Genomic DNA, 57,279 nt, shown 5'->3' on the forward strand with positions numbered 1-57,279 from the left:
AGACGGAGCCGGGCAGTCCGAGGACGGGCAGCGAGGCGTCGTAGGCGCGTACCGCATCCACGACCGCACGGGCCTGTTCGCGGTGATGGACGATCGCGTTGTACAGCGCGCCGTGGGGTTTGACGTAGCTCGCCGACGAACCGGCCGCCCGGGCGAGACCGTCGAGCGCGCCGATCTGGTAGATGATCTCGGCGGTGAGATCCGCCGACGGCACCTCGATGAAGCGGCGGCCGAAACCGCCGATGTCGTTGTAGCCGACCTGGGCACCGATCCTTACCGCGCGCTTCGCGGCGCCGTGGCACGTGTGCAGCAGTGTCGCCGGGTCGCCGGCGTGGAATCCGCACGCCACGTTGGCGCTGGTGACGATGTCGAGCATGGTCTCGTCGTCGCCGAGACGCCACTGGCCGTAACTCTCGCCGAGGTCGCTGTTGAGGTCGATGCGGGTCACGACCCGAGTCTATGCCCGCTCAGAAGACCGTTCCGGCGTCGCGGACGACGATGTCGTCGAGGGCGCGTTCGACGACGGCGGCGATCGTCATCGACGGGTTGCACGCGGCGGTGTTGCCCGGCATGAGGGCGCCGTCGAGCACGTACAGCCCGCGCTGGCCGAGCACGCGGCCCTCGGGATCGCACACCGTGCCCATGCTCGCGCCGCCGAGTGGATGCCAGGTCGACGGGACGATCGAGTTGGTGTCGGTCAGGATGCTGCGTTCGCCCGCGATGCGGCGCACGGTGGGGTCGATGTGGCCCGTCTGCAGCACCGAGTCCCCTTCGTGCGGCCAGCGCAGGACGGCGTCGTCGCGAGCAGCGTCGTAGACGAAGTGCCCGCGACCCTCACTGACGCCGTAGCCCACCAGTACGGTGCTGCGCATGTCGATCCCGTAGAAGCCGGGGATGGAGGCCTGGATGACGGTGTACGCGGAGCTCGGGTCGTCCCAGTTCTTGCTGCCGTAGACGACGGGACCGCCCTGCACCGCGCCGAACTCCTCCTCGAGGTTCGTCCAGAGGTAGATGCGGTCGGCGTTCGAACCCCAGCCCTGGCCGACGCCGTCGGGCAGGTCGGAGATCAGATCCTTCGCGGCGGCCTTCATCAGCAGCCGGGTGGTGTTCATGGTGCCTGCGGACAGCACCAGCGCGTCGGTGGTGAGGATCTTGTTCTCGACGACGGCACCGGAGGTGTCGATGTGGTTCACGTGCACCGTCCACCGGCCGTCCTCGGCACGCTCGATGTCGGTGACCTCGTGTTGCGTCGCGACGGTGACCAGACCGGTGGCCTCGGCCTCCGCGATGTAGGTGACGTCGACGGAGTGCTTGCCGCCGTTGTTGACACCCATCGCGCCCGAACCGTCGGTGTAGGCCGGGGCCATCTCGCCGCGGAGTTCGGCGAGCGCGTAGTCCCAGTCGATCGGCATCGGGATCTTGTCGATCGGGAAGCCGGCCTTCCGCGCACGGTCGGCGAAGATGCGCGAGGTCGCGTAGTTGGGGCTGTCGACGAGTTCGTCGGGCGCCACGGCCAGGCGCAGCATCTGCGCGACGCGCGGGTAGTGGACGCGGTCCATGCGCGCCCAGTCGAGCTCGTTCGGGAAGTGGGCGTTGAACACCGCTTCGTCGGGTTGCAGCGTCATGCCCTGGTAGACGAGCGACCCGCCGCCGACACCGGCGGCGCACAGGGCCGTCATGTTCTCGCCCACGCACGCCTCGACCAGACCGGTGTAGGGCTCGAAGGCGAGGTGGCGGCCGAACACCTCGGGGTTCGACCGGTGCCACAGGAACCGCTTGTCGGGGTTGTCGACGCGAAGGAACGACGCGTGACGTGCTGCACTCTCCACCCCCGATGTCTGTGACGTCCCGTTACTGGAGCAACCTCGGGAAACTGGGCGGACGTCGAGGAGCGCGTCAAGATCACGTCCCGACGGGCCGTGAATCAGGCAGTTGCGGCGACCCGCCCGGAACCACGTCGGTTGCGGGCGGTGCCGATCACGCGGCAGATCATGTAGATGACGAACGCGATCGTCGTGATGAACGCCGAGACCGGCACGCCCGGCGCCAGCGCGAGCAGGATGCCGCCGACCGCCGAGATCTCCGCGAAGACCACAGACAGCACCGTGGCGGCGAGCGGCCCGCTGACCACCCGGGCGGCCGCGGCGGCCGGGGTGATGAGCAGCGCCATCACCAGCAGCGCGCCGACGATCTGCACACCGAGTGCGGCGGTGACGCCGACGAGCACCGCGAACACGATCGACAGCGCACGCACCGGGACGCCGCGCGCGGCTGCGACCTCCGGGTCGGTGCTGGCGAACAGCAGCGGACGGTAGATCACCAGCAGCGTGAGGATCACGACGGCAGCGCACGCGGCGAGCAGGGCGATGCCGGTACCGCCGGGCGCCACGATCTGGCCGGTGAGCAGCGAGAAGGCGGCACCGGTACGTCCGTCGTAGGCCCACAACAGCAGGACGGCGAGACCGAGACCGAAGGCCATCACCACGCCGATGACGGAGTCGCGTTCGCGGGCACGTGTTCCCAGGACACCGAAGAGGATCGCGGCGATCACGGCACCGGCGACCGCACCGATCCCGACGGAGACCCCGATGATGAGCGCCGCCGCGGCGCCGGTCAGCGACAGTTCGGAGGTGCCGTGGACGGAGAACGCCATCTGACGGCTGATGATCAGCGGGCCGATCACGCCGGCGAGCAGGCCGAGGATCGCACCGGCGACGAGCGCCTGCTGCACGAAGTCGTACTGCAGGAGTTCGACGGTGGTCTCCACGTCGAACATCCGCCCGAGGGCGTCGGTGAACTTGCTGCTCATTCGTGGTCCTCGTGATCGTGGTGGACGCCTTCCCCGGGGCGCAGTCCGCCTGCGCTGCCGAGTGCGTCGATGGCGTCGCCGGTGCCGACGACGACCAGGCGGCCGCGCATCTCGAGCACTTCGACGTCGGTGCGGTAGAGCTCGGAGAGCACCTGCGAGGTCATCACCTCGGCGGGGGTGCCGATGCGGAACTGGCCGTCGACGAGGTACAGCACGCGATCCACCAGCGGCAGGATCGGATTGATCTCGTGGGTGACGAACAGGACGGAGGTGTCGTGGTCGCGGCGGCGCCGGTCGATGAGCGCCGACACCAGGTGCTGGTTGGCGAGATCGAGACTGAGCAGCGGCTCGTCGCACAGGAGTACGCGCGGATCTCCCACGAGCGCCTGCGCGATGCGCAGCCGCTGCTGCTCACCACCGGAGAGCGTGCCGATCGGGGCTCCGGCATAGGTCTCTGCGCCGACCTGGATGATCGCGTCGTCGACCGCGACGCGGCGCTGCCGGCGCGTGCGCAGGCCGGTGCCCCAGCGATGTCCGTCCATGCCGAGGCCCACGAGATCGCGTCCCCGCAGCGGGACGCCCTCGTCGAGGGACTTCTGCTGCGGCACGTATCCGACGTGCGAGTTCCCGGTCCGGACGGGCTGCCCGGCGATCGTCGCGGTTCCGGAGGTGAGCGGGAGTTGACCGAGCAGCACCTTGAGCAGCGACGTCTTTCCGGCACCGTTCGGTCCGAGCACCGCCAGGAACTCGCCGGGTTCGACGACGAGGTCGAGTGCGTCCCAGAGGACCCGATCGCCGAATGCCAGCCGGGCATCGCGGAGTTCGACGGTGGGCGTGCGGTCGGATGGAGGAGGTGTCACCGGAGTCCGTGTTCTCGATCGGATGGTCAGGAGGCGGTCTCGAGCGCGGCGGCGAGGGTCTCGGCGGTCCGGGCCTGCCACTGAATGTAGTCGACACCTGCGGGCAGGGTTTCGAAAACCTCGACCACGGGGACGCCCGACGACTCTGCTGCCGTGCGCATCTCGCGGCTGATCCGGTCCTCGGTCTGCGGGTTGTAGAGCAGGACGCGAACCTGCTTGTCGACCAACAACTGCCGTGTGGCTGCGATCGCCGCCGGGGACGGATCGGTGCCGTTCTCGATGGCGTCGGTGAAGTCCGGGGGAGTGACGTCGTCGAGCGCCGCGGCCGAGACGAGGTAGTGGCCGATGGTCTCGGTCTGGGCGACGGGTGCGTCGCCGTGCGCGTCGGCGAGCTTGTCGACGACATCCGCGACGTAGTGCAGGTTCTCGTGGAAGGCCGCGGCGTTGGCCTCGTAGACGGCGGCACCGTCGGGGTCGAGTTCGGCGAGCTGTTCGGCGACGGCGTGCGCGACGGCGTCGGCGGTCGCGAGATCGTACCAGACGTGCTCGTTGATGCCGCCGTGGTCGTGACCCTCGTGCGAGTGCCCGTCGCCGGCGACGGCGGCGTCGGATCCCTCGCCGCTCTCGTGCGAGTGATCCTCGGAAACGGTTGTCTCCGAGCCGCTCTCGGCGGCGTTGTCGGTGCCGTCCTCGTCGCCGTGATCGTGCCCGGCGTGCAGATCCGAGTACGCACCGGATTCGAACAGGGCGAAGGCCTCCACGACCGCAGGCTTGTCCCCGGTGGCGCCGAGGATGTCGTCGACGAAGTGGTCGTAGCCACCGCCGTTGTAGACGACGAGCGAGGCGTCGGAGATCGCAGCGGCGTCGAGGGGGCTGGCCTCGTAGGAGTGCGGGTCGGCGTTCGGTTCGGTGATGAGCGAGCGGACCTCGACGCGGTCTCCGGCGACGGCCTGCGCGATCGACCCCCACACGTTCGTGGAGGCGACGACGCTGATCTCGTCGTCGTCGGCGCCGGAGGTGCCGGTGCCGCACGCGGCGAGTGCGGTCGCGCAGGCTACGGCGGCGGCTGCGAGGGCCGTGCGGGAGGACAGTCGCACAGTTCTTCTCCTGAGGATCGGCGATCTTCGACGAACGGGGTCCGGAACGACCGAGCGACCGACCCAAACGTTATTGGTAACCGTTACCGTTCCACTTTAGCGGACGACGCGGAGCCCTCCTACCATCCCTGGGTGGTCGTGACCATGGACACAGGACTACGGTCCTCTCATGTCCAGGTCTCGTCAGCCGCGCCGACAGGCGACCCTGGCGTCGATTGCCGCCGAGTTGAAGATCTCCCGCACCACGGTCTCGAACGCGTACAACCGCCCCGACCAGTTGTCCGCCGAGCTACGCGAACGTGTCCTCGAAGTCGCCAAACGACGCGGATATGCCGGCCCGGATCCGATGGCGCGGTCGCTGCGCACCCGCAAGGCAGGGGCCGTGGGGGTCCTGCTCACCGAAGCGTTGAGCTATTCCTTCCGGGATCCCGCCGCCATGAGTTTCCTGTCGGGACTGTCCGAGGCCTGCGAAGCGGCCGGACAGGGACTGCTGCTCATCCCCGCCGGACCGGGCCGGACCGACGACGAGGCCGCACAGGTCGTGCACCGCTCGTCCGTCGACGGGTTCGTCGTCTACTCGGTCCCCGCCGAGGACCCCTATCTCGCGGCCGTGCTCGAACGGCACCTCCCGGTCGTCGCGTGCGACCAGCCGCGCGGTCTCGAGAACACCCCGGTGGTGGGCATCGACGACCGGCGGGCGATGCGCGATCTCGCCGCCCACCTCATCGAACTCGGCCACCGCCAGATCGGCATGTTGTCGATGCGCCTCGGCCGCGAACGGCACGACGGGGTCGTCGACCTGTCGACCCTCGAATCCGGTGCCTTCCACGTGCAGCGCGAACGCATCCGCGGCGTCCAGGACGCCATGAGCGCCGCAGGGCTGGCCCCCGAATCGCTCACCGTCGTCGAGCGCTACACCCACACCGCGGAGGACGGCCTGTCCGCCGCGGCGCAGATCATGCGCGTGAACCCGCGGATCACCGCGCTCGTGTGCACCACCGACGTGCTCGCGCTCGGCGCTCTCGCCTGGGCCAACCAGATGGGCCTCGACGTGCCCGGGCACCTGTCGATCACCGGTTTCGACGGCATCGACGAAGCGATCCGCGAAGGCCTCACGACCGTGCGGCAACCGCAGAAGGACAAGGGGCGGCGCGCAGGCGAACTGCTCCTGGCCGCCCCGTCGCACTCCGGTGTGCCCGCGCTCGAGACCCTGGGGACCCAGCTGTGGTTCGGTGCCACCTCGGGTCGGGTCGAGAGCGAGTGGTACGCCGAGTGACCGAGCGGTCCCGGCTGTGACCGTAGCTCAGCAATCCCCGCTGGAGCCGTAGGTCAGCGCTGCCGGTCGCCCATGGCCTTCGCGCCCGACAGCAGCTGCGCACAGCGCAGCAGACCGATGTGGCTGTACGCCTGCGGGTGGTTGCCCAGCGCACGCTCCGCGACGGGGTCGTACTCCTCGCTGAGTAGGCCGGTCGGTCCGGCCGCCGCGACCAGCTGCGCGAACAGTGCTTCGGCGTCGTTGCGCTGCCCGACCAGCAGGTAGGCCGCGACCAGCCATGCCGCGCACAGGTGGAAGCCACCTTCGGCGCCTGGCAGGCCGTCGTCGCTGTGGTAGCGGTAGACGGTCGCGCCGCTGCGCAACTCCCGTTCGGTGGCCTGCACGGTCGCCCGGAACCGCGCGTCCTGCGGGTCGACGAGTCCGGTGAGGCCGATGAACAGGGTGGCCGCGTCGAGATCGGTGCCGTCGTAGGCCGAGGTGAACGACTGGACCTCGTCGTTCCAGCCCTTCTCGGTGACCTCCTCGGCGATTTCGTCGCGCAGCGCCGCCCAGCCCTCGCCGGCGGTCCGGCCGAACTTCTCGGCGAGCGTCAGCGCCCGGTCGACGGTCAGCCACCCCATGACCTTCGAGTACACGTGGTGACGGGGCGCGTGGCGGATTTCCCAGATGCCGTGGTCCGGCTCGAACCAGCGCCGTTCGACCGCGGTGACCATCGAGCAGACGAGTTCCCAGTCGCGGTCCGTGAGAGCCCGGTCGTGGGGCACGCCGAGTGCCTCGCGGCTGTGCGCGAGATCGGAGATCAGGTCGACGATCGGGCCGAAGACGTCGAGCTGCACCTGCTGGTTCGCCGCGTTGCCGACCCGCACGGGCCGCGAACCGGCGTATCCGGGAAGAGAGTCGATCACGGCCTCGGGCGGGAGCGGTCCGCCGGCGAGCGTGTACAGCGGGTGCAGACGCTCGGGGCCGGGCACGGTCTCGAGGACGCGGTGGACCCAGTCGAGATAGTTCTCGGCCTCCTCGAGCGAGCCGACCCGCACGAGCGCCTGCGCCGTGAGCGCGGCGTCGCGCAACCAGCAGTAGCGGTAGTCCCAGTTGCGGACACCGCCGATCTCCTCGGGGAGCGATGTGGTGGCCGCGGCGAGGATCGATCCCGTCGGACCGTGGACCAGGCCGCGCAGGGTGAGCGCCGAACGCTTCATGAGATCGGGCTTGAGCGGCGGCAGCTGGAGGCGGGACGCCCACGTGTGCCAGTAGGCCTCGGACTGCGCCCGGCGCTCGACCTCCGGCACCGGATTCTCGTCGAGATCATCGGTACCGCAACGAAGTTCGAGGATGATGTCGTTCTCGGTGGGGTCGACCACGGCATGGGCCGTCTGGTGCACCCCGTCGGTCGTGATGTCCCACCGCACACCGGGGGAGCGCAGGACGTAGGGCTCGTTGAAGCCCATCACGCGGATGCCGTCGTCCTCGACCTCGAGGGTGACCTGGCCCTGCCCGAACTCCGGCCGCGGCGCGAAGGTCACCACCGCGCTCGCGCGTCCGGTGATCACGCGGGTCAGGTCGGTGCGACCGGCCTCGACGTCGTGCGGGAGGTAGTCGATCACCGCGAGCGACGCCCACCGGGTCACCACCGTCATCGTCGAGTCGACGTAGCGCTGGCTGAGCGGCAGTGCCTGGCGGGTCGGGCCGACGGTGAAGTGTCCCGCGGCGTCACCGCCGAGAAGATGGGCGAACACCGCCGCCGAATCGGGTTCGGGGTGGCACAGCCAGGTGATCGTGCCGTCGGGGGTGACGAGTGCCTTCGAACGGGGGCTCGCGAGCATCGTCAGGCGTTCGATCGGCGCGACGTGGGCGCCGGACAGCCAGGTGCGGCGTTCCTCGAGCAGGAACGCGAGCGCGGCGATGACCTCTTCGCTGGTGCGGACGCGGTACTCGGCGGCGGTGTCGCCGTCGCCGATCTTCACTCCGATATCCGGGCCCTGCAGGGAGCGGAAGGCCTTCTCGTCGGTCACGTCGTCGCCGAAGAAGACCGCTGCGGTGGAGGCCTCCTGGTGCCGGATGACGTCGAGTGCCTTGCCCTTGTCGGTGGGAACCACGGACAGTTCGATCACGGCCTTGCCCTCGGTGACCTGCACACCGGGACGGAGCGCGAGGTCGTTGCGCACGAGGTCGAGGGCCTGCTCGGCATCGGCGGGGGCGGCGTTGCGCACGTGCAGTGCGGCGCTCGCGGGCTTGGTCTCCACCCGCACACCGGCGAACCGGGATGCCACCGAGTCCAGTCCCTCGACGATCGAGACGAGGAGGTCCCTGGCGTCGGGATCGATCTCGTGGACGAATCCGATGTCGAACTCGGAGCCGTGGCTGCCGACGAGTTTGACCTCGACCGGCAACCGCGACAGAGCGGCGAGATCCTTGAGAGCGCGTCCCGAGATGACGGCAGCGGACGTCGACGGCAGAGCGGCGAGGCCCCGCAGCGCCCGCACCGCATCGTCGTGCGGGTAGGCCTTCTCGGGGTCGCTCACGATGGGGGAGATGGTGCCGTCGTAGTCGGTCGCCACGAGCAGACGGGGCGTCCGCGCGACAGCCACCAGAGCACGTCGAAGGTCAATCGGAAGATCGTGGGCACTCACCTGATCCACGTTAGGTCAGAGTGGGGCACGAATCCGACCCGGTGTGCATTCCGACCACGTGTTTCCGGTTACAGGAAGCGGCGGATCGGACGTCGGGCTTGCGGCGCGAGTACCGTCATGCTTCCGACGCGACCGTCTTCGGTGCTCGTGAGCCGTCGCCGAGCAGCAGATCCACGGTCAGTTCGAGCCGGCGGGCGACATCGGTGGCCGACGAACGGCGCGTGAGCCAGGCGACGAGATTCGACAGCCATACGTCGCTGATGACGCGTGCGATGGCGAGTTCTTCCTCGGTGGGTTCGCCGTCGTTCATGGCTCGCGCGAACAAGCGGTCCATGAGGGTGCCCACCTGGTCGACCTCGGCGGCGGCGGAGGCGTCGGCGAACATGAACGCCCGCGTCATGGCCTCGGTGAGCAGGGGATCGCGCTGCATGGCCTTGGTGATCAGACTCAGGATGAGGTGCATGCGCTCGAGGGGGCTGTGGCCGGGTGGGATCCGGCCCTTGCCCTCGATGCGGGCGAATTCACGGCCGAGGGCGGAGACCAGCAGGTGGACCTTGGACGGGAAGTACCGGTAGAGGGTGCCGACCGCGACGTCCGCGCGTTCTGCCACCGCCCGCATCTGCACGGCCTCGTAACCACCCTTGGACGCGAGCGCCAGGGTGGCGTCGAGAATCCGCTTGCGCCGTTCCTTCTGGGCATTGGAACTGAGATCGTCCTCGGTGAGGGCGGTCAGAGTTCCGTGTCCGTTGGCACGGGAGCGGGACGGGGTGGCCATAGATTCGTTTCCTCACGCCTTGACTCTGAATCGGTGTCATATTAGAACACGTTCTAGCAATGATGTCATTCGGAAGGGCGGAAACCGCTGTGAGTATCGCCACGACCGAGGAGCAGCGGGCCGTCCAGGCGTCTGTCCATGCCTGGTCACGTGCCGTAGACCCCATGTCGACGATACGTCGCACAGGCGACGCGACGTGGCGTGACGGCTGGTCCTCCCTCGCAGAACTCGGAATCTTCGGCGTCGCCGTCCCGGAGGAGGCGGGTGGCCTCGGCGCGACTTCTGTGGATCTGGCCGTCATGCTCGAGCAGGCCGCTCACGAACTCGCGCCGGGCCCGGTCCTGACGACCGCCGTGGCGGCCCTCGTGTTCGGCCGTGCCGGTGAGACCGTCGCCAAGACGACGGAGCGGCTCGCCGAGGGGGAGGTCCCCACCGCGCTCGCGCTCGATTCGACCGTGACCGCGGAGGCGGCGGGCGACGGCGTCGTGCTGCGCGGTGAGGCCGGACCGGCCGTGGGTGCCGAAGCCGGGAGCGCCGTGCTCGTGCGTCTCGAAGGCGATTCGGCCGTGGAGCGCTGGGCGCTCGTCGAACCCGACGATCCGGGTCTGCACATCGAGCCGCTCGAGACCATCGACGCCTCCCGCGCGGTGGCCCGCGTCCGCCTCGACGGCGCGACGGTCCCGGCCGACCGGGTCGCGACCGTCCCGGCCGGCTTCGTGCGCGACCTCACCGCCGGTCTCGCCGCCGCGGAGCTGGCCGGTCTCGCCGGTTGGGCGCTGACCACCGCCGTCGAGTACGCGAAGATCCGCGAGCAGTTCGGGAAACCGATCGGTTCGTTCCAGGCCGTCAAGCACATCTGTGCCGAAATGCTCTGCCGCACCGAGAAGATCCGGGCCGTGGCGTGGGACGCCGCGGTCACCGTCGACGCGCAGCCCGACGAACTGCCGATCGCGGCGGCTGCCGCCGCGGCGGTCGCACTCGACGCTGCGGTGCAGACCGTCAAGGACGCGATCCAGGTGCTCGGCGGCATCGGGTTCACGTGGGAACACGACGCGCACTTCTATCTTCGCCGCGCGGTCGCGACCCGCCAGGTGCTCGGCGGTTCCACCGCGTGGCGATCGCGGCTGACGACCCTGGTCCGCGACGGTGCGCGCCGTCACCTCGGTATCGACCTGTCCGATCACGAGGAGGAACGCGCACGGATCCGCGCGGAGGTCGAGAAGATCACGGCCGCACCCGAATCCGAGCGCCGTGTCGCCCTCGCCGAGTCGGGTCTGCTCGCGCCGCACTGGCCGCCGCCCTACGGTCGCGGAGCCGGCGCCGCCGAACAGCTCGTCGTCCAGGAGGAGCTCACCGCCGCCGGTATCGAACGTCCCGACCTCGTGATCGGCTGGTGGGCGGTTCCGACGGTCCTCGAACACGGAACACCCGAACAGATCGAGCGTTTCGTCATGCCTACCCTGCGCGGCGACGTGGTGTGGTGTCAGTTGTTCTCCGAACCCGGTGCCGGCTCGGACCTCGCGGCGCTGCGCACGAGCGCCGAGAAGGTCGACGGCGGATGGGTGTTGCGCGGACAGAAGGTGTGGACCTCGCTCGCGCAGCAGGCGGACTGGGCGATCTGTCTGGCCCGCACCGACCGTGACGTCCCCAAGCACAAGGGCATCACCTATTTCCTCGTCGACATGAAATCGGCGGGCATCACGATCTCGCCGTTGCGCGAGATCACCGGCGACGCGTTGTTCAACGAGGTCTTCCTCGACTCGGTCTTCGTGCCGGACGACTGTGTGGTCGGCAATCTCGGCGACGGCTGGAAGCTGGCCCGCACGACCCTCGCCAACGAGCGCGTCGCCATGGGCGGCAAGTCGTCGCTGGGGCCGCGCATCGAGGAACTGCTCGAACTGTCGACCCCCGGCGATCCCGTCGCCGAGGACCGCATCGCGACACAGATCGGGGAGGCGACGGTCGGTTCGCTCCTGGATCTGCGGGCGACCCTCGCGCAGCTCGAAGGTCAGGATCCGGGCGCCGCGTCCAGCGTCCGCAAGCTCATCGGTGTGCGGCAGCGGCAGGACACCGCCGAGCTCGCCATGGATCTCGCGGGCGAGGCCGGCTGGGTGGAAGGTTCGCTCACCCGGGAGTTCCTCAACACCCGGTGCCTGACGATCGCCGGGGGAACCGAGCAGATCCTGCTCACCGTGGCGGCCGAGCGCCTCCTGGGCCTGCCGCGCGGCTGAGCGGTCCTTCCGCGGGGCGCCCGGGAGTGCTACAACTAGAACACGTTCTATTCGAAGGTGGGTGACGGTGGACTTCGCACGTGACGAGACACAGGAGGAGATCGCCGGTGTGGCGGCCGGTCTCCTGAAACGCGGCCTCACCGACGACGCGTTGTGGGCCGCGCTGGCCGACGCCGACCTGCTCTCGCTCGCCCTGCCGGAGCGTCTCGGCGGATCGGGCCTCGGACTCGGCGAAGTCGCCACCGTACTCACCGAGATCGGACGCGGAGCCGCGCAGACCCCGGCGCTGGCCACCCTCGGCCTGGGCGTCCTGCCGATCCTTGCGTTCGCCTCCGAACAGCAGCAGGACGACCTGCTCGCCGGTGTCGCCGAAGGAGCCGTGCTCACGGCCGCGCTCGGCGAACCGGGGCGCGCCTTCCCGGAGCGGCCGGCCGCCACGGCGGTCGCCACCGACGGGGGCCACGCGGTCACCGGTTCGTTCGTCGCCGTGCCCTACGCCGACCGGGCACGCATCGTGCTGCTGCCCACCGACGCGGGCGTGGTCGCGGTGGCTCCCGATGCTGCGGGTGTGACCCTGCGTCCGAGTCCCACCTCGACCGGCTCTCCCGAGTTCTCGGTGCGCGCCGACGGCGCCGTAGGAGTCCTGCTCGCCGGATCCGGAACCGACGCCGTGGCGACGCTCCACCGGATCGCGCTCGCCGCCGTGGCGGCCTTCGCCGACGGACTGCTCTCCGGAGCAACCGAACTCACGGCGAAGCACGTCAGCGAACGACACCAGTTCGGCAAGCCGCTCGCGACCTTCCAGGCCGTCGCACAGCAGATCGCCGACGTGTACGTCACCGCCCGCACCCTGCACGTCGCGGCGCTGTCGTCGGTCTGGCGTCTGGCCGAAGGTCTCGACGCCGCGGACGATCTCGACGTCACCGCCTACTGGATCGCCGCCGAACTGCCGCCGGCCATGCGGGTGCTGCACCACCTGCACGGCGGCGTGGGTGTGGACGAGACCTATCCGCTGCACAAGTACTCGTCGACCGCCAAGGACCTCGCCCGGTTGCTCGGCGGCGCCTCGTACCGACTCGACCTCGTGGGGGCCCGGTGTTCATCGATCTGACCGACGACCAGCGCGCACTGCAGGCCGAACTGCGGCGCTACTTCAGCAGCCTCGTCTCACCCGAGGAGGCCGCGATCATGTGCACGGAGCGGCACGGCCCCACCTACCGCGAGGTCGTGCGTCGCATGGGCAAGGACGGCTGGCTCGGCGTCGGCTGGCCCGTCGAATTCGGCGGCCGCGGCTTCGGCGACGTGGAGCAGCAGATCTTCGCGAACGAGGCCGTCCGCGCCGACGTCCCGCTGCCGAGCGTCACCCTGCAGACCGTCGGCCCGACCCTGCAGGTCTACGGCACCGACGAGCAGAAGCGGAAGTTCCTGCCCGCCATCCTCGCCGGCGAGGTGCACTTCGCGATCGGCTACTCCGAACCCGAGGCCGGTACCGACCTCGCGGCCCTGCGCACCACCGCGGTCCGGGACGGCGACCACTACATCGTCAACGGGCAGAAGATCTTCACGACCGGTGGGCACGACGCCGACTACATCTGGCTCGCCGTCCGCACCGGCCCCGCCGACTCGCGTCACCGCGGCATCTCCGTCCTCATCGTCGACACCAAGGATCCCGGCTTCAGCTGGACCCCGATCATCACGTGCGACGGCGCCCACCACGTCAACGCCACCTACTACAGCGACGTGCGCGTTCCCGTCGAGATGCTCGTCGGCGAGGAGAACAAGGGCTGGAAGCTCATCACCACCCAGCTCAACCACGAACGCGTCATGCTCGGCCCGGCCGGTCGCGTCGCCGGCATCTACGACCGGCTCGTCGAGTGGGTCCGCGCCCACGAACTCCAGGACCGCCCCGAGGTGCGACGCGCACTCGGCGAGATCCACGCGACCTGGCGGCTCAACGAACTGCTCAACTGGCAGGTCGCGGCGAGCAGCAACGACGCCGTCGACATCGCAGATGCCTCGGCGACCAAGGTGTTCGCCACCGAACGGATCCAGCGCGTCGGTCGCCTCGCCGAGGAGATCGTCGGCGCCTTCGGCGATCCGGCCGCCGACGACACCGCCGATCTGCTCCGCTGGCTCGACATGATGGCCAAACGCAATGTCGTCATCACCTTCGGTGGTGGCGTCAACGAGGTGATGCGCGAACTGATCGCCACCGCCGGTCTGGGCATGCCGCGGGTCCCGCGTTGACACAGGAGAATTCGGTGATACAGAAGAATTCGGTGATACGAGACGTTCCGGGGAGGACCCCCGAGGAGATCCTGCAGGCGGCCGAGAAGGTCCGCGGCGACGGCCCGTCCGCGCCGCGGCCCGGCCGCGATCCGGTGAACATGCCGATGATCCGCAACTGGCTCGAGGCGATCGGCGACGACAACCCGATCTACACCGACGAGACCGCGGCGATCACCGCCGGTCACGGTGGTCTCGTGGCCCCGCCCGCGATGGCGCAGGTGTGGACGATGCGCGGCCTCGGCGCCGAACGCGAGAAGGACGACCCGCTCGGCCGGATGACGCAGATCCTCGACGACGCCGGCTACACCTCGGTGGTCGCCACCAACTGCGACCAGATCTACCACCGCTACCTGCGCCACGGCGAACAGGTGACGATCGAGTCCACCCTCGAGGACGTCGTCGGCCCGAAACGGACCGGACTCGGGGAAGGCTGGTTCTTCACCACCCGCAACCTGTGGAAGGTCGGCGACGAGGTCGTCGCCGAGATGCTCTTCCGCATCCTCAAGTTCGCACCGCCGTCGAAGGACGAGAACGCGGAGACACCGCAGGACCGGCCCGCACCCGCGGTTCCAGACGATCTCGACCCCACGCGGATGCTGCGCCCGTCCGTCTCCCACGACACGCAGTTCTTCTGGGACGGCGTGGCCGCCCACGAGCTGCGCATCCAGCGACGCCCCGACGGCACTCTGCAGCACCCACCCGTCCCGGCGCTCTGGCTCGACAAGACGGAGACCACCGACTACGTCGTGTCCTCCGGTCGCGGAACGGTGTTCAGTTTCGTCGTCCACCACGCGCCCAGGGTGCCGGGGCGGCAGGTGCCCTTCGTCGTCGCACTCGTCGAACTCGACGAGGGTGTCCGGATGCTCGCTGAACTCCGCGACGTCGATCCTGGGCAGGTACGTATCGGGATGCCGGTCGAGGTCACCTTCCTCGATTTCCCCGGCGACGACGAGACCGGCGGGCAGCCGTGGACGCTGTACGCCTGGAAGCCGATCGAGGAGGACGTGTGAGCACCCCGACCGTCACGACGGGCGAGAGCCTGCCTTCCCTCGAGATCCACGCCGATCCCACCTTCATCGTGTCGACGGCCCTGGCCACACGCGACTTCCAGGACGTGCACCACGACCGCGACAAGGCGCAGCAGCGCGGATCGAAGGACATCTTCGTCAACATCCTCACCGACACCGGCCTCGTGCAGCGCTACGTCACCGACTGGGCCGGCCCCCGCGCGGTGGTGAAGTCGATCTCGCTGAGGCTGGGTGTGCCCTGGTACGCCTACGACACCCTGACCCTCTCGGGCACCGTTGCGTCCGTCGAGGACGGACTGGTCACCGTCGACATCGCCGGCACCAACAGCCTGGGCAAACACATCACGGCCACAGCCACTTTCGTGATCGGAGGCACCGCATGAGCGGCCTGTCGGGTGCAGCGGCGATCGTCGGGATCGGCGCGACCGACTTCTCGAAGGACTCCGGCCGCAGCGAACTCCGCCTCGCGGCCGAAGCGGTGCGCGCCGCCCTCGACGACGCGGGACTGACCCCGGCCGACGTCGACGGCCTCGTCTCGTTCACGATGGACACCAACACCGAAGTGGCCGTGGCCCGTTCGGTGGGCATCCCGCGCCTGAAGTTCTTCTCCCGCATCCACTACGGCGGCGGTGCGGCGTGCGCGACGGTGCAGCAGGCGGCGATGGCCGTCGCGACCGGCGTGGCCGACGTGGTGGTCGCGTACCGGGCGTTCAACGAGCGGTCCGGCGCGCGGTACGGACAGGTCAACACTGCCCTTGCCGCGCAGGTGAATTCGTCGGGAACCGACAATGCGTTCTCCTACCCGCACGGGCTGAGCACGCCGGCCTCGTTCGTCGCGATGGTCGCGCAACGTTACATGCACGTCTCAGGTGCGACGAGCGCCGACTTCGGCGCCGTGGCGGTCGCCGATCGGGCCCACGCCGCGACCAACCCGAAGGCGTTCTTCCACGGCAAGCCGATCACGCTCGAGGACCACCAGAACTCGCGGTGGATCGCCGAGCCACTGCACCTGCTCGACTGCTGCCAGGAATCGGACGGCGGCGTCGCGATCGTCGTCACCAGTGCCGAGCGGGCGAAGGACCTGAAGCAGACCCCGGCGGTCATCGCGGCCGCCGCGCAGGGGAGCGGACCCGACCAGTACATCATGACCAGCTACTACCGGGACGGGCTCACAGGCCTGCCGGAGATGGGCATCGTCGGCGACCAGCTGTGGAAACAGGCCGGCATCGGACCGCAGGACGTCGCGACGGCCGTCCTCTACGACCATTTCACCCCGTACGTGCTCATGCAGCTCGAAGAACTCGGATTCTGCGGACGCGGTGAGGCCAAGGACTTCGTCGCCGACGGCATCCAGCTCGGCGGGCGGCTGCCGATCAACACTCACGGCGGTCAGCTGGGTGAGGCCTACATCCACGGTATGAACGGCATCGCCGAGGGCGTCCGGCAGATCCGCGGCACGGCGGTCAACCAGGTCGACGACGTCGACCACGTCCTGGTCACGGCAGGAACGGGAGTTCCGACCTCGGGACTGGTGCTGTCGCGGTCCTGACGCCGTTTCGCTCCCACGGGGACGCGGGCCTGCCTACGATGTAGGCCCACGCTCCGGCGAGATCCCTGTGGGAGGACCCGTGTCGGTCACGGACGGACATGTCGTGCATCCGACCCGCGAACAGCGGGTCCGGAACGGCCTCGCCGCTCGGAGGGTCACTCCCGTCGAGTCGCTGGCCGATCTCGGGGAGTCGTCCCGGGATCCGATCGCGCTGCTCGAGAGCCAGGCGCAGTCCCGCGTCCCCCAGCTCGTCCCGGTGCGATACGGCCGCATGGCGACATCGGCGTTCGCGTTCTTCCGCGGTGCCGCGCTGGTGATGGCCGACGATCTGTCGCGCACGCCCGACAGCGGTCTGCACACACAGTTGTGCGGCGACGCCCACGCGAGCAATTTCGGCCTGTTCGCGACTCCGGAACGAAAGACGGCCTTCGACGTCAACGACTTCGACGAAACGTATCCGGGGCCGTTCGAATGGGACGTCAAGCGCCTGGTCGCAAGCCTCGAGATCGCGGGTCGCGACAACGGGTTCACCACGAAGGAATGCCGGAAGATCACCCGGGCGTGTGCGGCCGAGTATCGCGAGACCATGTGCAGGCAGGCGCAACTCGGAAATCTGGCGGTGCGGTATTCCCATCTCGATCCCACGGTCGAGATAGCGGAGTCGGGCGGCGTGCTGGATGCGAGGATGGAGAAACGCACCCGGAAAGCGCTCGACAAGGCCTCGCGGCGCGACAGCCTCCAGGCACTGGAGAAGCTGACCACCATCATCGACGGTCACCGGCGGATCATCAGCGATCCGCCGCTCATCGTGCCCGTCGAAGAGGTCTTCGCCGATCTCGATGCCGAGGCGATCTACGACGAACTGTACGGTCGCGTCCGGTCGTACCGGGCGACGCTGCAGTGGGACCGCCGGGTCCTCCTCGAACAGTTCGAACTGGTCCAGGCGGCGCGGAAGGTCGTCGGAGTGGGAAGCGTCGGCACGCGGGCGTGGATCCTCCTGTTGCGGGGTGTGGACGACGACGATCCGCTGTTCCTGCAGGCGAAGGAAGCCCAGCGTTCGGTGTTGTCGTACTACGTGGACGGGCCGTCCTTCCGCAACGAGGGCGAACGCGTCGTGAACGGTCAGCGCCTGATGCAGTCCGCGAGCGACATCTTCCTCGGCTGGCAGCGGGGTACGGGCGCCGACGGGGTGGACCGGGACTTCTACATCCGTCAGCTCCGCGACGGTAAGGGCTCGGCGGTGATCGAGGAGATGGTGCCCAAGGGCCTGAAGCTCTACGGGCGGTTGTGCGCGCGGGTCCTCGCCTACGCCCACGCCCGGGCGGGCGACCGGATCGCGCTGGCGGCCTATCTCGGCACGGACGACCAGTTCGACGAGGCGCTCGCGTCCTTCGCGGTGGCCTATGCGGACCGGACCGAGCGCGACCTGCAGGCACTGCACGACGCAGTGGACCAGGGCCGGGTGAAGGCCCGGTCCGGACTCTGATCCCCGTCTTCGCCTCGACGGTCCCGGACCCTTCCGGTGTCCGGGACCGCGAGTTCGTCCTCGGCGATCGGCAGGGTACAAGTGACGCAACCACGCGCCGACGGAAGGACGTCATGATGGGTTTCGAGGGCAGGGTCGCATTCGTCACGGGAGCAGCGCGAGGACAGGGTCGCTCGCATGCCGTCGCATTCGCCGAGGCCGGAGCGGATCTGGTGATCTGCGATCGGTGCACCGATTCACCGATGGTGGGCTACCCACTGGCGACGGAGGAGGATCTGGCCGAGACGGTGCGCCTCGTCGAAGCCACCGGCCGCCGGGTCGTCTCGGCGACACTCGACACCGCCGATCGTCCGGCGATGGATGCGCTGGTAGCCCGCGCCCACGACGAATTGGGGCGGATCGACATCGCGGTCGCCAACGCCGGGGTGTCGGTGGCGGCACCGGTGCACCGCATGCCGCAGGCGATGTGGGACGAAGCGATCTCGTCGAATCTCACCGGGGTGTTCAACACCGTCGCCGCGGTGGCACCCGGGATGATCGAGCGCAATTACGGACGCATCGTGACGGTGTCGTCCATGCTCGGCCGGGCCGGCAATACCAACATGGTCGCCTATGCGGCGTCGAAGTGGGGCGTGATCGGCCTGACGAAGAGCGCGGCCCTGGACCTCGCGCAGAACGGCATCACCGTCAACGCGGTAGCTCCGGGCAACATCTCCACGCCGATGATCCACAACGACACGCTCTACGGGATGCTGCGGCCCGACCTCGAGCACCCGACCGCCGACGATGTCGCACCGGTGTTCACCTCGCTGCACGCGCAACCGGTCCCGTGGCTCGAACCTGCCGAGATCACCCGCGCAGTTCTCTTCTTCGCCGACGAGGCGTCCGCACACATCTCCGGTACCGTGCTGCCGATCGACGCGGGCAATGCCGCGCGGGTGACCGGCTGAGCATCTGTCGATGCGATGAGAAAACCTGTCGAATCGTGTCGGTCTCTTCGTGCACACTGTGCTAGCCACCACAGTCAGGGAGACACTCATGGCCGACGCCATAGTTGCAGAAGGACTGATCAAGACATACGGACAGGTCAGAGCGCTCGACGGTGTGGATCTGCGGGTGCCGGAAGGAACGGTCACCGCGCTGCTCGGCCCCAACGGGGCCGGTAAGACCACCACGGTGCGCGTCCTGACGACACTGCTCGTTCCCGATGCCGGTCGCGCCGAGGTAGCAGGATTCGACGTCTTCACCGAGGGGCGCGCACTCCGGTCCCGGATCGGCGCGTCGGGGCAGTACGCCGCGGTCGACGAATATCTCACGGGCTTCGAGAACCTCGAGATGGTCGGTCGTCTCTACCACCTCGGCACCAAACGAAGTCGGCTCCGGGCACGAGAACTGCTCGAGCAGTTCGACCTCGAGGAGGCGGGCGATCGCCCGGTCAAGGGTTATTCGGGCGGTATGCGGCGTCGCCTCGACCTCGCCGGTGCTCTCGTCGCCGATCCCCCGGTGCTCTTCCTCGACGAACCGACCACCGGGCTCGATCCGCGTGCCCGTCTCGGGTTGTGGGAGGTCATCGACACGCTGGTGCAACGCGGCACCACGTTGCTGCTGACCACTCAATACATGGACGAAGCCGAACGCCTCGCCGACGACATCGCCGTGATCGATCGCGGGAAGGTCATCGCTCGTGGCACCGCCGACGAACTCAAGAGCCGCGTCGGTGGCGAGCGCATCGAACTCGGCGTGGCCGAGGTCGAGCAGCGTGAGCGGGCGGTCCGCGAACTCGAATCGGTCGCGTCCGGCGAGATCAGGGTCGAGCGCAGCACCGGCCGTATCACCGTTCCGGTGAGCGCGGATTCCGGTGGCGGAACCGACGGTCTCGTGACCGCACTGGGGAAACTGTCGGCCGCAGGTATCCGGGTCTCCGACGTCGCGCTCCGCAAACCCACGCTCGACGACGTGTTCCTCACGCTCACCGGGCACGGGACGGACGACAAGATCGAGGAGGCGGTGTCGTGAACACGCTCGAAACGATCGCCACCGACGGCCTGACCATCGCCAAGCGCAACATGATCAAGATCAAGCGTGTACCGGATCTCCTGGTGTTCACCACGCTCTCCCCGATCATGTTCGTGTTGCTGTTCGCCTATGTCTTCGGCAGCGCGATCGAGGTGCCCGGCATGTCGTACCGGGAGTTCCTCATCGCAGGCATCTTCACCCAGACGGTCATCTTCGGGTCCACCTGGACGGGCCTCGGGATGGTCGAAGACCTGCAGAAGGGCATCATCGACCGGTTCCGATCGCTGCCGATGGCCCCGTCCGCGGTACTCATCGGCCGTACCAGCACCGACGTGCTGATCAACGTGCTCAGCCTCGTGGTGATGTCGTTGACCGGTCTCCTCGTGGGGTGGCGGATCAACACCTCGCTGGGCGAGGCGCTCGCCGGCTACCTGTTGCTGCTGCTGTTCGCCTACGCTCTGTCGTGGGTGATGGCCGTGATCGGCATGTGGATCCGCACACCGGAGGTCTTCAACAACGCGAGTTTCATGGTGATCTTCCCGCTGTCGTTCATCGCCAACACGTTCGTCGACCCGTCGTCGATGCCGACGGTGCTGCGCGTCATCGCCGAGTGGAATCCCATCTCGGCGGTCACGCAGGCGGTCCGCGAACTGTTCGGCAACACCAATCCCATGGTGCCGCCGCCCGACGTGTGGCCCCTGCAGAATCCGGTCCTCGCGTCGCTGATGTGGACAGCGTTGATGCTGATCGTGTTCGTGCCGTTCGCGATCCGCAGGTACCAGAAGGCCGTCAGCCGCTGACGGTCGGCGTCCGGCCGGCGGGCGGGTTCATCCCGGGTAGGGCGCGTACTGGCGCTGACGCAACAGTGTCGCCAGGTGCACGGCGTTGCGGGCGACGGATTCGGTGGTCGAGCGCACCGCTTCGGGGATCTCGTCGAGATCCTTGAAGTCGGTGCCCGACATCGCCTCGCCGTTCCAGTAGGTCGAGCCCTGCGCGGGGATCGAGAAACCGATGTCGTTGAGACTCTGGAACAGGTCGGCGACGATCTTGTGCGCGCCGTCCTCGTTGCCGACGACTGCGGCGATCCCGACCTTGCCCACCATGCGTGGACGGTTCTCGTCATCGGTGTTCGACAGTTCGGCATCGAGCCGCTCGAGGACACGTTGGGCGACGCTCGACATGTGTCCCACCCAGGTCGGTGTGGCGACGAGCAGGATGTCGGCCGAGACGATGCGCTCGACGATCTCCGGCCACTGATCCCCGTCGCCCATGTCGGCTTCGACACCGGGCTTGACGTCGAAGTCGACGACTCGGACGGTTTCGACGCTGACGTCGTGCTTCGACAGTGCGTCGAACACGTGCGCCACCATCTTGTCGGTGCTGGACTCGGCGGGGGACGGCTTGAGCGTGCAGTTCAGGGCCACGGCGTGCAGTGCTGTCATGCGCCCGGGATACCCGAGTTACACCACGACAATCAGCTGCAGCACGACAGTCATCTACAGCACGACAGTCAGCGACCGCGTGCGGCCGCCCAGCCGTCGATCGCCGCCGAGAACTCGAACGAGGTGGGCAGCAGCGCCATCTGGTCGGCCGGGCCGGGCTGCAACGGGCCGACCTCCTCGAGGCTGTGGTTCGCGGTGGTGAAGTGCTCGAACTGCAGGTCGGTGTGGGCGAGGGCGTCCCGCAGCGGCTCGACCTGCGCACAGCTGATGTTCAGGTCCTTGTCGGAGCAGGTGAGCAGCACCGGGGTGTCGGCTGCCAGCTCCGCGGCAAGCACGGCCGGGTCGAGCTGGTCGGACTCGAAGAGGAACTTCGCGTTCGCGGGGTTCATGCCGAACTGCGCGAGGATCGGGTGCAGATCGGTGGGGAAGGCCCCGGTCGTCCGCAGCGACTCGACGGCACGCGACAGGTCGGCCCGGACCGCCTCGCCGTCGGGGCCGAGCTGCCCGGAATCCACCACGGCATTCAGCTGGACGGTCAGCAGGTCCAGGTAGCGCATCGGCAGCGGAGCGAGAAGTGCGAAGCCGCTTCCGATACCGCGATCGGCGAGTGCGAGGGCGGTCAGTGCACCCTCGCTGTGTCCGAGGACGAGGATCTCCTCGGGGGAGACTCCGGTGCGTTCGGCGAGCAGACGCACCGCCGCCTCGGCGTGGTCGACCTGCTCGGTGAAGCCGTACTCGCCGATGGTCTCGACCGTGTAGGACCCGAGACCCGTCTCACCGGCCCCGATCTTGTCGAAGCGCAGGCTCGCGATGCCGTGGGCGGCGAGTGCGTCCGCGGTGCGCACCAGGGTGTCGGACGCGAAGCCGGGCTGGTTGCCGTTGCGATCGGTGGGGCCGCTGCCCGGGAGCAGCAGTGCGGCGGCGACCGCGGCTCCGTCCGGGTTGCGGAGGCTGCCGTGGAAGGTGGTGCCGTCGGCCTCGAAGGTCACCGGGGCGTCGGTGCCGTTCGACACGGCGACCGAACCCGTGTCGGGAAGGGCCACCGCGGTTCCCGCGAGTGTCACACCTCCCGCGAGAACCAGCACGGGCACAGCAGCAGCACCGATCCACCTTCGCATGTTCCGCATGGTGCGACCCTAGCAAAGGACTGCGCTGTGCCCGTGGTGAGCGAGGACGCCCGTGGGAGATCAGGGGAGCAGGGTGTCGATGAAGGTGTTGCTGAACACCCGATGCGGATCGAGACGGTTGTAGACCGCGCGAGCCGAATCCCAGTTCTCGTCCGACGGAACACCTTCCCGGTAGGTGTCGGGCAGGCCTTGCGTCAGGATCTGCTCGTCGGTGTACGGCAGGTCGGGACCGAACGCCCAGCCCTTCGACCATTCCGGCCGGAAGGTCGAGTCGCTTCCGTTGTACCGCTGCCGCATCCACTGCTCCATCTCCCGGTAGAAGGCGAACATGCCGGGAGTTCCCGGGACACCGAGAACGTTGAGCCAGATGGCGGTGTCCCATTCCGGGTGGTCGGGACGCGGACGGGTCGACGCGATCGTCGGCGGTCCGGCCGACGGGACGAGGACGTCCTCTGGCTGATCCAGTCCGCAGCAACGGATTTCGACCGGACCGTTGAGTGGGAACTGTCCCAGGCTGCGGTAGTGCTCGATGCGTTCGGAGAACCAGTGCGCGAAGTCGTGGATGACGTTGGCGATGTTGGCGCGGTTCGTGAGGACCGCACCGCCACCCTCGGTCAGGCGCAGCGTGGTCGCCTTGATGTAGAACTGCAGGTCCTTCGACCAGCCCCAGATGTCGGACGCTCCCGTCGCCGCGAGACCGGCCACGGTCACGCCGTAGTAGGTCTGTCCGAAAGCCGGTGCGATCGATGTGTTCCCGGCCGTGATCTGCCCCAGCAGGTCGGTGATCGGTTCGGGCACGTTGTCGGAGAACGGGTAGTTGTACGGGCCGGTCACCTCCCGTGAGCCGGCCGGCTTCTCCGGTGCGAGCGACCACACCTTCATCCACGGACGTTCCGTGAACGGATACCAGATCGCCTCGGCCCGCCCCGCCGAATCGACGAACGACTCGAAGGTCCGTCCCGGCGCGCCGGCGGGCGAGAACAGTTCCTGCCAGGTGATATCGGTGAAGGACTGGCAGCGCATGCGGTAGTTCGGTCCGGCCTGCAGCGTGACGGACGTGATGAACGTCCGGCCGAGATGCGTGAGCAGCGGGGTGATCTCGGGATCGGCGCGGGTGAAGGTACGCAGCGAGTAGGCACTGCCGTCCCACACGACGGCCGTCAGTTCGGTCACGAGGTTGCTCAACGACCCGAAGGTGTGGCCGGGGAGGGTGGATTCACCGTTCGCGGGCAGCGCGGCACCGTGCGCGTTGACGGCGAGTGCTCCGGCGATCGACAGGACGCCGGGCGCAGGAAGATTCGCGAGTCCGAGACCGTGGTCCTGCAGTGCCGTGGTGATGGCGTCGAGCGTCGCGCCGGGACCTGCCGTGACGGTCGCGGGGGAGCCGCCGGAGTTCACCTGGACCCAGTTGAGGTGGAGCATGGTGTCGGCGAGGATCACCCGGTCGACGGATGCACCGTTGACGATCGTCAGCGGTGTCCAGCCGTGCATGGCCCCGCGAGGACGGACGGTGTATCCGTTCTCGTGCGCCCAGTTCACCAGGCGCACCACGTCGTCGGGGGTGCGAGGCGCGCAGGTCCAGATGGCGTCCAGCATGATCTCCTTCGACCAGTTCTGGTACGCCTGCTGGTAGAGATCGATGCCGCCGGGGAACGCCGGAGGAGTGGGGAGCGTCGAGGCCGCGGACCCGGAGGGGACGGCGTGCACCGGGATCCACCCACCGAAGGCGGAGACCGCCAGCGCACCGGCGCCGGCCGCGAGGAAGCCGCGCCGCGACAGGCGCGGCGACGAATCACGAAGTGTCATATTCGAATGTCGCTCTTTCGGGAGGGCGTGGCGATCACGCCACGGTGAGTACCACGTCGGCCAGGGCGGGGGCGAGATCGCGTTCGACGACGGAGGCGGTCACGAGCTTGCGGTCGCCGTCGTTCCACACGCGCACCCGGAGGGTCTCGCCGGGGAAGACCACACCGGCGAACCGGGCGCGGAATCCCTTCACGCGCGAAGCGTCCGCGTCGAGCAGGCCGTCGGTCACCGCCTTGCACACGATGCCGTAGGTGCACAGCCCGTGCAGGATCGGCGCCGGGAAGCCCGCCGCGGATGCGAACTCGGGATCGGAGTGGAGGGGGTTGCGGTCGCCGCACAGTCGGTACAGCAGCGCCTGCTGCGGGAGGGTCGGCACATCGAACTCGGCGTCCGGCTCACGATCGGGATACTCCACCGACTCCGACGGGCCACGCTCGCCGCCGAAACCGCCCTCGCCGCGGGCGAAGATCGACGACCGTGCGGTCCACAGGGGATTGCCGTCGAGATCCTCGGTCACCGATTCCTGCACGACGACCGCGGCCTTGCCCTTGTCCCACACCTCGGCGATGCGGGTGATCGTGCGGCCCTTGCCCGAAGCGGGGATGGGCGCGTGCACGGTCACCTCCTGGCTGCCGTGGACGACCTTGGCGAGATCGATCTCGATCCCGGGGAACGAGACCTTCGGCGGCTCGACCTGGTGGAAGGTCGCGGCGACGGTCGCGAAGGTGGGGAGCACCTGGGGGTCCTTGTCCCGCAGGTAACGCAGTTCGCCCGCGTCGGTGGGATGGGACCCGGCGCCGATGCCGAGGTTGTAGAGCTGGACATCGGTGCTGCTCCACTCGAATTCCTGAGCGGGCAGCTCGGCTCCGACGGCAACCGAGGGATCGATGGGCACAGGCGCTTCCTTTCTACGGCTCGAATCTACGGCTCGAACGCGGGTCGATCGGGTCACACGGTGTCGGCGGATTCTCGCAGCTCCTCGGCGCGTTCGTCACGCGTGCGGTCCAGGATGTCGAGGGCCGCGAGATAACCGAAGGTCATCGCCGGCCCGATGGTGGCGCCCGGCCCGGCGTAGGTGTGTCCCATGACCGGGGCACTGGCGTTGCCGGCCGCGTACAGGCCGTCGATCACGCTGCCGTCCTCGCGCACCACTCGGCCGTGGACGTCGGTGACGAGCCCGCCCTTGGTGCCGAGATCGCCCGGGACCACCTTGAACGCGTAGAACGGGGCCTTGTCGACCACGCCGAGGCTCGGATTCGGCTTGTTGCGCGGATCCCCGTAGTAGTGGTCGTAGTGGGATTCGCCGCGGCCGAAGTCCTCGTCCTTGCCGGCACGCGCGAAGCCGTTGAAGCGCTGCACCGTCTCGGTGAGGGCGTCGGCCGGTACCCCGATCTTCTCGGCGAGTTCGGCGACGGAAGCGGCCTTGACGAGCACCCCGGCCTCGAGCCACCGGCGGGGGAAGGGGGTGCGGGGGGTGATGCCGGCGAAGGTGTAGCGGTCGCGGTAACGCTGGTCGAGGATCAGCCAGCTGGGGGTGTTCTCTCCCGGACCGTCGCCGCGTCCGTGCTTGCCGCCGTACATCGCATGGGTCGCCTCGACGTAGGGCGCCGACTCGTTGACGAAGCGCTTGCCCGCTGCATTGACCATGAGGCAACCGGGGAGACTGCGTTCCGACAGTGCGAACCACGGGCCGCCGGTGAGCGTGAAGGACGGCCCCCACCAGGCGTCGTCCATGAAGTCGACTGCGGCGCCGAGCTTCTGTCCGGCGAGGATGCCGTCGCCGGTGTTGGCCTTCGCCCCCACGGTCCACTCGGTGCCGATCGGCTGACGCTGGTACTGCGCCCGCATCTCGGCGTTGTGCTCGAAACCGCCGCTCGCGAGGATCACGCCCTTGCGGGCACGGATGACGCGCTTCTCACCGTTCGCGACCACCTCGACGCCGCGCACGACGCCGTCCTCGACGACGAGGTCGGTGAGCGCCGTCTCCAGCAGCAGGGGCACACCGGCGTCGCGCAGGCCGATCCGCAGCCCGGCCATGAGCGCCTGACCTCGGACGAGCAGGTGCTTCTTGGTGATGTTCGCCCAGACGAACCGGGCGCCGACCCGCATGGCGCGAACCGGCCCGCGCGGGTTCCGCATGAGCAGGTTCAGCCACTTGTAGTCGGCCTGGGTGATGACGAAGTTCTTGGGAGCGCGCGCGTAGTCGGGTTCGAGGAGGGCGAGATCCTCACCGAGACGGCGGCCGTCGAAGGGTGTCGGTTCGACCGAACGGCCACCGGGACGTCCGCCGGGCGCCTCGGGGTAGTAGTCGGAATAGCCCGGCACCCATTGCAGTTCGAGGGCGCTGTTCTTCAGGACGAAGGAGAGCATCTCCGGTCCGCGATCGATGTAGGTGTCGATCTTCTCGGCGGGCACGTCGTCGCCGATGATGCTGTGGAGGTACTTCCGGGCTTCTTCGGGGGTGTCGTCCACCCCGGCGGCCTTCAGTGCCTCGTTGTTGGGGATCCACACACCGCCGCCCGATCGGGCGCTCGATCCGCCGTAGCGCGGCGCCTTCTCGATCAGGACCACGTCGGCGCCCTTGCGGGCTGCGGTGATGGCGGCGGTCATTCCGCCGGCACCGCTGCCGACGACAACGATGTCGTACTCCTGCTTCGTCATGTAGAACACGTTATAGAAATGGTGGTGCCGAGTCCATCCCCGAATGCGAAGAGTCCTGGACGTGAAGCGAAGACGCGGCGACACCGGGACTGGAACGCGATACGGCCGGACGACGACGAGCGACGGCACCGTCCGATGGGGCGGTGCCGTCGCGGGGTCGATCGGGGGCGGGGTCGATCGGGGCGGAGTCGGTCAGGTGGGCGATCCGTCCGGTACGGGAAGGGTGCCGTCGAGCACGGCCCGGTCGATGCTCTCCCGGAGTTGTGGACACCCTTCGCGCGGTGTGATGGACGAGCCTCGGAGCGAGGCGGTCTCGCGGAAGGTCGGGCACACGGTGTCCGGATCGTCCTGCCACTGCACGCTCGTGTGCGACAGGCTGTTCTTGCGCACCAGCACGCACGTGCCGCACTCGTGGCACTGCACCTCGTGCTGACCCGACTCCAGATAATTGATCTTGTCGATCGCGGTCTGGGCGGCGACGGCCTCGGCCCGCTCGGGCCACTGGGAGAAGTCCGGGGACTTCGCCCATCTGCTCCGCCGGGTCGAGGCGCTCATCGTCACACCTCCGCTTCCTGCTTGCCCTGTTCTTCCTCGCGCTTCTTGCGCTCGAGATTCTCGGCGACCTCCTTCTCCCAGGCCTCGTTGGCCTTGGCGGTGTCGACCTCGAACTCGAAGCGGCCCGTCATCTTCTCCGTCACGTCGGCGACGTCGACGTAGAACTGCTCGTACCAGCGGCGGAGCTGATAGACCGGACCGTCCTCCTCGCACAGCAGGGGATTCTCGATCTTGGTCTTGTTCTTCCAGATCTCGACGTCCTGCAGGAAGCCCTCACCGACACCCTCGGTGAGCTTGGCGGCCAGTACGTCGGACTGCTCGGGTGACATGCCCTGCGGCTTCTTGACGATGATGCCGTACTGCAGCATGAACGAGTCGTGCGTGATCGGGTAATGGCAGTTGATCAGCACGGATTCGGTCTGGTACCCGCCGTAGTTGTTCTTGAGCGGATTGATCATGTAGGAGGGGCCGTAGTAGGCCGCGTACGACTCTAGCGTCGACTCCAGGCCGTACTGCGTCGCCATGCCCTTGTCCGGCCGGCCGCGGGTGTTGAGGTACTGCTCGGCGATGTGCCCCTCGAAGACGTTCTTGAAGAACGTGGGGAAGGCGTAGTGGATGTAGAAGAAGTGCGCCATGTCGACGACGTTGTCGATGATCTCGCGACAGTTGGAGCCTTCGATCCGGATCTGGTTCCAGGTCCAGTCCGTCCACTCGTCCGAGCCGTACTGCTCGATCTCGGGGATGGTGACCTCCGGGGGCGGGGTGTTGCCCTCGGGGTCGTTCCACACGAACAGCTGGCCGTGCTTCTCCATCGTGATCCACGAGCGGGTGCGGGCCAGCGGGGGAACACGCTTGGCGTACGGGATGTCCGTGCACTTGCCGTTGCCGCCCCAGCGCCAGTCGTGGAACGGGCATGCAACCGAATCGCCCTTGATCTCGCCCTGTGACAGGTCGCCGCCCATGTGGCGGCAGTACGCGTCGAGCACCTTCAGGTCGCCGTTGCTGTCGGCCCACACCACGAGTTTCGTGCCGAAGGCCTCGACGGCGTGGGGCTTGCCGTCCTTGAACGTGCGACTGAGGCCGAGGCAGTGCCAGCCTCGCGCGAAACGCGTCCGGACCTCTCCGACGTCGATCTCGCGAATCTGTGCCATGTCCGCTCACTTCCTTCCGGAAATCTCTTCTAGAACACGTTATAGAATTCGCGTCGCGAGGGGAAGGGTTCGGGGACTTTGGTCCCGCCATAGGGATTGTCTACCTGCGAGTGTGGCGTGTCTCGACACGAATAAGAACATGTTCTAGTCTCGGTACAAGCGATCAATTCCTGAACAGACGGGAGCGTCCAGTGGGTGACCACGACAGCCACGAGGTACTGCAGCGGATCGACGCTCTGCTGCCCACGCTGCGAGAACGTGCGCAGGAGGCCGAGAATCTGCGCCGGGTGCCCGACGACTCGATCAAGGAGCTCCAGGAGGCCGGCTTCTTCAAACTTCTGCAACCGGCCCAGTGGGGTGGATACGAGGCCGATCCCGTCACCTTCTTCACCGCGGTGCGCAACATCGCGAGCGCGTGCGGCTCGACCGGATGGGTCTCCGGCATCATCGGCGTCCACAACTGGCACCTCGCACTCTTCGACCAGCAGGCCCAGGAAGAGGTCTGGGGCGACGACACCGACGTGCGCATCTCCTCGTCCTATGCGCCCATGGGCGCCGGTGAGGTCGTCGACGGCGGATACAAGGTCAACGGTGCGTGGGCCTGGTCGTCCGGATGCGACCACGCGAGCTGGGTCGTCGTCGGCGGCCCGGTCATCAAGGACGGCCGCCCCGTCGACTTCGGCAGCTTCCTGATCCCTCGGTCCGAGTACGAGATCGACGACGTGTGGCACGTGGTCGGTCTGCGCGGCACCGGATCCAACACGGTCAAGGTGAAGGACGTCTTCGTCCCGCGCCACCGCTTCCTCAGCTTCAAGGCCATGAACGACCTCGCCTCGCCCGGGCTCGAGCGCAACACCGCGCCCGTCTACCGGATGCCGTGGGGCACCATCCATCCCACGACCATTTCGACGCCCATCGTCGGCATGGCCTACGGCGCGTACGAGGCGCACGTCGAACACCAGGGCAAGCGTGTCCGTGCAGCGTACGCCGGTGAGAAGGCCAAGGACGATCCGTTCGCCAAGGTGCGCATCGCCGAGGCCTCCAGCGACATCGACGCGGCCTGGCGCCAGCTGTCGGGCAACGTCGCCGACGAGTACGCCCACCTCCTCGCCGGCGAGGAGGTTCCGATGGAACTTCGTCTGCGGGCGCGTCGCGACCAGGTCCGCGCGACCGGCCGTGCCATCACGTCGATCGACCGTCTCTTCGAGAACTCGGGTGCCACCGCACTCGCGGACGGCACACCCATCCAGCGTTTCTGGCGCGACGCGCACGCCGGTCGTGTGCACGCCGCCAACGACGCCGAGCGTGCCTACGTGATGTTCGGTGCCGCCGAGTTCGGTCTGCCGATCACCGACACGATGGTCTAGGGGTGGATGTGACCGCAATCGACGAGATCACCTACGAGTCGACCTCCCGTTTCGCGCAGGTCCGCGACGACCTGCGCCTGCACTACCACGAGGCCGGCGTCGGCAACGACACCACGATCGTCCTGCTCCACGGTGGTGGCCCGGGCGCGTCGTCGTGGTCGAACTTCGCAAAGAACATTCCGGTGCTGGCACAACGATTCCATGTGCTGGCCGTCGACCAGCCCGGCTACGGCAGGTCCGACAAGCCGACCGAGCATCCGCAGTACTTCGTGCACAGCGCGTCCGCACTGAAGGACCTGCTCGACACGATCGGGATCACCGACCGCGTCCACCTCCTCGGCAACTCGCTCGGTGGTGGTGCCGCCGTGCGGTTCGCGCTCGACTACCCCGAGCGCGCCGGACGGCTCGTCCTCATGGGACCGGGTGGGCTGAGCGTCAACCTGTTCGCACCCGACCCCACCGAGGGCGTCAAGAATCTCGGCCGGTTCTCGTACGACCCCACCCGCGAGAATCTCGAGGCGTTCCTGCGGATCATGGTCTTCGACCAGTCGCTGATCACCCCCGAGCTCGTCGAGGAGCGGTTCGCGTCGGCGAGCACCCCCGAGTCGCTCGCCGCGGCGAAGGCGATGGGGAAGTCGTTCTCCAGCGCCGAATTCGAGAAGGGGATGCTCTGGCGCGACGCCTACAAGCTCCGTCAGCGGGTGCTGCTGATCTGGGGTCGCGAGGACCGCGTGAACCCGCTCGACGGCGCACTCGTCGCGCTGAAGATGATCCCGCGCGCACAGTTGCACGTGTTCGGTGGATGCGGCCACTGGGCACAGCTCGAGAAGTTCGACGAATTCAACCGCCTGACAGTGGATTTCCTCACGGATGGAGTCGAATAGATGAGTATCCGGTCGCTGGCATATCTCCGGATCGGCGCCACCGACGTCCCGGCCTGGCGCGAGTACGGTCTCAAGGTCCTCGGCATGATCGAGGGCAAGGGCACCGATGCCGAGGCGCTGTACCTGCGGATGGACGACTTCCCGGCCCGGCTCGTCATCGAGCCGCACGAGTCCGACAAGCTGCTCGTCTCGGGCTGGGAGACCGCGAACGCCGCCGACCTCCAGTCGGTTCGCGACAGTCTCTCCGCAGCGGGTGTCCCGTTCAAGGAGGGCACCGCCGAGCAGCTCGCCGATCGTCGCGTCGACGAACTGATCGTCTTCCAGGACCCGTCGGGCAACACCCTCGAGGCGTTCCACGGTGCCGCCCTCGAACACCGCCGCGTGGTCAGCCCGTACGGGCACAAGTTCGTCACCGGTGAGCAGGGCCTCGGGCATGTGGTGCTCTCGACCCGCGACGACGAGGAATCGCTGCGCTTCTACCGCGACGTGCTCGGTTTCCGCCTGCGCGACTCCATGCGGATGCCTCCGCAGATGGTCGGCCGGCCCGCCGACGGAAAACCGGCCTGGCTGAGGTTCTTCGGATGCAACCCGCGCCACCACAGCCTCGCCTTCCTGCCCATGCCCACCCCGTCGGGCATCGTGCACCTGATGATCGAGGTGGAGAACTCCGACGACGTCGGTCTCGCCCTCGACCGCGCGCTGCGGAAGAAGGTCAAGATGTCGGCGACGCTCGGCCGCCACGTCAACGACAAGATGCTGTCCTTCTACATGAAGACCCCCGGCGGATTCGACGTCGAATTCGGTTGCGAGGGGCTGCAGGTCGAGGACGACGACTGGATCGCCCGTGAATCCACGGCCGTGAGCCTGTGGGGCCACGACTTCTCGGTGGGAATGCAGTAATGACCGCGCCGGAGGCCGGAGAGAACGGTGCGATCGACCCGCGGGCCTTCCGCACCGTGCTCGGGCAGTTCTGCACCGGCGTCACCGTCATCACCACCACCGAGGACGACGGGACGCCTGTGGGATTCGCGTGCCAGTCGTTCGCGGCGTTGTCGCTCGACCCGCCGCTCGTGTTGTTCTGCCCCACGAAGCAGTCGCGGTCGTGGGCGGCCATCGAACGAGCGGGCCGCTTCTGCGTCAACGTCCTCGCCGAGGAACAACAGGAGACCTGCGCGCGGTTCGGTTCCCGCGAACCCGACAAGTTCGCCGGACTCGACTGGACACCCTCTCCGTTGGGCTCACCCGTCCTGACGGGATCGCTCGCGCACATCGATTGCACGGTCGAGACGGTGCACGACGGGGGAGACCACTGGGTGGTGTTCGGTCGCGTCTCGTCGCTGAGCGAGGTGCGCGACGAGAAGGAACGCCCGCTGCTCTTCTACCGCGGGCAGTACACCGGGATCGAACCGGAGAAGACGACTCCGGCGCCCTGGCGAGACGATCTCGAAGCGTTCCTCACCTCGGTCACGGAGGACACCTGGTTGTAGATCGCAGACCGTGAGTACCGCACGACGAAGCCGGGACGGCCACATCGGATGTGGCCGTCCCGGCTTCGTGTGGGGATCAGGAACGGTCGGTGTCGGTTGCGTCGTCCGGCGACTCCTCGTAGTACTCCGTGGTCACGACGCGGCGCACCAGGCGCGGCTTGCGCGGCCGGTCGGCGTCCGCGCCGCCTGCCGTGTCAGCCTTCGCGTCGGCCGTGCTCGTGTCGGTGTCGGCCGACTGCGGCGGCGTGAAGTGCGCCGGTCCCGTCGGTCCCGGGCCGACGATCTCCTGATCGCTGCCGGTACCGGTGCCGGAAGCCGCGTGGCGGGCGGTGTCCGCCGCCGAGTGCGCGGTGCCGGAGGGTGTGGACGGCGTCGACGCGGTATGTCCGGGCATCGAGTGCTCGAGCGATTCGTCCCGCTGGCCCTCGCTCGGCCGGTAGTTCCCGGCGATCTCCTCACGCGCGACGTCGGGCGGCGTCGGTGAATGCCCGGCGCCCGCTGTCGGCGAGTGCGCGGTCCCCGCGGTAGGCGACTGCGCGGTCCCCGCGGTGGGCGAGTGCGCGGTCCCCGCGGTCGGCGAGTGCGCGGTCCCCGCGGTGGGCGACTGTCCGGTTCCCACCGGCGCGGTGGTGCCGTACGACTCGCCGGTGTGCGGTGCTCCGGTACCGGCCGGACCACCGCCGGCTGCGCCGCCGACGAGACCCCCACCGGCCGCGCTCCGCTCGTCGAGGCCGCTCCGGTCGTCGGTCGGTCCACCCCGATCGTCCGTGAATCCGCCCCGGTCGCCGGTGGTTCCACCTTCGGCAGAGGTGTCCCCGAACCGGCGGTAGTAGCGGTACAGCTCGTCCTCCTCGAGCGGGGTCAGCTCACCGTTCTCGTCGATGTTCGGCGCACCGGTGATGGTGTCCTTGTCGAAGGGCAGGCGCACTCCGGAGCTGTCGAGTTCGGCTTCGTCGATGGGGGCGAAGTGCCGGCGCGTTCCGAACAGACCCGTGACGACGGTGATCCAGGCAGGTCGGCCCGTGTCGTTGTCCAGGTACACCTCTCCGACTCGTCCGAGCTTGTCGCCGTCCGGTCCGTACGCGGTGGCGCGAGCGAGGGTGTCGATGTCGTCGTTGCTGATCATGATGTCCTCATCCGTGGGCGATGCGGCTTCCTGCTGTGCGGATGCCCTCCAGTGCGAGTGACGAAACGCTGCCGTTACACCGCTCGCCGTTGCGTCGACCATCCCCACGTGTTATCCATATTGTCAACAATCCGACAACCGGCACGAGGGTTCGCGCCCTCGGCTGTTCGGAGGGATCGTCATGACCCGTCTTTCACCCCGCCTGCTGCAGGCAACGCCCGTCACCGTCGACCACGCCGAGGGCTGTTACGTCCACGGCACCGACGGACGTCGGTATCTCGACTTCACCGCCGGCATCGGCGTCACGAGTACCGGTCACTGTCACCCGCACGTCGTCGAGGCCGCCCGCCGGCAGATCGGCTCGCTCATCCACGGGCAGTACACGACCGTGATGCACCGGCCCCTGCTCGAACTCACCGAACGCCTGGGCGCGGTGCTCCCCGAAGGACTCGACTCGCTGTTCTTCGCCAATTCGGGCAGTGAAGCCGTCGAGGCGGCGCTGCGTCTGGCCCGCCAGGCGACGGGACGACCCGGAATCGTCGTCTTCCACGGCGGATTCCACGGCCGGACCGTTGCGGCCGCCACGATGACGACCTCGGGAACCCGCTTCTCCGCAGGGTTCTCGCCGCTCATGAGCGGTGTGCACGTCGCTCCGTTCCCCACCGCCTACCGCTACGGCTGGTCGGAAGAGGAGGCGACCGATTTCGCCCTGCAGGAACTGGATTACCTGTTCGCGACCCTCGTGGCACCGGACGAGATCGCGGCCTTCGTCGTCGAACCGGTCCTGGGCGAGGGCGGTTACATCCCCGGCAACACCCGGTTCTTCCGGGGGCTGCGGCAGCGGGCCGACGAACACGGCATCCTGCTCGTCTTCGACGAGATCCAGACCGGATTCGGGCGGACCGGAAAGTTCTTCGGCCATCAGCATTTCGACGTGCGACCCGACATCATCACCATCGCCAAGGGTCTCGCGAGCGGTTTCCCGCTGTCGGGTATCGCCGCCTCCGAGGAACTCATGGAGCGCGCCCGTCCGGGATCACAGGGCGGCACGTACGGGGCGAATGCGGTTTCGTGCGCGGCGGCCGTCGCCACTCTCGACGTGATCGAGAAGGAGGGGCTCGTCGACAACGCCGCCGCGCGCGGGCGTGAACTGCTCTCCGGCGCACGGGAGCACACGACCGACTTCATCGGTGACGTGCGCGGTCTCGGTCTCATGGTGGGCCTCGAGTTCACCACCGACGGAGCGCCCGACCGGGAACGGGCGACCGCAGCGCAACAACTCGCCGCGCAGAAGGGGTTGCTGCTGTTGACCTGCGGCGCACACATGAACGTGGTGCGCATGATCCCACCGCTGATCGTCACCACCCAGCAGATCGAGGATGCGCTCGGGATCTGGTCCGAGGTCCTCGCCGAGGTCCGATAATCCGTCGAACGAGGGAGTCCGCGTGCCCCGATACATCACGATCACTCTCGACAAGCGCGACATCACGTGCAGAGCACGGCTTCTCGACGACGAGGCGCCGCTGACCTGCGCGGCGGTGTGGGACGCCCTGCCGCAGAGCGGCTCGGCGTTCCACGCCAAGTACGCCCGCAACGAGCTCTACACCCTCATCCCGAGGATCACGGCGGCACCGCACCGGGAGAACCCGACGGTGACGCCGATCCCCGGGGATGTGTGCCTGTTCGACTTCGAACCGTGGGAGATCGGCAATCCCGCATACGGTTACGAACCCGGATCGCAGGCCCATGCGCAGCAGGGAGCGACCGACCTCGCGTTGTTCTACGGCCGGAACAATCTGTTGCTCAACGGCGATGTGGGATGGGTACCGGGCAACGTCTTCGCGACCATCGAGGAGGGCCTGCCCGAACTTGCCGTCGCGTGCAACGACCTGTGGATCCAGGGGGTCGTGGGAGAGACGTTGAGCTTCGCACGCGCATAGACGGTCGTTGCAGGGGAAGCGGCACCGCACACAATGTGCGGTGCCGTTTCCCGTGGTGCTCTTCCCGTCTCAGCTCAACGCGTACTCGGCGAACCGCGCGACGGCGAGCAGCAGGTCGTCCGAATGCCGCGGCCCGACGATCTGCAGACCCACGGGCAGACCGGCCGAGGTGGTGCCCACGGGGATGCTGATGGCCGGCTGTTGCGTGAGATTGAAGGGATAGGTGAACGGGGTCCACTGCGGCCACGAGGTCAACGTCGAACCCGGAGGCACGTCGTGGCCGGCCTCGAAGGCGGGGATCGGCATCGTCGGGGTGATCAGCACGTTGTACTTCTGGTGGAAGAGCCCCATCGTGATGCCGACCGCCGCGGCGACCGCGCGGGCCTCGAGATAATCGACGGCACCGAGTTGTTCGCCGTGGGACCACACGCGTCCGAGGCCGGGGTCCACCTTGTCCCGCGTGCCCTCGGGGAAGGTCTTCAGCATCGTGGCCGCGCCTGCCGCCCAGAGGTTCTCGAAGGCCTCGAGCGGGTCGGTGAAACCGGGGTCGGCGGCGGTCACGCGCAGTCCGGCCTCGTCGAGGACGCGGACCGCCCGGTCGACGATCTCACCGACCTCGGGGTCCACGTCGACGTAGCCGAGGGTCTTGGAGTAGGCGACGTCCATTCCCACCACTTCGCGGTTGAGGCCTCCGCGGAAGGTCGTCAGCGGCGGCGCGAGGGCCGTCGGGTCCCGGGGGTCGGGCAGCGCGAGGATGTCGGTGAGCAGCGCCGCGTCCTCGACCGTCCGGGTGATCGGCCCGGCGTGCGCGAGCGGCCCGAACGGGCTGGCGGGGAAGATCGGGATCCGGCCGTGGGTGGGCTTGAAACCCACGACGCCGCAGAACGAAGCGGGGATGCGGATGCTGCCCCCACCGTCGGTGCCGACGGAGCACGGACCGAAGCCGGCCGCGACCGCCGCCGCGCTGCCTCCGGACGAGCCACCGGCGGTCTTCGTCGTGTCGGCGGGATTCGTGGTCACCCCGTAGAGTGCCGAATCGGTCACCGCCTTCCACGCGATCTCCGGGGTCGTGGTCTTGCCCACCAACACCATTCCGTCCTCGCGCAGCCGGGCCGCGACCGGGCTGTCGACGTTCCAGTCCTGGTTCTCGTCGATGGCCTGCGAACCCCGCAGGGTCGGCCATCCGTCGGTGAGGAAGACGTCCTTGATCGAGATGGGGACCCCGTCGAGCAGGCCCTTCGAATAGCCGGTCCGCCACCGCTCCTCGGACCTGCGCGCCTGGTCGAGGGCCTTCTCCTCGTCGACGAGGCAGAACGAGTTGATCTCGCGATCGTGCGCCGCGATCCGATCGAGCACGTCTCGCGTCACCTCGACGGGAGACAGCTCGCCCGAGGAGAACGCCGACACGAGTTCGACGGCGGTCATGTCTGTGGGCTCCATCGTGCCTCCTTCTCGTCGGACGATGCCGACTCTCACGCGCCGGGCACGTAACCCAGCTTCTTGTCCACCACGTTCCGAAGAGGTTCGCCACTGCGGTGACGGTGGAAGTTGTCGACGAAGACGTCCACCAGCGCGTCGCGCCAGCCGACGAAATCCCCCGAATTGTGCGGGGTGATCGAGACGTTCGGCATGTCCCAGAGCGGGTGGTCCTCGGGGAGCGGCTCGACGTCGAGCACGTCGAGCGCGGCGCCGGCGATCGTGCCCGACCGCAGCGCCTCGACCAGGTCGTCGGTGCGCACGAGTTCGCCACGCCCGACGTTGACGAAGCGCGCCTGCGGCTTCATCGCGGCGAACATCCGGGCGTCGAACAGGTACCGGGTCTGATCCGTGAGAGGTGCGGCCACGACGACGAAATCGACGTCGGCGAGGGCGGCCGGAAGATCGGCGGTCGCGGTGACGCGGCCGAAATCGGGGTCGTCGTCGCGGGCACGTCGGCCCGAGCCGCGGACCGTCATCCCCACGGCGGAGAGCAGGCGGGCGATCGCGCGACCGATCGGGCCGGTGCCGACGACGAGCACGGAGCGACCGGCGATCCGTTCGGACTCGCGGTGCTTCCAGATGTGTTCGTGCTGGAGCCGCAGGGATTCGGGGATGTCCTTGGCGAAGGAGAGTATCTGGGCGAGCACGTATTCGGCGATCGCCCCGTCGAAGACTCCGCGGGAGTTGGTGACGACCACGTCGCTGTCGCGCAGCTCGGGGAACATGAGGGCGTCGACCCCGGCCGCGGCGACATGGATCCACTTCAGGGACGCCGCGGCGTCCCAGGCCGCGGGCAGGGCGTCGGTGAGGAAGTCGTACGCGAAGAGGATGTCGGCGCCGTCGAGCGCGTCGGCCAGACCGGCGGCGTCGGTGTAGCGGACCGTGGCGTGTTCGGCCACCGGGGCCATCCACGCACGATCCGGCACGGCTTCGGCATGAAGCACTGCAACGACCGGCTGGGCATCCACGTTGACACCGTATGAGCGCCTCGTATTATTGTCAACAATCCTCAAGGCTGAGGGAACTCTTGACGAAGCCGAGGGGCCGTATGGAACTGAACATTCCCGAATTCGAAGGTCCTCTGGCTCAGCGGGGCATCGGTGTGATCGCACCCTTCGATCTCGCCCTGGAACGAGAACTGTGGCGATGGGCGCCGCTCGAGGTGACACTGCACCTCGCTCGAACCCCCTACGAGCCGGTGCCGGTCAGCCGTGCCATGGCCGAGTTGGTGTCCGACCGACGGCACCTGATGGTCGCGACCCGCGACGTGCTGTCGGTGGAACCGGAAGTCGTTGCGTATCTCTGTACCTCGGGTAGTTTCGTCAACGGGGTGGCCTACGAGAAGGCCCTGTGCGACGCGATCTGCGAGGCGGGCGCACCGTGCGCGGTCACGACCTCCGGAGCGCTGCTCGAAGCCCTCCACACACTCGACCTCACCCGCATCTCGGTGATCACCCCCTACGATCGGGAGCTCACCGACCTGCTGCACGACTTCCTGAAGGAGGCCGGAACCGAGGTCGTCCGGTCCTCACATCTCGGGCTCGGCGGCGGTATCTGGAAGGTCAACTACCGCACCATCGCCGAGCACATCATCGGGGCCGACACCCCCGATGCCCAGGCGATCTTCGTCAGTTGCACCAACCTGCCGACCTACGACCTGATCGCGCCGCTCGAACGGGAACTCGGCAAGCCGGTCCTCACGGCCAACCAGCTCACCATCTGGGCGTGCCTGGGACGGATGAAGCTGCCCATGACCGGGCCGGGGAAGTGGTTGAGAGGAGTGTTCTGAATGCACCGTGACCGCACGACCGTCGGGATCGTCTATCCCGATCATGCCGCCGAGGACGACTACCCGTTCGCCGCCGAACTCCTGGGGGTGAACCTGCCCGTCGCCCACATCTACGGCACCGATCTGCACGCCGTTCCCGAACTCCTCGACCTCGGGAGCCCCGCCAAGCTCGCCGGGGGAGCGGCGCAGTTCGCGGACGAGCCCCTCGACGCTCTCGTGTGGGCATGCACGTCGGGCAGCTTCGTGTACGGGCCCGAGGGGGCACGCACCCAGGTCGAGCAGCTCTCCCGGGACGCGGGAGGCGTACCCACGACGAGCACGAGCATCGCGTTCGTCGCCGCACTGCGAGCGCTCGATATCACCCGGGTGGCCGTGGCGGCGAGTTATCCGCGGGATGTCGCCGAACTGTTCGTCGCCTTCCTCGCGGACGCCGGGGTCGACGTCGTCTCGCTCGCCGACGCCGGCATCGACACCGCCGCCGAGGTCGGCACCCTGACCGACGAGGCCGTCCTCGAATTCGCGAGGACCAACGATCATCCCGACGCGCAGGCGGTCCTGGTGCCCGACACCGCGATGCACACGCTGCGGATCATGCGGGAGCTCGAGAAGGAGACCGGCAAGCCCGTGCTGACCGCCAACCAGGTCACCGTGTGGCACGGCCTGGAACTCGCCGGATATACAGTGGAATGCCCGGAGCTGGGCTCACTGTTCGAGGAGGAGACCGATCATGGTGCTCGGTGATCTGGAAGATCTACGTCCTGTCACCCGGCCGTCCACGGCCGAGCTCATCGCCGAACAGATCCGGTCGGCCATCGTCCGGGGTGCACTCGGTCCCGGGGAACAGCTGGGCGAAGCCGAACTCGCCGCGCACTTCCAGGTCTCCCGGGGACCGCTGCGAGAAGCCATGCAGCGGTTGCTGTCCGAAGGTCTGCTCTACAGCATCCGCAACCGGGGCATCTTCGTCACCGAGCTCACCTTCGACGACGTCGTCGACATCTACCGCAGCCGCTGGGTCATCGAGGGCGGCGCCCTCGATCTGGTGCTGGACGGCCGTCGCGAACAGACGTGGAAGGCCCTCGAACCCGCGATCGAGGAGATGCGCACCGCCGCCGAACGCGAGGACGCCACCGGTGTCTCGGACGGCGACCGGCGTTTCCACGAGATCCTCGTGGCCAGTGCCGAGAGCCCGCGGCTCGTGCGAGCGGCCCGCACGCTGCTCGTCGAGACGCGGATGTGCCTCGGCGCGCTGCAGACCACCTATCCCGATCTGCACGTGCAGGTGGACGAGCACGTCGTGCTGCGGGAGGCGATCCGCACCGCCGACCGCGACGACGTGCGGCGCCTGCTCGACGAGCACCTGCACGACACGGTCACCCGGCTCCGCGAGCGTCAGAACGTCGACGGCGTGATCGCGTCCGGCTGATCCCCCGCTCAGGCGGGCGGGGTGAACGACGACAGAGCCGTCGCAGCGATGTGATCGGCGGCGTCCTCCTCCGCCAGCCGTCCTGCCGCGACTTCGGTTGCGGCACAGTGGACCAGGCTGTGAAGGACCGACGCCAGCCAGGACGACGACAGGTCGGTGCGGAAGACCCCCTCGGCACGGCCGCGCTCGATGAGATCGGTCGCGCGGGCGAGGAGGCCGTCGTGCGCGGCGCGGACGTCCTCGGCGGGAAGCGCTTGGTCGGCGGCGGCGAGCAGCGCCCCGGCGTCGGCGGTCAGCGACCACGAACCCGCGATCAGGCGATGCAGGGCGTCGCGGGGATCACCCGTGAGGTCGATCCGGTCCACGGACTCCTCCGCCTCGGCGAGCGCGCGCTGCACCACCGCGGTGACGAGTTCTGCGCGAGTGGGGAAGTGGCCGTAGAGGGTGACACGCCCGACGCCGGCGGCCTTGGCGATCTCCCCGATGCTCGCGTCGGGATCACGACTCAGCGCGATGCGCGCGGCCTCGAGGATCGCCTCGATGTTCCGCTCGGCGTCCGCACGTTTCCTGGTGCGGGGGGAAGCATCGTGGGTGGTCACGGATCCTCCTCTTGTTGAACACTGATGTTCAGGTTACGCTGACCATCAACTCGAACATCACTGTTCAACTCAGGGCGGATCCTCATGACGAGCTCCGACATCACCGTTCCCGTCGATCGACCTGCGACCGGCATCGACCCGAAGGCGCTGCTACGAGGGGTGCTGCGCCGGTGGCCGAGCCTCGTCGCAGTCGCCCTCGCCGCGTTCGTCCTCGCGGACGGGGGCACCGACTTCCCGGCGATCCTCACCGGCGCGGCACTCGTCTATCTCGGTGCCGCCGTACTGGGCCGTCGCAGCGCGGCCTGGCCCCTGTTCCTCGGCGCCGTCGCGCTGATCGGCGTCGGCAAGGTCGCCGTCGTCGCGTTCGGAGTGCCGGTCGAGATCACCGTCGTGATGGTCGCGCTCGGTGCCGCCGGCGCCGTCTACGGACTCGTGCGCACCCCGGCCGGCCGGGCGATGCTCGTCGGGCCGTCGGCCGTGGCCATGCTGGGTTTCGGTGCCGTCGCGGTGGCCGCGGTGACGGTCACCCCCGTCCCGGCGGGAGTGATCGTCGGGTTCGGACTGCTCGGTCACGCCGCGTGGGACTACATCCACTTCCGCCGGAACACCGTGGTCGCCCGCTCGCTGGCGGAGTTCTGCGGTGTGCTCGACACCCTGCTGGGTGTCGCGGTGATCGTCCTCGCCGTCTCGGGCGCGCTCTCCTGAGTCCTGAGGATCGTCAGACGACGGTCGCGTCGCCGAAGGTCATCCGCAGATCGGGGATCGACGACGAGGCCAGTGCGCGTCGCGGCAGACCGAGCGATCGCAGCTCGTCGGCGATCGGATGCGTCCCCAACCGAAGGGTCGCGCCGCCGAGCCGGGTGCGTACCCCGCTCGGATTCATCTCCCAGGTCGTGCACCGGGTGACGTCGTCGATGTGCGAGTAGGCAGCGAGCGAGGCGGCGAGACCCTTGCCCGGCACCGGGAGTCCGGGCGCCACGGTCAGTTCGGCGATCAGCGCTCCGTCGGCGGAGACCGAACCGCGCTTGGTGCTGCTGTCGTGGTCGGCGTCGAAGTCGGCGAGGGTCTTCGGGAAACCCCAGATGCCGCGCCCCGCCGCGAGAGTGAAGTCTCCGTCGACGGGCAGGTGGTGGATGAGTGCACCGGCCTGCCCGCCGACCAAACTCCGCCAGTCGCCGACGATGCCGTCGCCGCGGTTGTGATGGTTGCGGACGAGGAAGCACACCCCGAACTCGTTGTACGGGCCGAGGTCCCCGTCGACGTAGTCCACGAAGACGAGCGTGCAGATCCCGTGGCCCGGCCGGTACTGCAGGATCTCGAGCCCGGTGTGGGCGACGAGTTCCTGCGCGGGGCGCACGGGAACCGAGAACATACCCATGAACGCCGTGGCCGTTCGGACCTGCACGGGCATCGTGACCGGCTTGCCCAGCACCAGATGCGTCGTCGTCTCGCTCATCGCTGCCTTCCGGAAGTCGGACGTGCGTACCCCGACAATGAGAACACGTTCCAGTTCCGGAGGGAAGGGATCAGGCGGGGGCGCCGATATTCATCTCGTCGGGATGCGCGCCCACCCGCGTGCCGTCGTCGAGCGTGTCGAGTTCGCTGAGGTCGAGCTCGTCGAGTTCGAAGTCGAAGACGTCGATGTTCTGGGAGATGCGCTGCTCGTGCACCGACTTCGGGATGACGATCAGCCCGTTCTGCAGATGCCAGCGGATGAGCACCTGCGCGGCCGACTTGCTGTGGCGGTCGGCGATGCGCGTGACGATCGGGTCGACGAGCAGGGTGTTCGGCTTCGAGTTCGGACCCCAGCCCGAGTTGCTCGTGCCCCCGAGCGGGCTCCACGACTCCACGGCGATGCCGTGTTCGGACCCGAACCGGCGGATCTCCTGCTGCGGCAGGTGCGGATGCAACTCCACCTGATCCACCGCCGGCAGCAGCCCGCCGCGATCGACCAGCAACTGCAGGTGGTGCGGTTCGAAGTTGCACACCCCGACCGCCTTCGCACGCCCGGACTCGGCAATCTTCTCGAGGGCGTCCCAGGTGCGCAGGATCCGCTCGCGGTCCTGCAGCGGCCAGTGGATCAGGTACAGGTCGACGTACTCGGTGCCCAGCTTCTTCAGGCTCGTGTCGAAGGCCTTCAGCGCCGGCTCGTAACCCTGATCGGCGTTCCACAGCTTCGTGGTGACGAAGATGTCCTCGCGCGGCACCGACGACGCGGCGAGCGCGCGGCCGACGCCTTCCTCGTTGCCGTAGGCCGCGGCCGTATCGATGTGCCGGTAACCGGCCTCGTCGATCGCGTATCGGACCGCGCGTTCGGTCTCGTCGTTGGTGGCCTGCCAGACTCCCAGGCCCAGCTGCGGGATCGTCGTTCCGGAGTTCAGCGTGATCGTGGGAGGTGTCATCTTTCCGACGTTAGCGAGCCGCCGCGGCGGGCGCGAGGAATCCCGGACGATCAGGTGTCCTCCGACCCGTCGGTGTCGAACTCACCCGTCGGTGTCGAACTCACCCGTCGGGGGACGGGAGGCGAGGAGCGCCGCCCACGCATCGACCTCCCGGCGGCTCGCCAGCCGCACGACCGGCAGATCGGCGCGCTCGACGAGCAGCGGCCGCACCGCGGTGTACTGCCACTCCGTCACCCAGCGTGGTTGCGCGGTGAACTCCTCGACGTCCTCGCGGAAGGACGGACGCGGCGTCCAGTTCGGTCCGTGGTGGAGCCCGTCGATCTCGACGTGCGGAAGGTCGAGGATCTCCCCGATCCTCGCGGCGAGGGTCGTCTTGCCGGAACCGGACGTCCCCGCCACGAGGACGCGGCGGGGACGAACGGGAAGCGGAACCGAGGAATCGAGGAGGCACATCACCGATCTTTCGCAGGGATCGCCGCCGACGATATTGCTCAGGCGGATACCGCGCTCAGGTATTCGCGCGGTTGCCCGAACAACTGGGCGCTGCCGTGCGCCCGCTTGAAGAACAACTGCGCGTCGTGCTCCCAGGTGATCGCGATCCCGCCGTGCAGCTGCACGGCCTCCGACGCGACCTGCTGGAAGGCCTCCGAACAGTAGATCTTCGCCGCGTACGCGTCCTGCGGATCCTGCGACAACGCAGCCGCATACGACATCGACCGCGCCGTCTCCACGAGCGCGTACATGTCGGCCATGCGGTGCTTGAGCGCCTGGAACGACCCGATCGCGCGACCGAACTGCTTGCGGTTCTTCGCGTAGTCGACGGTCAGGTCGAGCACGGCCTGCGCGGCGCCCACCTGCTCGGCCGACAGGGCGATCGCCGCGGACGCCCGCAACCGGTCGACGAGATCGTCGGACGACGCCAGGCGACGACCGGTCACCGCCGAGAACGACACCTCCGCGAGGGAACGCGTGGGATCCATCGTGGGCACGCGGCGCCGCGACACCCCGTCGGTCTCCGGATCGACCTCGAACAGGCCGACCGTGTCACCGTCGGCGGCGAGCACGAGCAGGGTGGACGCGATGTCGCCGCCGAGCACGTAGTGCGCGGTTCCGGTCAGCACGTCGCCCTCGGCGCTCACGCCGCGACGCTGCCAGCCGGCGGCCGACGCCCAGCACACCGCGACGACCTCGCCGGCGGCAATGCCGGGGAGCAGACGCGCCGCCGCGTCGGCGTCACCGGACAGCAGCACGGTCTGCGCCGCGAGCACTGCCGACCCCAGGAACGGCGACGGCGTGAGCGTGCGGCCGAGTTCCTCGAGCACCACGTGGGTCTCGACCCACGAGGCGCCCACACCGTCGTATTCCTCCGGGACGGCGAGGGCTGCGACCCCGACCTGCTCGACGAGCATCGTCCACAGTTCGTCGTCGTACCCGCTGCCGGTGGTGATCGCCCGCCGGACGGCAGCCGAATCGGAGTGCTTGGCGAGCAGGGTGCGCACCGAGTCCCGCAGTGCGGCGCGCTCTTCCGTCTCGAACGTCACGACGCCTCGCTCTCGAGTGCCGCGACCACGCGTGCCCGGTGCTCGTCGGGGGTGCCCCACGCGGTGACGAGCGCGCGGACCTTCGTGATCCACAGCGACAGATCGTATTCCTGGGTGTAGCCGATGGCGCCGTGCACCTGCAAGGCCGTACGCGCGGCGAGATAGGCGGCGTCGCCGCACGCGACCTTCGCGGCCGAGACATCCCGGGACGCGGTGGACAGCTCGTCGCGGACGGCGATGGCCGCGCCGTGCAGCAGCGGATGTGCCATCTCCAGCGCGACCGCCACCTCGGCGAGATGGTGCTTGACCGCCTGGAAGGAGCCGATCGCGCGACCGAACTGCTTGCGTTGCTGCGCGTACTCGACGGTGGTGTCGAGCAGGGTCCGGCCCAGGCCCTGGAGCTGAGCTGCGGACGCGAGGACACCGATGTCGAAAGCCGCAGCGGTATCGGCGGATCCGAGCGACTCGCCGACGGTGAGCGAGGCGAGCGTGCGCGACCGATCGACCGACTCGCGCGTGTCTCCGGCGGTGCCGACCGAAACGGTGCCGCCGGCCACGTGCAGCGCGAGGTCGGCGACGTGCGCGTCGACCGCGTACGGCGCGTGGGGGAGCATCGCGACGGTGGCGAGCGAGCCGGCGGCAAGAGGACCGAGACGCTCGGGTGCCACGGCGGCGAGCAGAACCGGTGCCACCGCGACGGTTTCGACCACCGGGCCGGGTACGGCGTGGCGGCCGAGCTGTTCGACGGCGACGACGAGGTCGACCGCGTCGGCCCCGAGGCCGTCGTGCTCCTCGGCGACGAGCAGACCGTTGACGCCGGTCTCGGCCAGTCGCTCCCACACCTGCAGACCCGGTGCCGTGTCGCCGCTGTTCCATGCACGGATCACCTGCGGCATGTCCGACTTGGTGAGCAGGGCGTCGATACTGGACGCGAAGTCCTCATGGGACTCGTCGAGTGCGAATCTCATCGATCACCCCTCGGAAGGCCGAGCAGCCGCTCGGCGATGACGTTCTTCTGGATTTCGTTGGTACCGGCGTAGATCGGGCCCGACAGCGAGAACAGATAACCGTCGGTCCAGCCGTCGACGAGTTCGGCGTCCGCGCCTTGCAGGTCGAGCGCCGTCTCGTGCGCGGCGATGTCCCACTCGGACCAGAACACCTTGTTGATCGACGATTCGGCGCCGAGCTGCCCGCCTGCGGTCAGGCGCGTGACGGTCGCCCAGGTCGACAGCTCGTAGGCGCGGGCCCCGATCCACGCGTCGGCGACGCGGTTGCGCAGCGCGGTGTCGCCGTGGAGGTCGGATTCGCCGTAGGCGCGCAGCAGCCGGTCGGTGGCCGCCAGGAAACGGCCCGGCGCACGCAGCGACAGACCGCGCTCGTTGGAGGCGGTGCTCATCGCGACCCGCCATCCCTCGTTCACCGCACCGATCACACCGGACTCACCGGGACGCTCCGGGTCGTCGGGGACGAAGACGTCCTCGAGGAAGATCTCCGCGAAGCCCGGCTCACCGTCGAGCTGCGGGATCGGTCGCACGGTGACGCCCTCGGCCCGCAGATCGAACATGAAGTAGGTGATGCCCTTGTGCCGCTGGGCCTCCGGGTCGGAGCGGAACAGACCGAAGCCCATGTCGGCGTAGGACGCCCGCGAGCTCCACGTCTTCTGGCCGTTGAGCAGCCAGCCGCCGTCGACCTTCGTGGCGGTCGAGCGCAGCGACGCGAGGTCGGAGCCGGACTCGGGTTCCGACCAGGCCTGGGCCCAGATGTCGTCGGCCCGGGCCATGCGCGGCATGATGCGGGCGAGCTGCTCGGGGTGGGCGTGCTCGAACAGGGTGGGGGCGAGCAGGAAGATGCCGTTCTGGCTCACCCGGCCGGGTGCACCGGCGCGGTAGTACTCCTCCTCGAACACGACCCACTGCTCGAGGGTCGCGTCGCGGCCGCCGAGTTCCTCGGGCCAGGAGACGACCGACAGGCGTGCATCGGCGAGGGTCCGCTCCCACTGCCGGTGTTCTTCGAAGCCCTCGGCCGTGTCCATCGACTTCAGCGGCGTCTTGGGGACGTTCTCGGCGAGGAAGGCGCGTACCTCGTCGCGGAACGCGAGGGTGGTGTCGTCGAGCTGCAGATCCACTACTTCGCCCCTTCCACCGGACGGGCGCTCGCGGCCATCGACTTGGCGTTCATGCCGCCGAGCGAGTCGGCTCCAACCTCGGCGTTGTGCGCGTGTGCGAAGTGGTGCAGGCCGAAGACCGAGTCCATGCCGTTGCGCATGCCCATCTGGTCCTCGCACTGGTTGACGGCGCGCTTGGTGAGCGCGAGACCGAAGCGCGGCATCTCCGCGATGCGGGCGGCGAGGGCGAGGGTCTCGTTCTCGAGTTCCTCACGCGGCACGACGCGGCTGACCATGCCCACCTCGTAGGCGCGCTGGGCACTGAAACGGTCACCGGTGTAGAGGATCTCCTTCGCGAAGCGCGTTCCGAGGATCCACGGGTGCGCGAAGTACTCGACACCCGGGATGCCCATGCGCACCACGGGATCGGAGAAGAAGGCGTCCTCGGACGCGACGATCAGGTCGCACACCCACGCCAGCATGAGACCGCCGGCGATGCAGGCGCCCTGCACCGACGCGATGGTGGGCTTGGGGATCTCGCGCCAGCGGCGGCACATCCCCAGGTATACCTCCATCTCACGGGCGTAGCGCTGGTCGCCGCCGGGCTTGTCGACGTGGTCCCACCACATCACGGCCTTGTTGTCGTAGTGGACGTGGTGGTCGCGGCCCGGGGTGCCCAGATCGTGGCCGGCGGAGAAGTGCTTGCCGTTGCCGGCCAGCACGATCACCTTGACCTCGTCGTCCTCGACGGCCCTCTCGAAGGCGGCGTCGAGCGCGTAGGTCATGACCGAGTTCTGGGCGTTGCGGTAGTCGGGTCGGTTGAGAGTGACGATCGCGACGCCGTCGCGCACCTCGTAGGTGACGACATCGGGCTCGAACGGGACGGTCATGACTTCTCCTCACGCAGAACGTTCTTCAGTACCTTGCCGGACGGATTTCGGGGTAGCGCATCGACGAACCGAACCGATCGCGGCGCTTTGAAGTTGGCGAGTTTCTCTCGGGCATACGCGATCACGTCGTCCTCGGTGAGCGGATGTCCGTCCAGCGGGACCACGAACGCCCGGCCGACCTCACCCATGCGCTCGTCGGGGACACCGATCACCGCGACCTCGTGGACTCCCGGCAGACGCAGCAGTGCCGCTTCGACCTCCGCCGGATAGACGTTGAATCCGCCGCTGATGTACATGTCCTTGAGGCGGTCGGTGATGTCGAGATAGCCGCGCTCGTCGAGGGTTCCGACGTCACCGGTGTGCAGCCATCCGTCCTCGTCGACGGTCTTGGCGGTGGCCTCGGGATCGTCGAGATAACCGAGCATGACGTTCGGGCCGCGCAGCAGGATCTCACCCTTGTCGCCGATGCGCACCTCGAACTCGGCGGTGGCGCGTCCGGACGAAGTGGAGACGGTGACGGGATCGTCGTCGGTGCGGCACATCGTCGCGACGACCGCCTCGGTCTGCCCGTAGGCGGTGAGCACCGCGTCGAAGCTCAGTTCGTTCTGCATGCGTTCGACGAGGGAGACGGGCACGGGTGCGGCGCCGGTGACGGCGATGCGCAGGTTGCTCAGGTCGTACTCGCCGCGACGCGGGTGGTCGAGGATGGACTGGTAGATCGTCGGGGCGCCCGGGAGCACGCTGATGCGCTCGGCCGCGACCATCGCCATGACCTTCTCCACGTCGAAGGTCGCGAGGGGGATGACGGTGGAGCCCTCGAGCAGTGCGGCGACGAAACCGGCCTTGTACCCGAAGCTGTGGAAGAACGGGTTGATGATCAGGTAGTTGTCGTCGGTCGTCAGTTCGGCGCACTCAGCCCACGCCTGCGCGACACCGATGCACTGACGGTGGGCGCTGAGCACGCCCTTGCTGCGGCCGGTCGTGCCCGAGGTGAACAGGATGTCGGAGACGTCGTCGGGGGTCACGGCCGCGGCGCGCGCGTCGGCTTCGGTGCGGGCGGCGTCGGTGGCGGAGGACAGGAAGTCCGCCCACTCGACGACCCCGTCGGTCGGCGCGTCGTTCCCGCCCAGCGGGACCCGCACGGTCGTCGGGATCGACAGTTCCGGCGCGGCCTTGCTCAGTTCGGTGTACCGGTTGCTGCCGAGGAACTCGCCGACCACGACGAGAGCCTCGGGGCGGACGCGCTCGACGACGTCGGCGGCCTCGCTTCCGGTGTAGCGGGTGTTGAGGGGTACGACGACACCGCCGGCCCAGTGCGCGCCCAGGGCCGCGATCACCCAGTGGAACGTGTTGGGCGACCAGATGACGACGCGCGCACCGCGTTCGACGCCGCGGGCGACGAGCGCCGCGGCGAAATCGCGGACGTGGTCGCGCAGTTGTGCGAAGGTCAGCCGGGTGTCGCCGTCGGCGATCGCGAGCAGGTCCGGCCAGGTGTCGGCGGCACGTACGAGTGCGGCCGGAGTGGTTCTCGGTCGTGTGTTCACAGAGCTCCCTACCTAGCAATTGCTTGGTAGGTTATCGTACGGATGTGCACGAGAGCGAGAGCCAGGAAAATGCGGAGTTCGCAGCCACCGTTCGGCAGTGGCTCGAAGACAACCTGACCGGCGAGTTCGCCGAGCTCAGGGGCAAGGGCGGACCCGGAAGCGAACACGAGTTCTTCGAACAGCGACTCGCGTGGGACCGGCATCTGGCCGCTGCCGGATGGACCTGCATCGGCTGGCCCACCGAGTACGGCGGTCGCGGCGCGAGCATGGATCAGCGCGTGATCTTCCACGAGGAGTACGCGAAGGCGAACGCCCCCGCGCGCGTCAACCACCTCGGTGAGGAACTGCTCGGGCCCACCCTCATCGCGTTCGGGACCGAGGAGCAGAGGCAGCGCTTCCTGCCCGGCATCCGCAACGTCACTGAACTGTGGGCGCAGGGCTACTCGGAACCGGGAGCCGGCTCCGACCTCGCCAACGTCTCCACCACCGCCCGCCTCGAGGGCAACAAGTGGGTGATCAACGGCCAGAAGGTCTGGACGTCGCTCGCACACGTCGCACAGTGGGCCTTCGTCGTCGCGCGGACCGAACCCGGTTCGAGCCGTCATCACGGCCTGAGCTTCCTGCTCGTACCCCTCGACCAGCCCGGCGTCACGGTGCGGCCCATCCAGCAGCTCACCGGCACCTCCGAGTTCAACGAGGTCTTCTTCGACGACGCCGTCACCGACGCCGACCTCGTCGTCGGTGCCCCCGGCGACGGATGGAAGGTCGCGATGGGTCTGCTGACCTTCGAACGCGGCGTCTCCACCCTCGGGCAGCAGATCGGCTTCGCCCGCGAACTCGACGGCATCGTCTCCGTCGCCGAGAGCAACGGTGCGATCGACGATCCGCACCTCCGCGAGCGCATCGCCCGCGCGCGGATCGGACTGCGGGTCATGCGCGCCCACGCCCTGCGTACCCTCGGCGACGCCGACCCTGGTCAGGCGTCGGTCGCGAAACTGCTGTGGGCGAACTGGCATCGCGATCTGGGTCAGCTCGCCATGGACGTGCAGGGTGCGTCGTCGCTCGTCGGCCCCGATCACGACCATGCCGGAAATCCCTCCGAGATCACCGATCCCGAGCATCTCGAGCTCGCAGAGTGGCAGCGGCTGTTCCTGTTCACCCGCGCCGACACCATCTACGGCGGATCCAACGAGATCCAGCGCAACATCATCGCCGAGCGCGTGCTCGGCCTTCCCCGGGAGGCACGTCCGTGACCGCTTCACCCCGCCCCGCATCCCCGCTCGCGACCCCGCCGGTCGAGACCCCCGGCCACGGCCTGCTCCGCGACAAGAAGGTCGTGGTCACCGCCGCCGCCGGCACCGGCATCGGATTCGCCACCGCGCGCCGCGCGCTGCTCGAGGGCGCCGACGTGCTCGTCTCCGACTTCCACGAGCGCCGGCTCGGCGAGTCCGCGGAGAAGCTCGCGGCCGAGTTCCCCGAACAGCAGGTCGCGACGATCGTGTGCGACGTGTCGTCCACCGAGCAGGTCGACGCCCTCATCGCCGGCGCCGCCGACCAGCTCGGCCGCATCGACGTGCTCGTCAACAACGCCGGACTCGGCGGGGAGACGCCCGTCGTCGAGATGACCGACGAGGAATGGGATCGCGTCCTCGACATCACCCTCACCAGCACCTTCCGCGCGACCCGCGCCGCGCTGCGCTACTTCCGTTCGGTCGACCACAACGGAGTGCTCGTCAACAACGCGTCGGTCCTCGGCTGGCGCGCGCAGCACTCGCAGGCGCACTACGCGGCGGCGAAGGCCGGCGTCATGGCCTTGACCCGCTGCTCCGCGATCGAGGCCGCCGAATACGGCGTGCGCATCAACGCCGTCGCCCCGTCCATCGCCCGGCACCCCTTCCTCGCGAAGGTCACCAGCGAGGAACTGCTCGACAACCTCGCCGCCGGTGAGGCCTACGGCCGCGCCGCCGAGGTCTGGGAGGTCGCGGCGACCATCGCGATGCTCGCCAGCGACTACACGACCTATCTGACCGGCGAGGTCGTGTCGGTCTCCTCGCAGCGCGCATGACCCCGCCCTCGGTCGGCTTGAAAGGATGTCCGTCATGACTCCCTCACGCGACGACACCTCCAGCAAGTCCGGACGCCGCGCGGAACTGCTCGACATCGCAGCCGACCTGTTCGCGTCGCGCGGTGTGCGGGCCACGACCGTGCGCGACATCGCCGATGCCGCCGGCATCCTTTCCGGCAGCCTCTACCACCATTTCGATTCGAAGGAGTCGATGGTCGACGAGATCCTGCGCGCATTCCTCGGCGACCTGTTCGACAGCTACCGCAAGATCGTCGCGTCCGACCTGCCGTCGCGTGACACGCTCGCAGCGCTGGTGACGACCTCCTACGAGGCGATCGACCGGTCGCACGCCGCCGTCGCCATCTACCAGGGTGAGGCCAAGCATCTCGAAGGCGACCGCTTCGCCTACATCGGTGAACTCAACATCGAGTTCCGCGACCTGTGGGTGGGCGTGATCGAACGCGGCGTCGCCGACGGTTCCTTCCGTCCGGATCTCGACGTCGAACTCGTCTTCCGGTTCCTGCGCGACACGGTCTGGGTCGCGGTCCGCTGGTACCGCCCGGGGGGCGCGCTCAGCATCGACCAGGTTGCCCAGCAATACCTTTCCATCGTTCTCGACGGACTGTCGAACCAGAATTCTTCCTAAGGAGACATCATGACCGAGGCCTACATCGTCGACGCGGTGCGCACCCCCATCGGCAAGAAGAAGGGTGGGCTCGCGGACGTGCACCCGGCCGACCTGGGCGCGCACGTGATCAAGGCGCTCGTCGAGCGCACGGGCATCGACCCCGCCGACGTCGACGACGTGGTGTTCGGTTGCGTCGACGCCATCGGCGGCCAGGCCGGCAACATCGCCCGCACCGCGTGGCTGGCCGCCGGTTACCCGCAGCACGTACCCGGCGTGACCGTCGACCGTCAGTGCGGGTCGAGCCAGCAGGCCCTGCACTTCGGCGCCCAGGCGATCCTCAGCAACACCGCCGACCTCATCGTCGCCGGCGGCGTGCAGAACATGACGCAGATCCCGATCTCCGCAGCCATGATCGTCGGACAGCAGTACGGCTTCGACACCCCCTTCGGCGGGTCGACCGGCTGGACCGAGCGCTACGGCAGCGACGAGGTCTCGCAGTTCAAGGGCGCCGAGATGATCGCCGAGAAGTGGGACCTCAGCCGCGAGGAACTCGAGAAGTGGGCGCTGCAGAGCCACGAGCGCGCCAAGGCTGCCATCGCCGAGGGACGCTTCGAGAACGAGATCGTGCCGCTCGGTGATGCGGCCGTCGACGAGGGCCCGCGCGAGACCAGCCTCGAGAAGATGGCGTCGCTGCAGCCGCTCGTCGAGGGTGGTCGTCTCACCGCCGCCGTCGCCAGCCAGATCTCCGACGGTGCGTCCGCGGTGCTGCTCGCCTCCGACGAGGCCGTGAAGAAGTACGGATTGAAGCCCCGCGCGCGCATCCACCACCTCAGCGCCCGCGGCGACGACCCGATCTTCATGCTCACCGCCCCGATCCCCGCCACGCAGTACGCGCTCGAGAAGGCCGGCCTGACGATCGACGACATCGACCTCATCGAGATCAACGAGGCCTTCGCCCCCGTCGTCCTGGCGTGGATCAAGGAGATCGGCGCCGACCCGTCGAAGGTCAACGTCAACGGCGGGGCGATCGCCCTCGGCCACCCGCTCGGCGCGACCGGCACCAAGCTGATGGCGACGCTGCTCAACGAGCTCGAGCGCACCGGTGGCCGCTACGGCCTGCTCACCATCTGCGAGGGTGGCGGCACCGCCAATGTGACCATCATCGAACGCGTCTGATCCACCCCTTCACATCCGCGCGCCCGTTCGTCATCCGCTGCAGCAATTGCCGTAGCGGATGGACAGCGGGCGCGCGGATGTTCGGTTCGGCACTGCTTGGTTCGGCACTGTTCGGTTCGGCACTGTATGGTCCGGCCCTCGAGCGGCGTCTACCCTCGAAGCATGTGCCGGAACATCACGGAGCTGCGCGGGCTCGAGCCGGCTGCGACCGCCGAGGAGATCGAGGCGGCCGCGCGGCAGTACGTCCGTAAGGTCAGCGGGATCCACAAACTCTCCGACGCCACCCGGGAGTCGTTCGAACAGGCCGTCGCCGAAGTGACCGCGACGACGACGAGACTGCTCGAGTCCCTTCCCGAACGGCGGCAGCCACCGCCGACGGTTCCACCGCTGCGTCGGCCCGAGGTGCAAGCCAGGATCGCCGCACGCGGCTGATCGATTCCGGTTCCTTCATCGACGCGCGCGGGTAGCGTGACGCTGGTCGAGATTCGAGCACGTTCGAGGCCCGTCGCGACCTCCGCGGATCCGCGGCGAGCCTGGTGAGGAGCCGATATGGCCGTGGACCCGGCGCCGCCGACCAGCAGCGAAGTGGAATATCTCCGGACCGACCCCGATCTTCCACCGGTCGGTGTCGTCGACCGGACACCGATATCACCCACCGCGCGGATCGTCTTTCTCGTACTCGCGATTCTGGGGGCGGTCGCCTGGTCGATGATCGCCCTGGTCCGCGGCGAGGAGATCAACGCCGTCTGGTTCGTCATCGCCGCCGTCTGCACCTATCTCGTCGCCTATCGCTTCTACGCGAAGTTCATCGAACGCAAGATCGTGCAGCCGCGCGACGACCGTGCGACACCCGCGGAGGAGCTCGAGAACGGCAAGGACTACATGCCGACGGACCGTCGGGTGTTGTTCGGCCATCACTTCGCCGCCATCGCCGGCGCGGGCCCGCTCGTCGGCCCGGTGCTCGCCGCACAGATGGGATATCTGCCCGGCACGATCTGGATCATCGTCGGCGTCGTCTTCGCCGGTGCGGTCCAGGACTTCCTCGTCCTGTGGATCTCGTCGCGCCGCCGCGGGCGCAGCCTCGGCCAGATGGCCCGCGAGGAACTCGGACCGATCGGTGGCGTCGCGGCGCTCATCGCGGTCTTCGTCATCATGATCATCCTGATCGCGGTGCTGGCATTGGTGGTCGTGAACGCGCTCGCCGACAGTCCGTGGGGCCTGTTCTCCATCGCCATGACGATCCCCATCGCGTTGTTCATGGGCGTCTATCTGCGCTACCTGCGACCCGGCAAGGTCGCGGAGGTGTCACTGATCGGCGTCGTCCTGCTGCTCGTCGCGATCATCGCGGGTGGCTGGGTCGCCGAGACCGACTGGGGCGCCGACTGGTTCACCCTCTCCCCGGTGACGATCTCGTGGCTGATGATCGCCTACGGATTCGCCGCGTCGGTACTGCCGGTGTGGTTGCTGCTCGCCCCGCGCGACTATCTGTCGACCTTCATGAAGGTCGGCACCATCGTGCTGCTGGCCATCGGCATCCTCGTCGCGCGTCCGGCCCTGGAGATGCCCGACGTCACGTCGTTCGCCATCGACGGTGACGGCCCGGCCTTCGCCGGGTCGCTGTTCCCGTTCCTGTTCATCACCATCGCATGTGGCGCACTGTCGGGATTCCACGCGCTCATCTCCTCGGGCACCACTCCGAAACTGCTCGAGAAGGAGAAGCAGACCCGGCTGATCGGTTACGGCGGCATGCTCACCGAGTCGTTCGTCGCGATCATGGCCCTGGTCACCGCGTGCATCATCGACCAGCACCTGTACTTCACGCTCAACGCACCGGCCGCCCTCACCGGTGGCACCCCGGAGACCGCCGCCGCCTACGTCAACGGACTCGGCCTGGGATCGCCGGACATCACTCCCGAGCAGATCTCCGCCGCCGCGGAGGGTGTGGGGGAGGAGTCGATCATCTCCCGTACCGGTGGTGCCCCGACGCTCGCGTTCGGCATGTCGCAGGTGCTCAGCGATCTGTTCGGCGGCGACAGCCTCAAATCGTTCTGGTACCACTTCGCGATCATGTTCGAGGCGCTGTTCATCCTCACGACCGTCGACGCAGGAACGCGTGTCGCGCGGTTCATGCTCTCGGATTCGCTCGGCAACTTCGGTGGCCCGGCCCGTCGCTTCAAGGATCCGTCCTGGCGTCCCGGTGCGTGGCTGTGCTCCGCAGTGGTCGTCGGCCTGTGGGGTGCGATCCTGCTGATGGGCGTCACCGACCCGCTCGGTGGCATCAACACTCTGTTCCCGCTGTTCGGCATCGCCAACCAGTTGCTCGCCGCGATCGCCCTGACGGTCGTGCTCACCATCGTCGTGAAGAAGGGACTGGTGAAGTGGGCCTGGATCCCCGGTGTGCCGTTGGTGTGGGACCTGATCGTGACGATGACGGCGTCGTGGCAGAAGATCTTCTCCGGCGACCGCGCGGTGGGGTACTGGGCCCAGCACCGCGCTTTCGTCGACGCGAAGAACTCCGGCGCAACCACATTCGGTTCGGCGAGGACGGTCGACGAGATCGACGCCGTCATCCGCAACACGTTCATCCAGGGCACCCTGTCGATCGTGTTCGCGAGCCTCGTGCTGATCGTCGTCGCGGCCGGGGTGGTGGTGTGCATCAGATCGATCCGCGCCGGAGGTATGCCCACCACCGAGACACCCGATGTCCCGTCGAAGATCTTCGCGCCCGCCGGCTTCGTGCCCACACCGGCCGAACGGGAACTGCAGAAGGAGTGGGACGAGCTGATCGCATCGGGCAAGGTCCGGGCTCCGGGGGCCGCGCACACCCATGCCTCGCATCACAAGGACGGAGACGGGTCGTGATCGCCGTACTGCGTCGTGCGTGGTGGTGGATCGGTGCCGTCATGGGCGACCACGACTACGCGCGGTACGTCGAACTGCACCGCCGCCAGCATCCGGATCGACCACCGCTGAGCGAACGCGACTACTGGCGTGAGCGGCACGCCGCAGCGGATGCGAACCCGGGAAGCCGATGCTGTTGAGCGGGGGAGGACGGGCATGACGAAGTGCGAATCGATCCGCGTCGAGACGCGCGATCGGGTAACGACCGTCATCATGGCCCGCCCCGAGCATCGGAACGTCGCGAGTGTGACATCACCGAATTTCCACAGACCTGTATCCGCAACGATCGTCGATCTGCCTACGAGCAGTTCGGTCGTTCCGAACCCGAGGCGATCGCATTCGAATTCATGGTCGGCACGGATTCCCTCGGCAGCGACGCGGCCGGTGGTGCCGCACGGTTCGCGTCCAGGGGAAGGTGGACACGGTTCGTTCTCCTGACCCGATTCCTCGACACTGTGGGAGGCGTTGTGCACGAATCAGTACCTGTTTCCGGTGATGCGTGGCCGAGTCTGCGGACGGTGGAATGGGCCGACACACGCGACACCCTCCACATGTGGTTGCAGATCGTCGGCAAGATCCGCATGGCGCATGCACCGACGGTCAACCACTGGTGGCAGACGACGCTGTACGTCACACCACGAGGTCTGGGCACCTCGTCGATTCCGTATGGGCGCACCGTCTTCGACATGGAATTCGACCTCTTCGAACACCGTCTGCACATCCGTGCGGGCGACGGTCGCAGTCGTTCGGTGCCCCTCGTCGCACAGTCGGTGGCGGAGTTCTACACCCGTACCCTCGAAGCGCTGCACGAACTGGGCATCGCGACCCGCATCCATGGCACACCCAACGAGGTGGATCCGGCGATCCCGTTCGCTCGGGACCGTGAGCACGACAGCTACGACGGCGAGGCCGCTCACCTCTTCTGGCGGCAGCTCGTGCAGGCTCATCGCGTCCTGCAGGTGTTCCGGGCGGAGTTCCTCGGCAAGGTCAGTCCGGTGCACTTCTTCTGGGGAGCGATGGACCTCGCGTGCACCCGGTTCTCCGGACGTACCGCCCCGCCGCACCCCGGCGGGATCCCGAACTGCCCCGACCGGGTGATGACGGAGGCCTACTCGCACGAGCTCAGCAGCTGCGGGTTCTGGCCGG

Annotated in this window: 54 protein-coding genes and 1 pseudogene (2 of these 55 cut by a window edge); 29 read left to right on the top strand and 26 right to left on the bottom strand. The window is 68.3% G+C overall.

Going from position 1 to position 57,279, the window contains the following annotated elements; all coding sequences use genetic code 11:
- The 5 genes and pseudogenes from ACPCXD_RS08875 to ACPCXD_RS08895 form a co-directional block, all read right to left on the bottom strand.
- Positions 1–448: the 5' portion of a LamB/YcsF family protein gene (locus ACPCXD_RS08875; RefSeq protein ID WP_229566920.1), read on the bottom strand. 311 nt of this gene lie to the left of the window's left edge; 448 of the gene's 759 nt are visible here — the first part of the coding sequence; the start codon lies at positions 446–448; the stop codon falls past the left edge of the window.
- A gap of 19 nt (positions 449–467) precedes the next feature.
- Positions 468–1,805 (bottom strand): annotated as a pseudogene (locus ACPCXD_RS08880) (GMC oxidoreductase); the annotation flags it as partial.
- 119 nt (positions 1,806–1,924) lie between these two features.
- A complete protein-coding gene (locus ACPCXD_RS08885; RefSeq protein ID WP_006550474.1) occupies positions 1,925–2,809 on the bottom strand; it encodes a metal ABC transporter permease in 885 nt (294 codons plus the stop codon).
- Entirely contained in the window at positions 2,806–3,669 is an 864-nt protein-coding gene (locus ACPCXD_RS08890; RefSeq protein ID WP_160876983.1) for a metal ABC transporter ATP-binding protein, read from the bottom strand. Before ACPCXD_RS08890 ends, ACPCXD_RS08885 begins: the two co-directional genes overlap by 4 nt.
- Positions 3,670–3,695: 26 nt before the next feature.
- Positions 3,696–4,766 carry a metal ABC transporter solute-binding protein, Zn/Mn family gene (locus ACPCXD_RS08895; protein ID WP_229566923.1) on the bottom strand — a complete coding sequence of 357 codons (1,071 nt, stop codon included), beginning with the start codon at positions 4,764–4,766 and terminating at the stop codon, positions 3,696–3,698.
- Between the two features lie 169 nt (positions 4,767–4,935).
- Between ACPCXD_RS08895 and ACPCXD_RS08900 the strand changes: the two genes are divergently transcribed.
- Positions 4,936–6,042, top strand: a complete 1,107-nt coding sequence (locus ACPCXD_RS08900; RefSeq protein WP_026061382.1) for a LacI family DNA-binding transcriptional regulator — start codon at positions 4,936–4,938, stop codon at positions 6,040–6,042.
- Positions 6,043–6,095: 53 nt separating this feature from the next.
- On the opposite strand, the gene otsB is transcribed toward ACPCXD_RS08900, so the two are convergent.
- On the bottom strand, positions 6,096–8,672 hold the full coding sequence (gene otsB / locus ACPCXD_RS08905) for a trehalose-phosphatase (RefSeq protein WP_423659256.1): 2,577 nt from the start codon (positions 8,670–8,672) through the stop codon (positions 6,096–6,098).
- Between the two features lie 115 nt (positions 8,673–8,787).
- Positions 8,788–9,447 carry a cholesterol catabolism transcriptional regulator KstR gene (gene kstR, locus ACPCXD_RS08910; RefSeq protein ID WP_145692932.1) on the bottom strand — a complete coding sequence of 220 codons (660 nt, stop codon included), beginning with the start codon at positions 9,445–9,447 and terminating at the stop codon, positions 8,788–8,790.
- 89 nt (positions 9,448–9,536) lie between these two features.
- On the opposite strand from kstR, the gene ACPCXD_RS08915 reads away from it, so the two are divergent.
- The 10 genes from ACPCXD_RS08915 (at position 9,537) to ACPCXD_RS08960 (ending at position 20,846) form a co-directional block, all read left to right on the top strand.
- Positions 9,537–11,678, top strand: a complete 2,142-nt coding sequence (locus ACPCXD_RS08915) for an acyl-CoA dehydrogenase family protein (protein WP_423659259.1) — start codon at positions 9,537–9,539, stop codon at positions 11,676–11,678.
- A gap of 67 nt (positions 11,679–11,745) precedes the next feature.
- Positions 11,746–12,789, top strand: a complete 1,044-nt coding sequence (locus ACPCXD_RS08920) for an acyl-CoA dehydrogenase family protein (protein WP_160876993.1) — start codon at positions 11,746–11,748, stop codon at positions 12,787–12,789.
- Complete coding sequence (locus ACPCXD_RS08925; RefSeq protein WP_160876995.1) at positions 12,774–13,925, top strand: acyl-CoA dehydrogenase family protein; 1,152 nt, start codon at positions 12,774–12,776, stop codon at positions 13,923–13,925. The genes ACPCXD_RS08920 and ACPCXD_RS08925 overlap by 16 nt, the downstream gene beginning before the upstream one ends.
- A 32-nt stretch (positions 13,926–13,957) precedes the next feature.
- Complete coding sequence (locus tag ACPCXD_RS08930; protein ID WP_160877013.1) at positions 13,958–14,977, top strand: bifunctional MaoC family dehydratase N-terminal/OB-fold nucleic acid binding domain-containing protein; 1,020 nt, start codon at positions 13,958–13,960, stop codon at positions 14,975–14,977.
- Complete coding sequence (locus ACPCXD_RS08935; RefSeq protein WP_016693321.1) at positions 14,974–15,378, top strand: MaoC family dehydratase; 405 nt, start codon at positions 14,974–14,976, stop codon at positions 15,376–15,378. The genes ACPCXD_RS08930 and ACPCXD_RS08935 overlap by 4 nt, the downstream gene beginning before the upstream one ends.
- Positions 15,375–16,544: a lipid-transfer protein gene (locus tag ACPCXD_RS08940; RefSeq protein ID WP_229566926.1), complete on the top strand. Its 1,170-nt coding sequence runs from the start codon at positions 15,375–15,377 to the stop codon at positions 16,542–16,544. Before ACPCXD_RS08935 ends, ACPCXD_RS08940 begins: the two co-directional genes overlap by 4 nt.
- A 79-nt stretch (positions 16,545–16,623) precedes the next feature.
- Positions 16,624–18,030 (top strand): DUF2252 domain-containing protein, encoded by a 1,407-nt coding sequence (locus tag ACPCXD_RS08945; protein WP_229566928.1) that lies wholly within the window; start codon positions 16,624–16,626, stop codon positions 18,028–18,030.
- A gap of 113 nt (positions 18,031–18,143) precedes the next feature.
- Positions 18,144–18,980 carry a mycofactocin-coupled SDR family oxidoreductase gene (locus ACPCXD_RS08950; RefSeq protein ID WP_202400290.1) on the top strand — a complete coding sequence of 279 codons (837 nt, stop codon included), beginning with the start codon at positions 18,144–18,146 and terminating at the stop codon, positions 18,978–18,980.
- An 88-nt stretch (positions 18,981–19,068) separates the two neighbouring features.
- Entirely contained in the window at positions 19,069–20,046 is a 978-nt protein-coding gene (locus tag ACPCXD_RS08955) for an efflux ABC transporter ATPase subunit, DrrA-related (protein ID WP_064063491.1), read from the top strand.
- A complete protein-coding gene (locus ACPCXD_RS08960; RefSeq protein ID WP_423659262.1) occupies positions 20,043–20,846 on the top strand; it encodes an ABC transporter permease in 804 nt (267 codons plus the stop codon). The genes ACPCXD_RS08955 and ACPCXD_RS08960 overlap by 4 nt, the downstream gene beginning before the upstream one ends.
- Positions 20,847–20,873: 27 nt before the next feature.
- Here ACPCXD_RS08960 and ACPCXD_RS08965 read toward each other — a convergent pair whose 3' ends face one another.
- The 7 genes from ACPCXD_RS08965 to ACPCXD_RS08995 all read right to left on the bottom strand — a co-directional run bounded on the left by ACPCXD_RS08965 (position 20,874) and on the right by ACPCXD_RS08995 (position 28,788).
- Entirely contained in the window at positions 20,874–21,488 is a 615-nt protein-coding gene (locus ACPCXD_RS08965; protein ID WP_019290163.1) for a flavodoxin family protein, read from the bottom strand.
- 68 nt (positions 21,489–21,556) lie between these two features.
- Entirely contained in the window at positions 21,557–22,606 is a 1,050-nt protein-coding gene (locus tag ACPCXD_RS08970) for an alpha/beta hydrolase family protein (RefSeq protein WP_226950055.1), read from the bottom strand.
- A gap of 69 nt (positions 22,607–22,675) precedes the next feature.
- A complete protein-coding gene (locus ACPCXD_RS08975) occupies positions 22,676–24,421 on the bottom strand; it encodes a cholesterol oxidase substrate-binding domain-containing protein (protein ID WP_423659264.1) in 1,746 nt (581 codons plus the stop codon).
- Positions 24,422–24,455: 34 nt separating this feature from the next.
- The gene (gene chsH3 / locus ACPCXD_RS08980; protein ID WP_120281303.1) at positions 24,456–25,316 is read right to left on the bottom strand and encodes an enoyl-CoA hydratase ChsH3; all 861 of its coding nucleotides are present in this window, start codon (positions 25,314–25,316) and stop codon (positions 24,456–24,458) included.
- A 53-nt stretch (positions 25,317–25,369) separates the two neighbouring features.
- Positions 25,370–27,082 carry a 3-oxosteroid 1-dehydrogenase gene (kstD, locus tag ACPCXD_RS08985; protein ID WP_423659267.1) on the bottom strand — a complete coding sequence of 571 codons (1,713 nt, stop codon included), beginning with the start codon at positions 27,080–27,082 and terminating at the stop codon, positions 25,370–25,372.
- 192 nt (positions 27,083–27,274) lie between these two features.
- Positions 27,275–27,637 (bottom strand): hypothetical protein, encoded by a 363-nt coding sequence (locus ACPCXD_RS08990; RefSeq protein WP_026061376.1) that lies wholly within the window; start codon positions 27,635–27,637, stop codon positions 27,275–27,277.
- Between the two features lie 2 nt (positions 27,638–27,639).
- Positions 27,640–28,788: a 3-ketosteroid-9-alpha-monooxygenase, oxygenase component gene (locus ACPCXD_RS08995; RefSeq protein WP_016693309.1), complete on the bottom strand. Its 1,149-nt coding sequence runs from the start codon at positions 28,786–28,788 to the stop codon at positions 27,640–27,642.
- A gap of 191 nt (positions 28,789–28,979) precedes the next feature.
- Here ACPCXD_RS08995 and hsaA point away from each other — a divergent pair, with 191 nt between their 5' ends.
- From hsaA to hsaB, 4 genes are read left to right on the top strand one after another with little or no spacing between them, the layout of a single operon-like run.
- Positions 28,980–30,155, top strand: a complete 1,176-nt coding sequence (gene hsaA, locus ACPCXD_RS09000) for a 3-hydroxy-9,10-secoandrosta-1,3,5(10)-triene-9,17-dione monooxygenase oxygenase subunit (RefSeq protein ID WP_016693308.1) — start codon at positions 28,980–28,982, stop codon at positions 30,153–30,155.
- An 8-nt stretch (positions 30,156–30,163) separates the two neighbouring features.
- A complete protein-coding gene (hsaD, locus tag ACPCXD_RS09005; protein WP_088897605.1) occupies positions 30,164–31,039 on the top strand; it encodes a 4,5:9,10-diseco-3-hydroxy-5,9,17-trioxoandrosta-1(10),2-diene-4-oate hydrolase in 876 nt (291 codons plus the stop codon).
- Positions 31,040–31,939 carry an iron-dependent extradiol dioxygenase HsaC gene (gene hsaC / locus ACPCXD_RS09010; RefSeq protein WP_145692937.1) on the top strand — a complete coding sequence of 300 codons (900 nt, stop codon included), beginning with the start codon at positions 31,040–31,042 and terminating at the stop codon, positions 31,937–31,939.
- The gene (hsaB, locus tag ACPCXD_RS09015) at positions 31,939–32,526 is read left to right on the top strand and encodes a 3-hydroxy-9,10-secoandrosta-1,3,5(10)-triene-9,17-dione monooxygenase reductase subunit (RefSeq protein WP_016693305.1); all 588 of its coding nucleotides are present in this window, start codon (positions 31,939–31,941) and stop codon (positions 32,524–32,526) included. Before hsaC ends, hsaB begins: the two co-directional genes overlap by 1 nt.
- A gap of 76 nt (positions 32,527–32,602) precedes the next feature.
- Here the strand turns inward: hsaB and ACPCXD_RS09020 are convergent, their stop codons facing one another.
- A complete protein-coding gene (locus ACPCXD_RS09020) occupies positions 32,603–33,652 on the bottom strand; it encodes a PRC-barrel domain-containing protein (protein ID WP_222430124.1) in 1,050 nt (349 codons plus the stop codon).
- 181 nt (positions 33,653–33,833) lie between these two features.
- Between ACPCXD_RS09020 and ACPCXD_RS09025 the strand changes: the two genes are divergently transcribed.
- Together ACPCXD_RS09025 and ACPCXD_RS09030 are read left to right on the top strand one after the other, a co-directional pair.
- Positions 33,834–35,075 carry an aspartate aminotransferase family protein gene (locus ACPCXD_RS09025; protein ID WP_088897600.1) on the top strand — a complete coding sequence of 414 codons (1,242 nt, stop codon included), beginning with the start codon at positions 33,834–33,836 and terminating at the stop codon, positions 35,073–35,075.
- A gap of 22 nt (positions 35,076–35,097) precedes the next feature.
- Positions 35,098–35,592 (top strand): DUF3830 family protein, encoded by a 495-nt coding sequence (locus tag ACPCXD_RS09030; protein ID WP_423659271.1) that lies wholly within the window; start codon positions 35,098–35,100, stop codon positions 35,590–35,592.
- Between the two features lie 69 nt (positions 35,593–35,661).
- Here the strand turns inward: ACPCXD_RS09030 and ACPCXD_RS09035 are convergent, their stop codons facing one another.
- Together ACPCXD_RS09035 and ACPCXD_RS09040 are read right to left on the bottom strand one after the other, a co-directional pair.
- Complete coding sequence (locus tag ACPCXD_RS09035; protein WP_423659273.1) at positions 35,662–37,032, bottom strand: amidase; 1,371 nt, start codon at positions 37,030–37,032, stop codon at positions 35,662–35,664.
- A gap of 32 nt (positions 37,033–37,064) precedes the next feature.
- Positions 37,065–37,979 (bottom strand): D-2-hydroxyacid dehydrogenase, encoded by a 915-nt coding sequence (locus ACPCXD_RS09040; protein WP_037191608.1) that lies wholly within the window; start codon positions 37,977–37,979, stop codon positions 37,065–37,067.
- A gap of 140 nt (positions 37,980–38,119) precedes the next feature.
- Here ACPCXD_RS09040 and ACPCXD_RS09045 point away from each other — a divergent pair, with 140 nt between their 5' ends.
- The 3 genes from ACPCXD_RS09045 to ACPCXD_RS09055 are packed head-to-tail and all read left to right on the top strand — an operon-like array spanning position 38,120 to position 40,283.
- The gene (locus ACPCXD_RS09045) at positions 38,120–38,860 is read left to right on the top strand and encodes an aspartate racemase/maleate isomerase family protein (RefSeq protein WP_160877778.1); all 741 of its coding nucleotides are present in this window, start codon (positions 38,120–38,122) and stop codon (positions 38,858–38,860) included.
- Positions 38,861–39,601 (top strand): aspartate racemase/maleate isomerase family protein, encoded by a 741-nt coding sequence (locus tag ACPCXD_RS09050; protein WP_160877776.1) that lies wholly within the window; start codon positions 38,861–38,863, stop codon positions 39,599–39,601.
- Positions 39,588–40,283, top strand: coding sequence for a GntR family transcriptional regulator (locus tag ACPCXD_RS09055; protein WP_016694730.1), 696 nt, complete (start codon positions 39,588–39,590; stop codon positions 40,281–40,283). The genes ACPCXD_RS09050 and ACPCXD_RS09055 overlap by 14 nt, the downstream gene beginning before the upstream one ends.
- Before the next feature lie 8 nt (positions 40,284–40,291).
- Here ACPCXD_RS09055 and ACPCXD_RS09060 read toward each other — a convergent pair whose 3' ends face one another.
- Complete coding sequence (locus ACPCXD_RS09060; protein WP_160877774.1) at positions 40,292–40,882, bottom strand: TetR family transcriptional regulator; 591 nt, start codon at positions 40,880–40,882, stop codon at positions 40,292–40,294.
- A gap of 84 nt (positions 40,883–40,966) precedes the next feature.
- Here ACPCXD_RS09060 and ACPCXD_RS09065 point away from each other — a divergent pair, with 84 nt between their 5' ends.
- Positions 40,967–41,587, top strand: coding sequence for a hypothetical protein (locus ACPCXD_RS09065; protein WP_160877772.1), 621 nt, complete (start codon positions 40,967–40,969; stop codon positions 41,585–41,587).
- 13 nt (positions 41,588–41,600) lie between these two features.
- Here ACPCXD_RS09065 and ACPCXD_RS09070 read toward each other — a convergent pair whose 3' ends face one another.
- The 8 genes from ACPCXD_RS09070 to ACPCXD_RS09105 all read right to left on the bottom strand — a co-directional run bounded on the left by ACPCXD_RS09070 (position 41,601) and on the right by ACPCXD_RS09105 (position 49,363).
- Positions 41,601–42,338 carry an acetoacetate decarboxylase family protein gene (locus tag ACPCXD_RS09070; RefSeq protein ID WP_160877770.1) on the bottom strand — a complete coding sequence of 246 codons (738 nt, stop codon included), beginning with the start codon at positions 42,336–42,338 and terminating at the stop codon, positions 41,601–41,603.
- Positions 42,339–42,408: 70 nt separating this feature from the next.
- The gene (locus tag ACPCXD_RS09075; RefSeq protein ID WP_160877768.1) at positions 42,409–43,284 is read right to left on the bottom strand and encodes an aldo/keto reductase; all 876 of its coding nucleotides are present in this window, start codon (positions 43,282–43,284) and stop codon (positions 42,409–42,411) included.
- A gap of 81 nt (positions 43,285–43,365) precedes the next feature.
- Positions 43,366–43,737, bottom strand: a complete 372-nt coding sequence (locus ACPCXD_RS09080) for a P-loop NTPase family protein (protein WP_160877766.1) — start codon at positions 43,735–43,737, stop codon at positions 43,366–43,368.
- Positions 43,738–43,775: 38 nt separating this feature from the next.
- Positions 43,776–44,825 (bottom strand): acyl-CoA dehydrogenase family protein, encoded by a 1,050-nt coding sequence (locus ACPCXD_RS09085; protein ID WP_160877764.1) that lies wholly within the window; start codon positions 44,823–44,825, stop codon positions 43,776–43,778.
- Positions 44,822–45,793: an acyl-CoA dehydrogenase family protein gene (locus tag ACPCXD_RS09090; protein WP_160877762.1), complete on the bottom strand. Its 972-nt coding sequence runs from the start codon at positions 45,791–45,793 to the stop codon at positions 44,822–44,824. The genes ACPCXD_RS09085 and ACPCXD_RS09090 overlap by 4 nt, the downstream gene beginning before the upstream one ends.
- The gene (locus ACPCXD_RS09095) at positions 45,790–46,950 is read right to left on the bottom strand and encodes an acyl-CoA dehydrogenase family protein (RefSeq protein ID WP_088897587.1); all 1,161 of its coding nucleotides are present in this window, start codon (positions 46,948–46,950) and stop codon (positions 45,790–45,792) included. Before ACPCXD_RS09095 ends, ACPCXD_RS09090 begins: the two co-directional genes overlap by 4 nt.
- Positions 46,950–47,819: an enoyl-CoA hydratase gene (locus tag ACPCXD_RS09100; RefSeq protein WP_019290144.1), complete on the bottom strand. Its 870-nt coding sequence runs from the start codon at positions 47,817–47,819 to the stop codon at positions 46,950–46,952. Before ACPCXD_RS09100 ends, ACPCXD_RS09095 begins: the two co-directional genes overlap by 1 nt.
- A complete protein-coding gene (locus ACPCXD_RS09105) occupies positions 47,816–49,363 on the bottom strand; it encodes a FadD3 family acyl-CoA ligase (protein ID WP_088897586.1) in 1,548 nt (515 codons plus the stop codon). Before ACPCXD_RS09105 ends, ACPCXD_RS09100 begins: the two co-directional genes overlap by 4 nt.
- Before the next feature lie 44 nt (positions 49,364–49,407).
- Here ACPCXD_RS09105 and ACPCXD_RS09110 point away from each other — a divergent pair, with 44 nt between their 5' ends.
- The 8 genes from ACPCXD_RS09110 to ACPCXD_RS09145 all read left to right on the top strand — a co-directional run.
- Positions 49,408–50,616 carry an acyl-CoA dehydrogenase family protein gene (locus ACPCXD_RS09110; protein ID WP_423659280.1) on the top strand — a complete coding sequence of 403 codons (1,209 nt, stop codon included), beginning with the start codon at positions 49,408–49,410 and terminating at the stop codon, positions 50,614–50,616.
- Positions 50,613–51,428: an SDR family oxidoreductase gene (locus tag ACPCXD_RS09115; protein ID WP_088897584.1), complete on the top strand. Its 816-nt coding sequence runs from the start codon at positions 50,613–50,615 to the stop codon at positions 51,426–51,428. The genes ACPCXD_RS09110 and ACPCXD_RS09115 overlap by 4 nt, the downstream gene beginning before the upstream one ends.
- Before the next feature lie 34 nt (positions 51,429–51,462).
- Complete coding sequence (locus ACPCXD_RS09120) at positions 51,463–52,074, top strand: TetR/AcrR family transcriptional regulator (RefSeq protein ID WP_088897583.1); 612 nt, start codon at positions 51,463–51,465, stop codon at positions 52,072–52,074.
- 9 nt (positions 52,075–52,083) lie between these two features.
- On the top strand, positions 52,084–53,232 hold the full coding sequence (locus ACPCXD_RS09125) for an acetyl-CoA C-acetyltransferase (protein ID WP_423659282.1): 1,149 nt from the start codon (positions 52,084–52,086) through the stop codon (positions 53,230–53,232).
- A 162-nt stretch (positions 53,233–53,394) separates the two neighbouring features.
- A complete protein-coding gene (locus ACPCXD_RS09130) occupies positions 53,395–53,664 on the top strand; it encodes a DUF2277 domain-containing protein (protein WP_120281328.1) in 270 nt (89 codons plus the stop codon).
- A gap of 117 nt (positions 53,665–53,781) precedes the next feature.
- Positions 53,782–56,094 (top strand): carbon starvation CstA family protein, encoded by a 2,313-nt coding sequence (locus ACPCXD_RS09135; RefSeq protein ID WP_271037863.1) that lies wholly within the window; start codon positions 53,782–53,784, stop codon positions 56,092–56,094.
- Positions 56,091–56,273 (top strand): YbdD/YjiX family protein, encoded by a 183-nt coding sequence (locus tag ACPCXD_RS09140; RefSeq protein ID WP_016694713.1) that lies wholly within the window; start codon positions 56,091–56,093, stop codon positions 56,271–56,273. The genes ACPCXD_RS09135 and ACPCXD_RS09140 overlap by 4 nt, the downstream gene beginning before the upstream one ends.
- Positions 56,274–56,600: 327 nt before the next feature.
- Positions 56,601–57,279, top strand: partial view of a DUF5996 family protein gene (locus ACPCXD_RS09145; protein ID WP_423659285.1) — the 5' portion only. Its footprint extends 254 nt past the window's final position; only the first 679 of its 933 coding nucleotides appear in the window; the start codon lies at positions 56,601–56,603; the stop codon falls past the right edge of the window.

It is taken from the genome of Rhodococcus sp. AB351 (assembly GCF_049538275.1).
GTDB lineage: Bacteria > Actinomycetota > Actinomycetes > Mycobacteriales > Mycobacteriaceae > Rhodococcus.

Excerpts from the sequence above, each read along its gene's own strand:
- ACPCXD_RS08885 (WP_006550474.1), bottom strand. The coding sequence starts at position 2,809 with ATGAGCAGCAAGTTCACCGACGCCCTCGGGCGGATGTTCGACGTGGAG.
- ACPCXD_RS08900 (WP_026061382.1), top strand. The coding sequence starts at position 4,936 with ATGTCCAGGTCTCGTCAGCCGCGCCGACAGGCGACCCTGGCGTCGATT.
- kstR (WP_145692932.1), bottom strand. The coding sequence starts at position 9,447 with ATGGCCACCCCGTCCCGCTCCCGTGCCAACGGACACGGAACTCTGACC.
- ACPCXD_RS08940 (WP_229566926.1), top strand. The coding sequence starts at position 15,375 with ATGAGCGGCCTGTCGGGTGCAGCGGCGATCGTCGGGATCGGCGCGACC.
- ACPCXD_RS08950 (WP_202400290.1), top strand. The coding sequence starts at position 18,144 with ATGATGGGTTTCGAGGGCAGGGTCGCATTCGTCACGGGAGCAGCGCGA.
- ACPCXD_RS08955 (WP_064063491.1), top strand. The coding sequence starts at position 19,069 with ATGGCCGACGCCATAGTTGCAGAAGGACTGATCAAGACATACGGACAG.
- ACPCXD_RS08965 (WP_019290163.1), bottom strand. The coding sequence starts at position 21,488 with ATGACAGCACTGCACGCCGTGGCCCTGAACTGCACGCTCAAGCCGTCC.
- ACPCXD_RS08970 (WP_226950055.1), bottom strand. The coding sequence starts at position 22,606 with ATGCGAAGGTGGATCGGTGCTGCTGCTGTGCCCGTGCTGGTTCTCGCG.
- ACPCXD_RS08975 (WP_423659264.1), bottom strand. The coding sequence starts at position 24,421 with ATGACACTTCGTGATTCGTCGCCGCGCCTGTCGCGGCGCGGCTTCCTC.
- kstD (WP_423659267.1), bottom strand. The coding sequence starts at position 27,082 with ATGACGAAGCAGGAGTACGACATCGTTGTCGTCGGCAGCGGTGCCGGC.
- ACPCXD_RS08990 (WP_026061376.1), bottom strand. The coding sequence starts at position 27,637 with ATGAGCGCCTCGACCCGGCGGAGCAGATGGGCGAAGTCCCCGGACTTC.
- ACPCXD_RS08995 (WP_016693309.1), bottom strand. The coding sequence starts at position 28,788 with ATGGCACAGATTCGCGAGATCGACGTCGGAGAGGTCCGGACGCGTTTC.
- hsaC (WP_145692937.1), top strand. The coding sequence starts at position 31,040 with ATGAGTATCCGGTCGCTGGCATATCTCCGGATCGGCGCCACCGACGTC.
- hsaB (WP_016693305.1), top strand. The coding sequence starts at position 31,939 with ATGACCGCGCCGGAGGCCGGAGAGAACGGTGCGATCGACCCGCGGGCC.
- ACPCXD_RS09020 (WP_222430124.1), bottom strand. The coding sequence starts at position 33,652 with ATGATCAGCAACGACGACATCGACACCCTCGCTCGCGCCACCGCGTAC.
- ACPCXD_RS09025 (WP_088897600.1), top strand. The coding sequence starts at position 33,834 with ATGACCCGTCTTTCACCCCGCCTGCTGCAGGCAACGCCCGTCACCGTC.
- ACPCXD_RS09035 (WP_423659273.1), bottom strand. The coding sequence starts at position 37,032 with ATGGAGCCCACAGACATGACCGCCGTCGAACTCGTGTCGGCGTTCTCC.
- ACPCXD_RS09040 (WP_037191608.1), bottom strand. The coding sequence starts at position 37,979 with ATGGCCCCGGTGGCCGAACACGCCACGGTCCGCTACACCGACGCCGCC.
- ACPCXD_RS09045 (WP_160877778.1), top strand. The coding sequence starts at position 38,120 with ATGGAACTGAACATTCCCGAATTCGAAGGTCCTCTGGCTCAGCGGGGC.
- ACPCXD_RS09050 (WP_160877776.1), top strand. The coding sequence starts at position 38,861 with ATGCACCGTGACCGCACGACCGTCGGGATCGTCTATCCCGATCATGCC.
- ACPCXD_RS09055 (WP_016694730.1), top strand. The coding sequence starts at position 39,588 with ATGGTGCTCGGTGATCTGGAAGATCTACGTCCTGTCACCCGGCCGTCC.
- ACPCXD_RS09065 (WP_160877772.1), top strand. The coding sequence starts at position 40,967 with ATGACGAGCTCCGACATCACCGTTCCCGTCGATCGACCTGCGACCGGC.
- ACPCXD_RS09070 (WP_160877770.1), bottom strand. The coding sequence starts at position 42,338 with ATGAGCGAGACGACGACGCATCTGGTGCTGGGCAAGCCGGTCACGATG.
- ACPCXD_RS09075 (WP_160877768.1), bottom strand. The coding sequence starts at position 43,284 with ATGACACCTCCCACGATCACGCTGAACTCCGGAACGACGATCCCGCAG.
- ACPCXD_RS09080 (WP_160877766.1), bottom strand. The coding sequence starts at position 43,737 with ATGTGCCTCCTCGATTCCTCGGTTCCGCTTCCCGTTCGTCCCCGCCGC.
- ACPCXD_RS09090 (WP_160877762.1), bottom strand. The coding sequence starts at position 45,793 with ATGAGATTCGCACTCGACGAGTCCCATGAGGACTTCGCGTCCAGTATC.
- ACPCXD_RS09100 (WP_019290144.1), bottom strand. The coding sequence starts at position 47,819 with ATGACCGTCCCGTTCGAGCCCGATGTCGTCACCTACGAGGTGCGCGAC.
- ACPCXD_RS09120 (WP_088897583.1), top strand. The coding sequence starts at position 51,463 with ATGACTCCCTCACGCGACGACACCTCCAGCAAGTCCGGACGCCGCGCG.
- ACPCXD_RS09125 (WP_423659282.1), top strand. The coding sequence starts at position 52,084 with ATGACCGAGGCCTACATCGTCGACGCGGTGCGCACCCCCATCGGCAAG.
- ACPCXD_RS09130 (WP_120281328.1), top strand. The coding sequence starts at position 53,395 with ATGTGCCGGAACATCACGGAGCTGCGCGGGCTCGAGCCGGCTGCGACC.
- ACPCXD_RS09135 (WP_271037863.1), top strand. The coding sequence starts at position 53,782 with ATGGCCGTGGACCCGGCGCCGCCGACCAGCAGCGAAGTGGAATATCTC.